The organism is Rhodoferax sp., assembly GCF_013297935.1.
GTDB lineage: Bacteria > Pseudomonadota > Gammaproteobacteria > Burkholderiales > Burkholderiaceae_C > Allorhodoferax.
Genome location: NZ_JAAFIX010000011.1, coordinates 1 through 57,671 on the forward strand (window position 1 = coordinate 1; position 57,671 = coordinate 57,671).

At 61.8% G+C, this 57,671-nt stretch carries 49 protein-coding genes (1 of these 49 running past the window's edge); 32 read left to right on the plus strand and 17 right to left on the minus strand.

All coding sequences use genetic code 11. From position 1 onward, the window contains the following. Both QZW03_RS14110 and dapC read right to left on the minus strand, forming a co-directional pair. Positions 1–594: 2,3,4,5-tetrahydropyridine-2,6-dicarboxylate N-succinyltransferase (locus QZW03_RS14110; RefSeq protein ID WP_296510651.1), on the minus strand; the 594-nt coding region annotated here is incomplete at its 3' end. A gap of 39 nt (positions 595–633) precedes the next feature. Next, positions 634–1,845, minus strand: a complete 1,212-nt coding sequence (gene dapC / locus QZW03_RS14115) for a succinyldiaminopimelate transaminase (RefSeq protein WP_296510652.1) — start codon at positions 1,843–1,845, stop codon at positions 634–636. Positions 1,846–1,928: 83 nt separating this feature from the next. On the opposite strand from dapC, the gene QZW03_RS14120 reads away from it, so the two are divergent. From QZW03_RS14120 to def, 5 genes are all read left to right on the plus strand, one after another. Next, positions 1,929–2,300, plus strand: coding sequence for an Hpt domain-containing protein (locus tag QZW03_RS14120; RefSeq protein WP_296510653.1), 372 nt, complete (start codon positions 1,929–1,931; stop codon positions 2,298–2,300). Positions 2,301–2,421: 121 nt separating this feature from the next. Next, on the plus strand, positions 2,422–5,937 hold the full coding sequence (gene smc, locus QZW03_RS14125) for a chromosome segregation protein SMC (protein ID WP_296510654.1): 3,516 nt from the start codon (positions 2,422–2,424) through the stop codon (positions 5,935–5,937). 19 nt (positions 5,938–5,956) lie between these two features. Next, a complete protein-coding gene (locus QZW03_RS14130; RefSeq protein ID WP_296510655.1) occupies positions 5,957–6,994 on the plus strand; it encodes a cell division protein ZipA C-terminal FtsZ-binding domain-containing protein in 1,038 nt (345 codons plus the stop codon). A gap of 14 nt (positions 6,995–7,008) precedes the next feature. After that, positions 7,009–9,084, plus strand: coding sequence for an NAD-dependent DNA ligase LigA (gene ligA, locus QZW03_RS14135; protein WP_296510656.1), 2,076 nt, complete (start codon positions 7,009–7,011; stop codon positions 9,082–9,084). Continuing rightward, positions 9,081–9,620 carry a peptide deformylase gene (gene def / locus QZW03_RS14140; RefSeq protein ID WP_296510657.1) on the plus strand — a complete coding sequence of 180 codons (540 nt, stop codon included), beginning with the start codon at positions 9,081–9,083 and terminating at the stop codon, positions 9,618–9,620. Before ligA ends, def begins: the two co-directional genes overlap by 4 nt. 29 nt (positions 9,621–9,649) lie before the next feature. Here the strand turns inward: def and QZW03_RS14145 are convergent, their stop codons facing one another. From QZW03_RS14145 to map, 3 genes are read right to left on the minus strand one after another with little or no spacing between them, the layout of a single operon-like run. Then, positions 9,650–9,895, minus strand: coding sequence for a hypothetical protein (locus QZW03_RS14145; RefSeq protein ID WP_296510658.1), 246 nt, complete (start codon positions 9,893–9,895; stop codon positions 9,650–9,652). 5 nt (positions 9,896–9,900) lie between these two features. Further along, positions 9,901–12,498, minus strand: a complete 2,598-nt coding sequence (locus tag QZW03_RS14150) for a [protein-PII] uridylyltransferase (RefSeq protein ID WP_296510659.1) — start codon at positions 12,496–12,498, stop codon at positions 9,901–9,903. 10 nt (positions 12,499–12,508) lie between these two features. Then, a complete protein-coding gene (gene map, locus QZW03_RS14155) occupies positions 12,509–13,318 on the minus strand; it encodes a type I methionyl aminopeptidase (RefSeq protein ID WP_296510660.1) in 810 nt (269 codons plus the stop codon). Positions 13,319–13,477: 159 nt separating this feature from the next. Here map and purL point away from each other — a divergent pair, with 159 nt between their 5' ends. From purL to QZW03_RS14170, 3 genes are all read left to right on the plus strand, one after another. Beyond that, on the plus strand, positions 13,478–17,515 hold the full coding sequence (gene purL, locus QZW03_RS14160; protein ID WP_296510756.1) for a phosphoribosylformylglycinamidine synthase: 4,038 nt from the start codon (positions 13,478–13,480) through the stop codon (positions 17,513–17,515). A 130-nt stretch (positions 17,516–17,645) separates the two neighbouring features. Beyond that, entirely contained in the window at positions 17,646–18,284 is a 639-nt protein-coding gene (locus tag QZW03_RS14165) for an NAD(P)H-dependent oxidoreductase (protein WP_296510661.1), read from the plus strand. Beyond that, positions 18,281–18,517, plus strand: coding sequence for a hypothetical protein (locus QZW03_RS14170; protein ID WP_296510662.1), 237 nt, complete (start codon positions 18,281–18,283; stop codon positions 18,515–18,517). The genes QZW03_RS14165 and QZW03_RS14170 overlap by 4 nt, the downstream gene beginning before the upstream one ends. Positions 18,518–18,521: 4 nt before the next feature. On the opposite strand, the gene QZW03_RS14175 is transcribed toward QZW03_RS14170, so the two are convergent. Further along, on the minus strand, positions 18,522–20,540 hold the full coding sequence (locus QZW03_RS14175; protein ID WP_296510663.1) for a U32 family peptidase: 2,019 nt from the start codon (positions 20,538–20,540) through the stop codon (positions 18,522–18,524). Between the two features lie 67 nt (positions 20,541–20,607). Here QZW03_RS14175 and QZW03_RS14180 point away from each other — a divergent pair, with 67 nt between their 5' ends. Together QZW03_RS14180 and QZW03_RS14185 are read left to right on the plus strand one after the other, a co-directional pair. Next, positions 20,608–21,798 carry an MFS transporter gene (locus QZW03_RS14180; RefSeq protein WP_296510664.1) on the plus strand — a complete coding sequence of 397 codons (1,191 nt, stop codon included), beginning with the start codon at positions 20,608–20,610 and terminating at the stop codon, positions 21,796–21,798. A 9-nt stretch (positions 21,799–21,807) separates the two neighbouring features. Beyond that, positions 21,808–22,551, plus strand: a complete 744-nt coding sequence (locus QZW03_RS14185) for a heparan-alpha-glucosaminide N-acetyltransferase (RefSeq protein WP_296510665.1) — start codon at positions 21,808–21,810, stop codon at positions 22,549–22,551. A 91-nt stretch (positions 22,552–22,642) separates the two neighbouring features. On the opposite strand, the gene QZW03_RS14190 is transcribed toward QZW03_RS14185, so the two are convergent. From QZW03_RS14190 to QZW03_RS14210, 5 genes are read right to left on the minus strand one after another with little or no spacing between them, the layout of a single operon-like run. Next, the gene (locus QZW03_RS14190; RefSeq protein ID WP_296510666.1) at positions 22,643–23,425 is read right to left on the minus strand and encodes a peptidylprolyl isomerase; all 783 of its coding nucleotides are present in this window, start codon (positions 23,423–23,425) and stop codon (positions 22,643–22,645) included. 20 nt (positions 23,426–23,445) lie between these two features. Next, on the minus strand, positions 23,446–23,742 hold the full coding sequence (locus QZW03_RS14195) for a BolA family protein (RefSeq protein ID WP_296510667.1): 297 nt from the start codon (positions 23,740–23,742) through the stop codon (positions 23,446–23,448). Next, complete coding sequence (locus tag QZW03_RS14200; RefSeq protein ID WP_296510668.1) at positions 23,739–24,320, minus strand: septation protein A; 582 nt, start codon at positions 24,318–24,320, stop codon at positions 23,739–23,741. Before QZW03_RS14200 ends, QZW03_RS14195 begins: the two co-directional genes overlap by 4 nt. After that, entirely contained in the window at positions 24,317–24,724 is a 408-nt protein-coding gene (gene msrB / locus QZW03_RS14205) for a peptide-methionine (R)-S-oxide reductase MsrB (protein WP_296510669.1), read from the minus strand. Before msrB ends, QZW03_RS14200 begins: the two co-directional genes overlap by 4 nt. Positions 24,725–24,784: 60 nt before the next feature. Beyond that, positions 24,785–26,269, minus strand: coding sequence for a protein adenylyltransferase SelO (locus QZW03_RS14210; protein WP_296510670.1), 1,485 nt, complete (start codon positions 26,267–26,269; stop codon positions 24,785–24,787). Between the two features lie 138 nt (positions 26,270–26,407). On the opposite strand from QZW03_RS14210, the gene QZW03_RS14215 reads away from it, so the two are divergent. The 13 genes from QZW03_RS14215 to QZW03_RS14275 all read left to right on the plus strand — a co-directional run bounded on the left by QZW03_RS14215 (position 26,408) and on the right by QZW03_RS14275 (position 42,296). Further along, on the plus strand, positions 26,408–28,036 hold the full coding sequence (locus QZW03_RS14215; RefSeq protein ID WP_296510671.1) for a 3-(methylthio)propionyl-CoA ligase: 1,629 nt from the start codon (positions 26,408–26,410) through the stop codon (positions 28,034–28,036). Between the two features lie 165 nt (positions 28,037–28,201). Then, positions 28,202–30,301, plus strand: coding sequence for a 3-hydroxyacyl-CoA dehydrogenase NAD-binding domain-containing protein (locus QZW03_RS14220; protein WP_296510672.1), 2,100 nt, complete (start codon positions 28,202–28,204; stop codon positions 30,299–30,301). A 35-nt stretch (positions 30,302–30,336) separates the two neighbouring features. After that, entirely contained in the window at positions 30,337–31,512 is a 1,176-nt protein-coding gene (locus QZW03_RS14225; protein ID WP_296510673.1) for an acetyl-CoA C-acyltransferase, read from the plus strand. Between the two features lie 86 nt (positions 31,513–31,598). After that, positions 31,599–33,446 (plus strand): acyl-CoA dehydrogenase, encoded by a 1,848-nt coding sequence (locus QZW03_RS14230; protein WP_296510674.1) that lies wholly within the window; start codon positions 31,599–31,601, stop codon positions 33,444–33,446. Further along, a complete protein-coding gene (locus tag QZW03_RS14235) occupies positions 33,446–33,670 on the plus strand; it encodes a hypothetical protein (protein ID WP_296510675.1) in 225 nt (74 codons plus the stop codon). The genes QZW03_RS14230 and QZW03_RS14235 overlap by 1 nt, the downstream gene beginning before the upstream one ends. A 93-nt stretch (positions 33,671–33,763) precedes the next feature. After that, positions 33,764–34,555 (plus strand): SDR family oxidoreductase, encoded by a 792-nt coding sequence (locus tag QZW03_RS14240; protein ID WP_296510676.1) that lies wholly within the window; start codon positions 33,764–33,766, stop codon positions 34,553–34,555. After that, complete coding sequence (locus QZW03_RS14245) at positions 34,552–35,016, plus strand: PaaI family thioesterase (RefSeq protein ID WP_296510677.1); 465 nt, start codon at positions 34,552–34,554, stop codon at positions 35,014–35,016. The genes QZW03_RS14240 and QZW03_RS14245 overlap by 4 nt, the downstream gene beginning before the upstream one ends. 82 nt (positions 35,017–35,098) lie before the next feature. Further along, positions 35,099–36,781, plus strand: a complete 1,683-nt coding sequence (locus QZW03_RS14250; protein WP_296510678.1) for an isovaleryl-CoA dehydrogenase — start codon at positions 35,099–35,101, stop codon at positions 36,779–36,781. 33 nt (positions 36,782–36,814) lie between these two features. Further along, a complete protein-coding gene (locus QZW03_RS14255; RefSeq protein ID WP_296510679.1) occupies positions 36,815–37,753 on the plus strand; it encodes a glutathione S-transferase family protein in 939 nt (312 codons plus the stop codon). Beyond that, positions 37,750–38,313, plus strand: coding sequence for a GNAT family N-acetyltransferase (locus QZW03_RS14260; protein ID WP_296510680.1), 564 nt, complete (start codon positions 37,750–37,752; stop codon positions 38,311–38,313). The genes QZW03_RS14255 and QZW03_RS14260 overlap by 4 nt, the downstream gene beginning before the upstream one ends. 40 nt (positions 38,314–38,353) lie before the next feature. Continuing rightward, positions 38,354–39,262: an SDR family oxidoreductase gene (locus tag QZW03_RS14265; RefSeq protein ID WP_296510681.1), complete on the plus strand. Its 909-nt coding sequence runs from the start codon at positions 38,354–38,356 to the stop codon at positions 39,260–39,262. Between the two features lie 74 nt (positions 39,263–39,336). Continuing rightward, positions 39,337–39,948, plus strand: coding sequence for a methylamine utilization protein (locus QZW03_RS14270; protein ID WP_296510682.1), 612 nt, complete (start codon positions 39,337–39,339; stop codon positions 39,946–39,948). Then, a complete protein-coding gene (locus QZW03_RS14275) occupies positions 39,945–42,296 on the plus strand; it encodes an EAL domain-containing protein (protein ID WP_296510683.1) in 2,352 nt (783 codons plus the stop codon). Before QZW03_RS14270 ends, QZW03_RS14275 begins: the two co-directional genes overlap by 4 nt. 1 nt (position 42,297) lies before the next feature. On the opposite strand, the gene QZW03_RS14280 is transcribed toward QZW03_RS14275, so the two are convergent. Next, the gene (locus tag QZW03_RS14280) at positions 42,298–43,251 is read right to left on the minus strand and encodes a histone deacetylase (RefSeq protein WP_296510684.1); all 954 of its coding nucleotides are present in this window, start codon (positions 43,249–43,251) and stop codon (positions 42,298–42,300) included. A 125-nt stretch (positions 43,252–43,376) separates the two neighbouring features. Here QZW03_RS14280 and QZW03_RS14285 point away from each other — a divergent pair, with 125 nt between their 5' ends. Next, positions 43,377–43,538, plus strand: a complete 162-nt coding sequence (locus QZW03_RS14285; RefSeq protein ID WP_296510685.1) for a hypothetical protein — start codon at positions 43,377–43,379, stop codon at positions 43,536–43,538. Between the two features lie 106 nt (positions 43,539–43,644). Here QZW03_RS14285 and QZW03_RS14290 read toward each other — a convergent pair whose 3' ends face one another. Further along, entirely contained in the window at positions 43,645–44,925 is a 1,281-nt protein-coding gene (locus QZW03_RS14290; protein WP_296510686.1) for a class I SAM-dependent methyltransferase, read from the minus strand. An 80-nt stretch (positions 44,926–45,005) separates the two neighbouring features. Next, positions 45,006–45,746, minus strand: a complete 741-nt coding sequence (locus tag QZW03_RS14295; protein WP_296510687.1) for a transporter substrate-binding domain-containing protein — start codon at positions 45,744–45,746, stop codon at positions 45,006–45,008. An 80-nt stretch (positions 45,747–45,826) separates the two neighbouring features. Here QZW03_RS14295 and QZW03_RS14300 point away from each other — a divergent pair, with 80 nt between their 5' ends. The 4 genes from QZW03_RS14300 (at position 45,827) to QZW03_RS14315 (ending at position 51,310) form a co-directional block, all read left to right on the plus strand. Then, positions 45,827–48,277 (plus strand): Tex family protein, encoded by a 2,451-nt coding sequence (locus tag QZW03_RS14300; RefSeq protein WP_296510688.1) that lies wholly within the window; start codon positions 45,827–45,829, stop codon positions 48,275–48,277. A gap of 75 nt (positions 48,278–48,352) precedes the next feature. After that, positions 48,353–49,159, plus strand: coding sequence for an HDOD domain-containing protein (locus tag QZW03_RS14305; protein ID WP_296510689.1), 807 nt, complete (start codon positions 48,353–48,355; stop codon positions 49,157–49,159). 7 nt (positions 49,160–49,166) lie between these two features. Continuing rightward, the gene (locus tag QZW03_RS14310; RefSeq protein ID WP_296510690.1) at positions 49,167–50,327 is read left to right on the plus strand and encodes a phospholipase; all 1,161 of its coding nucleotides are present in this window, start codon (positions 49,167–49,169) and stop codon (positions 50,325–50,327) included. Next, a complete protein-coding gene (locus QZW03_RS14315; protein ID WP_296510691.1) occupies positions 50,324–51,310 on the plus strand; it encodes an alpha/beta hydrolase in 987 nt (328 codons plus the stop codon). Before QZW03_RS14310 ends, QZW03_RS14315 begins: the two co-directional genes overlap by 4 nt. On the opposite strand, the gene QZW03_RS14320 is transcribed toward QZW03_RS14315, so the two are convergent. Continuing rightward, positions 51,307–52,443, minus strand: coding sequence for an iron-containing alcohol dehydrogenase (locus QZW03_RS14320; RefSeq protein ID WP_296510692.1), 1,137 nt, complete (start codon positions 52,441–52,443; stop codon positions 51,307–51,309). The genes QZW03_RS14315 and QZW03_RS14320 overlap by 4 nt on opposite strands. A gap of 55 nt (positions 52,444–52,498) precedes the next feature. On the opposite strand from QZW03_RS14320, the gene QZW03_RS14325 reads away from it, so the two are divergent. Further along, the gene (locus tag QZW03_RS14325; protein WP_296510693.1) at positions 52,499–53,491 is read left to right on the plus strand and encodes an alpha/beta hydrolase; all 993 of its coding nucleotides are present in this window, start codon (positions 52,499–52,501) and stop codon (positions 53,489–53,491) included. A gap of 11 nt (positions 53,492–53,502) precedes the next feature. Then, positions 53,503–54,387 (plus strand): YbgC/FadM family acyl-CoA thioesterase, encoded by an 885-nt coding sequence (locus QZW03_RS14330; RefSeq protein ID WP_296510694.1) that lies wholly within the window; start codon positions 53,503–53,505, stop codon positions 54,385–54,387. On the opposite strand, the gene QZW03_RS14335 is transcribed toward QZW03_RS14330, so the two are convergent. After that, on the minus strand, positions 54,384–55,019 hold the full coding sequence (locus tag QZW03_RS14335) for a protein phosphatase CheZ (RefSeq protein ID WP_296510695.1): 636 nt from the start codon (positions 55,017–55,019) through the stop codon (positions 54,384–54,386). The genes QZW03_RS14330 and QZW03_RS14335 overlap by 4 nt on opposite strands. A gap of 103 nt (positions 55,020–55,122) precedes the next feature. Further along, positions 55,123–56,052, minus strand: a complete 930-nt coding sequence (locus tag QZW03_RS14340; protein WP_296510696.1) for a folate-binding protein — start codon at positions 56,050–56,052, stop codon at positions 55,123–55,125. Between the two features lie 10 nt (positions 56,053–56,062). On the opposite strand from QZW03_RS14340, the gene mltG reads away from it, so the two are divergent. Together mltG and tmk are read left to right on the plus strand one after the other, a co-directional pair. Further along, the gene (gene mltG, locus QZW03_RS14345; protein WP_296510697.1) at positions 56,063–57,079 is read left to right on the plus strand and encodes an endolytic transglycosylase MltG; all 1,017 of its coding nucleotides are present in this window, start codon (positions 56,063–56,065) and stop codon (positions 57,077–57,079) included. A gap of 10 nt (positions 57,080–57,089) precedes the next feature. Then, positions 57,090–57,671: the 5' portion of a dTMP kinase gene (gene tmk / locus QZW03_RS14350; protein WP_296510698.1), read on the plus strand. Its footprint extends 75 nt past the window's final position; only the first 582 of its 657 coding nucleotides appear in the window; it begins with the start codon at positions 57,090–57,092; the stop codon falls past the right edge of the window.

The window sequence follows — 57,671 nt, forward strand, 5'->3', positions numbered from 1 at the left end:
AACGATCACGCCTTCCACCACCTCAGAGCGTGCGCCCACGAAACAGTTGTCTTCAATGATGGTGGGGCCGGCTTGCATAGGCTCCAGAACACCACCGATACCCACGCCGCCCGACAGGTGCACATTCTTGCCGATCTGCGCGCACGAGCCGACGGTGGCCCAGGTGTCGACCATGGTGCCTTCATCCACGAAGGAGCCGATGTTGCAGTAAGAAGGCATCAGGATCACGCCCTTGCCCTGAAAGCTGCCACGGCGGGCCACGGCGGGAGGCACGACACGCACGCCGGTGGCCTTGAGAGCTTCTGCGCTCATGCCAGCGAACTTGGTGGGCACCTTGTCGTAAAAGGCTAGGTCGCCGGATTGAATGACTTCGTTGTCCTTGAGGCGAAAGCTCAACAACACCGCCTTTTTGATCCACTGGTGCGTGGTCCACTGGCCCACGCCTTCGCGGGTAGCTACCCGCAGGCGGCCTGCGTCCAATTCATTCAGGACGTGCTCGACGGCCTCGCGGACTTCCACGGGGGCGGAGGCCACGGAAATATTCGCGCGGTCTTCCCACGCAGCTTCGATCACGGTTTGCAGTTGTTGTGTCATGGTGTTTTCAGGAGTTAAAGGGGACTGCCGGCACAGCGCTTAAGCCGCCCGGTCTTTGACAAATTGAACAATACGGTGGGCTGCTTCTACGCATTCAGCGGTCTCGGCCACCAGCGCCATGCGGATGCGGCCTGCGCCGGGGTTGTACCCGTGGGCTTCCCGCGCCAGATAGCTACCGGGCAACACCGTCACATTGTAAAGAGCGAGCAGATCACGGGCGAAGTCGGTGTCGCTCCCATGCACATCGGCCCACAGGTAAAACCCCGCGTCGGGGAGGGCGACATCCATCACGCTGGACAAAAGGGGGGTGACTTGCGCGAATTTGTCCCGGTATTTCGCCCGGTTGTCGATCACGTGCTCTTCGTCATCCCAAGCCGCAATGCTGGCCGCTTGGACCACCGGACTCATGGCGCTACCGTGGTAGGTGCGATAGAGCAAAAACTTTTGAATCCAACGGGCGTCGCCGGCACAAAAGCCGCTGCGCATGCCGGGGGCGTTGCTGCGCTTGGACAAGCTGGTGAAAGACACCAGATTCTTAAAGTCTGAGCGCCCCATGCGCGCTGCGGCCTCCAGACCGCCCAGAGGCGCTTCTTCACGGAAGTAAATCTCGCTGTAGCACTCGTCAGAGGCAATCACAAAGCCGTACTGGTCGCTCAGCGCAAACAGTTTTTCCCACTCGGAAAGAGGCATTACTGCGCCGGCAGGGTTGCCGGGCGAACAGACGTACATCAGCTGGGTGTTTTCCCAGATCTCGGTGGGAACGCTGTCCCAATCCTGTGCAAAGTTGCGGTCCGCGACCGAGGGCACAAAATAAGGCTGAGCCCCGCTCAACAGGGCCGCGCCCTCATAGATTTGATAGAACGGGTTGGGGCACACCACTTGCACGGTGCCTTGGCATGCTGCTGGATTGATCACCGTCTGCGCAAAGGCGAACAAGGCTTCTCTCGAACCATTGACCGGCAGCACTTGGGTGGCGGGATTGAGCGCCAAGCCATACCGGCGCTGGACCCAATTCACCATCGATTGACGGAGCTGCGGGTCACCGGCAGTCGCAGGGTAGGCGGCCAAGCCGCTCTCACCTGACTGGATAGCATGGCAATAGGCGTCCTTGATCAGTTGGGGAGTCGGGTGGCGCGGCTCGCCGATACCAAGGCTGATGGGGCTGTATGCGGGATTGGGTACCACTCCGGCAAACAATTGGCGCAGACGCTCAAACGGGTACGCCTGCAGGCGCGACAAATTCGGATTCATGGGGAGGCATTATCCCTGAGTCATCGTTAAACTCGGGGATGCTGTCCAGCAGGGCAGTGCTGTCTGAAATTGAGGAGTGAGCCATGTCTGCAGTTCCATCCCACGGCGATGCACCGCGTTACCTGAATATTGCCGGGGCCCTAGAGCAAATCGGCGATGAAGGTGCTTTGCGGGAAATGCTGCCCATGGTGTTGGAGTCCTTGCGCAACGATGTGCCGGCCATTGCCGGACTGCTGGCCAAAGGCGACGTTCAGGGCGCCAACCATTTGCTTCACCCTCTGAAGGGCTTCATTCCGATTTTTTGCACCAACGAGCTGTATGAGCGTGTTTCCGAGGTGGAGCATATGAGCAAAAAGGGCGAGGCTGGCGCGGTAGCTGCGGCCTATGCCCAGCTGGCCCCCGAGCTGCGCCTGCTGGAGGCAGAGGTAGCCGCGTACCTGGGTCAGGCAAGCTGAGGGCGTCCCCGGTGCCCATGGGGCCGCGCCCCTGCGCGGTATGATCCGGCCCCCGGACCGGCCGATACAGCATCGGCAAAGCTCAATAAAATCAATCACTTAGCGCTAACTCCTTCTCACTGTGCGACTCAATTCCATCAAGCTCTCGGGCTTCAAGTCTTTTGCTGAACCCACGAACTTCCTGTTGCCAGGTCAATTGGTAGGCGTGGTCGGGCCGAACGGCTGCGGGAAATCCAACATCATGGACGCGGTGCGCTGGGTGTTGGGTGAGAGCAAGGCCAGTGAGTTGCGTGGTGAGTCCATGCAGGACGTGATTTTTAACGGGACAACGACCCGCAAGCCCGCCAGCCGCTCCAGCGTGGAGCTGGTGTTTGACAATGCAGACCACCGTGCCGGCGGGCAGTGGGGCCAGTTCGGCGAAATCGCGGTCAAGCGCGTGCTCACACGCGACGGCACCAGCAGCTATTTCATCAATAACCAGCCGGTGCGTCGCCGGGACGTGCAAGACGTTTTCCTGGGCACCGGCCTCGGGCCGCGGGCTTACGCGATCATCGGGCAGGGCACGATCAGCCGCATCATTGAGTCCAAGCCGGAAGAGCTCCGCCTGTTTCTCGAAGAGGCTGCGGGGGTGTCCAAATACAAAGAGCGCCGGCGCGAAACAGAAAACCGGCTGTCCGACACCCGTGAAAACCTGACGCGGGTCGAAGACATTCTGCGCGAGCTGGGGAGCAACCTCGACCGCCTGGAAAAGCAGGCCGAAGTCGCCCAAAAATACAACGCCCTCCAGTCCGAGGTCACGCTCAAACAGCATCAGCAGTGGTTTTTGAAGCGTGCCGAAGCCTTGGCGGACCAAGCCAAAGTGCAGACCGAGGGCTTGGCCGCGGTCAATGCCTTGGAAGCGCGCATGGCGGATCTGCGCCATATCGAGGCCGACCTGGAAGCCGTGCGACAAGCACACTATGCAGCGGGCGACAAGGTCAACCAGGCACAAGGTTTGTTGTACGAAGCCAGCACCGACGTGGGCCGGCTGGAGGCGGAAATCCGCTTCGTGGTCGAGGGGCGCCAACGCGTTGAGCAGCGTCTGATTACGCTGAAAGAGCAGATTTCTCAGTGGGCCACGCGCAAAGACGACGCCCAGGACGAAATGGAACGCCTCGCCGAGCTGTCCGCCATGGGCGAAGAGCAAACCGAACTCTTGGCCGCACAGGTGGAAGAACAGGCGCAGCAATTGCCGGATGTAGAAGACGCACTGGCCAAGGCCCAGGGCGCTGCCAACGACCAGCGGGGCGCAGTCGCCCAAGTGCAGCAGCAGATTCAGGTGCTTGCCGCCGAGCAGCGCGGCATTGAAGAGCAGAGCCGCCAGCTTGGCAGTCGCCGAGATCGCTTGCTCACCGACCGCAACGCCTTATCAGCACCCGACGAAAGCCGCTTGCACGCCTTGCAAGAACAGCTGGAGGTGGCGCGAGAGGCGCACCAGATCGCGGACGCACGTTTGCAGGAACTGCAAGAAGCGGTGCCGCAACTGGACGACGCCCGCAAAGAGCAGCAAAGCCGCGTCAACACCGAGTCATCGCGCCAGGCGGACCTGTCGGCCCGTCTCGAAGCGCTCAAAGCGCTGCAGGAAAAAGTTAAAACAGACGGTAAATTGCAGCCTTGGTTGGCCAAACACGGTTTGGACCATTTGCAAGGCCTGTGGAGTCGCATCCACATCGAGCAAGGTTGGGAAAATGCGCTCGAAGGCGCCCTGCGGGAACGCCTGGGTGGCCTGGAAGTGTCCCGCCTGGAGATGCTCAAGGCCTTTGCGCAAGAGGCGCCTCCGGCCAAACTGGCTTTTTACAGTCCCCCAGCGGCACCCGCTGCCTCCAGCCCGGCGCGGCTGCCCCGCTTGGCAGATTTGCTGCGAGTCCAGGACATGGGCCCAAAGGCCGTGCTCACCGACTGGTTGCACGGCTGCTACACCGCGGCGAGTTTTGAAGAGGCACTGGCGCAGCGCGACCAACTGGCTGCTGGCGAATGCATCTATGTCAAAACCGGCCATGTGGTCACGGCACATAGCGTGAGCTTTTATGCCCAGGACTCTGAGCAGGCGGGCTTGCTGGCCCGCGCCCAAGAAATTGAGAACCTCGAAAAACAGGTCCGCGCGCAGGTGTTGATTGCCGATGAGTCGCGCGTGGCCTTAAGCCGCGCGGAAGGTGCTTATGCCGAGAGCGCACAGCGCCTGGTGAGCGCGCGGCGCGAAGCTGCCGAGACGCAGAGCCGCTCCCACGAGCTGCAGGTGGAGACTTTGCGTTTATCGCAGGTGCTGGAGCAGACCCGCGCCCGCAGTGCGCAAATCGCCTCCGACATGGCGGAGGTGGAAGCCCAACTGGACGATCTGCAAGAGCGCAGGGTGGAGGCAGAAGCCCGCTTCGAGTCGCTGGACATGCAGCTGGCCGATAGCCAGGAGCGCCACGCCCAACTGGACGAGCGGGTCATAGAGCTCCAAGGCAAGCTCAATCAGTGCCGTGAACAGCAACGCAGCCTGGAGCGCCAATCCCAAGAAGCGGTGTTTGCCCAGCGCAGCTTGCAGGCGCGCAATGCCGAACTGTCGCGGGCCATTGAAACTGCCATTCAGCAAAATGTGAGCATTCAGGCGGAAGAGCAGCGTGCGCAAGAGGAGCTGAATCGCCTCACCGACGCCGCCGCCCAGGCAGGCTTGCAAAACGCACTGGCCTTGAAACTGGAGCGTGAAAAAGCCTTGGGAGCCCAGCGCAGCGAATACGACGACCTGACCGCCAAACTCCGCGCCAGTGATGAGCGCCGCATGCAACTGGAGCGCGAGCTCGACCCCTTGCGCCAGCGGATCACCGAGTTTCAGCTCAAAGAGCAGGCAGCGCGCCTGGGCTTTGAACAATACGAAAACCAGCTTGCCGATGCCCAGGCCGACCTGGCCGCGGTGGAGCAAAGTATCAAAGACGGCAATGTGCGTCTATTCGGTATGCAAGGCGACATTGACCGCCTCAACCGTGAGATCGCGGCCCTTGGAGCAGTGAACCTCGCAGCGCTTGAAGAGTTGGCCGCAGCGCGGGAGCGCAAACAGTTCCTGGACATGCAAAACGTGGACCTGACCCAGGCCATGAACACGCTCGAAGATGCGATCCGCAAAATCGACGCCGAAACCCGCGAGTTGCTGTCCGGCACCTTCGACCAGGTCAACGCGCATTTCGGGCGGATGTTCCCCGAGCTCTTCGGCGGCGGCAATGCGCGCCTGGTCATCACCGGTGACGAAATTCTGGATTCCGGCGTGCAGGTCATTGCCCAACCGCCGGGCAAGAAGAACCAGACCATTCACTTGCTCTCCGGTGGCGAAAAAGCCCTCACCGCGATTGCCCTGGTCTTTGCGATTTTTCAGCTCAACCCAGCGCCGTTTTGCTTGCTCGATGAGGTGGATGCGCCACTGGACGATGCCAACACAGAGCGTTACGCCAAATTGGTCGCGGCCATGAGCAAGGGAACCCAGTTCCTGTTTATCAGTCACAACAAAATCGCCATGGAAATGGCAGAGCAGCTCATCGGTGTCACGATGCAGGAGCAGGGCGTCTCCCGCATTGTTGCTGTGGACATGGAGTCCGCCGTCCACCTCGCTGAGCTTGCTTGAAGACGAAACACACAACACTATGAGCAGTTTACAAATCGGTCTGGCCATCGCAGGGGGCATCGTGCTGGCCGGCGTAGTGGCCCACAGTGCCTGGTCCTCGCGTCGCAACGCTCCGCGCCAGGCTGCGCCCCAGCAGGAACCTACCGAAGGTTCCACAGACTTGGAGCCGACTCTCACCGAGGTCGACGCTGAAACACCGGCCTTTCACTTGCCTCGCCCCCCGGCACGGCCGGCCATGGATTCGTTGATCGATGTGATCGCCACGATCGCCCTCGACCCGGCAACCCCCGCTGTCTCGGGAGACGCTGCGTTGGCAGCCATGCCCGCCACGCGGCGGGCGGGCACCAAGCCTTTCTCGGTCGAAGGCTACAACCTGAGCTCGCTGGTGTGGGAAAGCCCTGCCGCAGGTCAGCGCTACGGGGGCTTTCAAGCAGGGGTGCAGCTCGCGAACCGGTCGGGCGCGCTCAATGACATTGAATACTCTGAGTTTGTGGTCAAAACACAGGCTTTTGCCGACGCCATCAACGCGACCCCGGAGTTCCCTGAAATGCGGGACGAAGTCGCCCGTGCCCGCGAGCTGGACCACTTTGCCAGCGCGCACGATGCCCAGCTGGGCTTCACCATCCGCGCCCGCAATGCGTCCTGGAGCCCTGGCTACATTCACCAGAACGCAGCGCGGCTCGGGTTTGTGGCCGGTGCGATTCCCGGGCGCATGGTGCTCCCTGCGTCGGTAGAAGGTTTGCCTCCGGTGCTGGTGCTGGGTTTTGACTCGCAGGCCGCGCTTGCCGATGACCCGGCGCAAAGCGCCATCCGGGAGCTGTCGCTGCACCTCGATGTTGCGCAGGTAGACCGCGGGGAGCAGCCTTTTGCGCGCATGCGCGGGTCTGCCGACGCCTTGGCCCACGCCATGGAAGGTGTCGTGACCGATGACCACGGTCAGGCATTGGCGCCTCAGACCATGGACATGATTGCCGCCGACCTCCAAGTGCTCTACGACACGCTGGAGCAGCGGGATATTGCCGCTGGCTCCCCCATCGCGCGCAGACTCTTCAGTTAATTTTTTCAGGTTGTATGGCTACGCTGGACTTGTTTTCACTAGAACCGGCACAGCCGGCAAACCCCGCCAAGCTGCGACTCTTGGCCCTGCGGGATCAGTTGCACCACCTCGGTCACGCCTACTACGTGCTCGACGCGCCGCTGGTGCCGGATGCCGAATACGACCGGCTTTTCCAGGAGCTCCAGGCACTGGAGGCGGCGCACCCGGAGTGGGTCACTGCCGACTCCCCCACACAGCGGGTGGGCGGGCAGGCGCTGGACGTGTTTGTCAGCGTGCGCCATGCGGTGCCCATGCTCAGCATCCGCACCGAGACGGACACCGAGTCCACCGGCGCTGAAGCTTTTGACGCCCGGGTGCGCAAAGAGCTGGAGCTGACTCCGGCTGACCCGCCGGTGGAATATGTGGCCGAGCTCAAATTCGACGGTCTGGCCATGAGCCTGCGCTACGAAAACGGCGTGTTGGTGCAGGCCGCCACACGTGGCGATGGGGAGTACGGCGAGGACGTCACCCAGAACATCCGCACCATCGGCCAGATTCCCCTGAAGCTCCCCGCCGGCGTGCCCCCGGTGCTGGAGGTGCGTGGCGAGGTGTACATGCGCCGCGACGACTTCGAGGCGCTGAACGAGAAACAGCGCGACAAAGGCGGCAAAACCTTTGTCAACCCGCGCAATGCGGCAGCGGGGGCCGTGCGCCAGCTGGACCCCGGCATTGCTGCGCAGCGCCCCTTGAGCTTTTTTGCCTACGGCCTGGGCGAGGTCGTCATGGCCGAGCAGGGTGGCCCGGCGTTTAGTACCCACTACGGCATGCTGCAAACCCTAAAATCATGGGGTTTTCCGGTCTCAGCCCTCGTGGATACTGCGCAAGGCGCTCCTGAATTAATAGCATATCACCAGCGCATCGGAGCCTCCCGCGACCAGCTGCCTTTTGACATTGACGGCGTGGTCTACAAGGTCAACAGCTTGGCGCTTCAGCAGCGCTTGGGTTTTGTGACTCGCGAGCCCCGCTGGGCGGTCGCCCACAAATACCCCGCGCAAGAGCAAGTCACGCGGGTACTGGGCATTGACGTGCAAGTGGGGCGCACCGGCAAGCTCACGCCCGTGGCGCGACTCGACCCCGTGTTTGTAGGCGGCACCACGGTGTCGAATGCCACGCTGCACAACCTCTTTGAGCTGCGCCGCAAGCGGGTCCGGGTGGGCGACAGTGCCATCGTGCGCCGCGCTGGCGACGTGATTCCCGAGGTGGTAGGCATTGTGAGCAGTGGCCCCCGGACCAGCTATGTGCCCAACTTCCGCATGCCGCGCGCCTGCCCGATCTGCGGAAGCACCGTGGTGCGCGAAAAAACCGAGATGAACCACCGCTGTAGCGGGGGGCTGTTTTGCAGCGCCCAGCGCAAGCAGGCGATTCTGCATTTCGCCCAGCGCCGCGCCGTGGAGGTGGAGGGGCTAGGCGACAAGCTGGTAGAGCAGTTGGTCGACACGAATGTGATCCGCACGCTACCCGACCTCTACCGCCTGGGGCTGACTGCCTTGGCAAGCCTGGACCGGATGGCCGACAAATCAGCTCAAAACATTGTGGATGCTTTGGAAAAGTCCAAGCAAACCACCTTGCCCCGGTTTTTGTTTGGCCTTGGCATTCGCCATGTCGGCGAGGCCACCGCCAAAGAGCTGGCCCGCCACTTCGGAACGCTGGACGCCATCATGGACGCCAGCGAAGAAGCCTTGTTGGGCGTCTCCGATGTGGGGCCTATCGTTGCCAAGGCCATTCGCACCTTCTTCGACCAGCCACACAACCGGGAAGTGGTGGAGCAGTTGCGCGCCTGCGGTGTCACCTGGCCCGAGGGCGCTGCCGCCGACGCCGGGCCCAAGCCCCTTGCCGGCAAGACTCTGGTGCTCACCGGCACCTTGCCCACGCTGGGGCGGGATGCGGCCAAAGACCTGATTGAAGCGGCTGGCGGCAAAGTTAGCGGCTCCGTGAGCAAAAAAACCCACTATGTCGTGGCCGGTACTGAGGCCGGCAGCAAGCTCGACAAGGCCCGCGAACTGGGTGTGGCAGTGTTGGATGAAGCCGGTCTTCTGGAGTTGCTGAAATGACAGTACGCGAGATTCTCAAAATGGGCGACCCGCGCTTGCTGCGCGCTGCGCAGCCGGTCACGGATTTCGACAGCGATGCCCTGCACCTTTTGATCACCGACCTGTTGGACACCATGAGAGCCGCCAATGGTGCCGGCCTCGCGGCACCGCAGATCGGGGTGGACCTGCAAGTCGTGATTTTTGGCAGCCATGAGCGAAACCCGCGTTACCCGGATCGTCCGGTCGTGCCCCCCACCGTGCTGTGCAATCCCGTCATCACGCCCATCGGCGACGCCGAAGAAAGTGATTGGGAGGGTTGCCTCTCCGTGCCCGGCATGCGGGGCAAGGTGCCACGTTGGTCCCACATTCGCTACACCGGGTCAGACCAGTACGGCGATGCCATCGACCGCACCGTCGAAGGTTTCCATGCGCGCGTAGTCCAGCACGAGTGCGACCACCTGTGGGGCAAGCTTTACCCGATGCGCATGCGCGACTTGTCCCAGTTCGGGTTCACCGAAGTCTTGTTCCCGGGAATTGCGGCGGCTGAAGACGACTAAGCAGGTCGCCAGTGCGGCCTTGGGGCCACTCAGGTGATTTTGAACACCGTCAGTACGCGCTTGCCGCCGACTTTGCGCTCGTAAGCGGCCCATTGTTTGATGCCTTTAACCAGCACCTGGCTGCTCACGTCTTTGACCGGTTTTCTTGCGCTCAGCTGGGCGGTAACCCAGTCTTGAATATGCGGCAGAGTTTCGGCCTGTTGACCGGTAGGAATGAGCAACTCTTTACCGGCCACAGAGCCGGCTGCAGTCACCGTGATTTCAGTAGCGGGCATAGGTGTCAGGACGCGAGGGCGTCCAGTATTTCGGTTTCAATATCGATCTGAGCGCGGTTGTGTTGCAACTGCGAACCGTGGATCAAAAAGGTGTCTTCGACGCGCTCGCCCAGTGTCGCTACTTTGGCGAGCTGCACCACAATGTGGTGCTTGGCCAGCACTCGGGCGATGCAATACAGCAGGCCCAGGCGGTCGCTGGCCGAGATGTTGAGCAGCCAGCGCTGGGCTTTCTCATCCGGCTTGAGTGAAACGCGCGGAGCAATCGGAAAGCTCTTGACCCGGCGGGACACGCGGCCCCGGCTCGGGGCGGGCAGGGGGCCGGCCTCCGCAATCGCCTGGGCTAAGCCGTTTTCCAGCATGCTGGTCATTTCACGGTAGTGCTCGTCCATGTCGGCCGTGGTGACCACCTGGAAGGTGTCCAGCGCATAGCCTTTTTTGGTGGTGTGGATGCGTGCATCCAGAATGCTGAAGCCGCCTTGATCGAAATAGCCGCAAATGCGGGCAAACAAATCTGGCTGATCTTGCGTGTAGACCACCACCTGCAGGCCTTCGCCCACCGGCGAGCGGCGCGCCCGCACCACCGGCTGGTCGGTCGCCACCAGCCGGGACAGCTGCTTGGTGTGCCAGGCAATGTCCGCAGCATCATGGCGCATGAAGTAGCCCACATCCAGGGTGTCCCACAAAGGCTTGTGAGCCTCGAAGGGCAGGGCGTACAGGGCCACCATCACCAGCGCTTCGCGCTTGCGTTGCTCGACCTCAGCATCCGCATCAGGTGCGCGGCCACCGAGGGCGCGCGCGGTGTAGCGGTACAGGTCTTCGAGCAGCTTGCCTTTCCAGGCGTTCCAGACCTTCGGGCTGGTGCCACGGATATCGGCCACAGTAAGGAGGTAGAGCGCTGTCAGGTAGCGCTCGTTGCCCACGCGTTTGGCGAACTCCTGAATAACGTCGGGGTCCGACAAATCCGACTTTTGGGCGATGCGGCTCATGGTCAGGTGCTCACCCACCAAAAACTCGATCAGCTTGGCGTCTTCAGCCGGCACGCCGTGGTCTTTGCAGAAGCGGCGCGCTTCCACAATGCCCAGCTCCGAGTGGTCGCCACCCCGGCCTTTGGCGATGTCGTGGAACAGGGACGCGATGTACAAAATCCAGGGCTTGTCCCAGCCGGAGGCCAGCTGCGAGCAAAACGGGTACTCGTGCGCATGCTCCACCATGAAGAAACGCCGCGCATTGCGCAGCACCATCAGGATGTGCTGGTCCACGGTGTAGACGTGGAACAGATCGTGCTGCATCTGCCCCACGATCTTGCGGAACACCCACAGGTAGCGCCCCAGCACCGAGGTCTGGTTCATCAGCCGCATGGCATGGGTAATGCCGTCCGGCGCCTGCATGATTTGCAAAAAGGTGGCCCGGTTCACCGGGTCGCGCCGGTAGGCGGCGTCCATCAGGTCGCGGGCGTTGTAGAGCGCGCGCAGGGTGCGGGCGGACAAACCTTTGACACCCACCGTGGTCTGGTAGACCAGAAAGGTCTCCAGAATGGCGTGCGGGTTGCGGCGGTACAGGTCGTCGCTCGCCACGTCGATCATGCCGGCTTTGTCGTTGAAGTGATCATTGATGCGGCGTGGCGCATGGGTGGAGGGGTTGAGCCGCTCCTCAATGTTCATCAGCAGAATCTGGTTGAGCTGGGTCACCGCCTTGGCGGCCCAGTAGTAGCGCTTCATCAGCGCTTCGCTGGCGCGCACCATTTGCTTGCGGTCTTTGTCGGCTTGCACCGGAACAAAACCAAACGACTCGGCTACCGCATTCTGCAAGTCAAAAATCAAGCGGTCTTCGCGGCGCTTGGCAATGAAGTGCAGCTTGGCACGAATGAGCAGCAACAAGGTCTCGTTGCGCTCAATCTGCTTAACCTCGAAGGCGGTAGCGAGGCCGCCGCGGGCCAGATCGGCCCAGTGTTCTCCATAGCCTGCCGCTTTGGCAACCCACAAAATAACCTGCAGGTCGCGCAAGCCACCGGGCGACTCTTTGCAGTTGGGCTCCAGCGAGTAGGGCGTGTCTTCAAACTTGGTGTGGCGCTGGCGCAGCTCTAGCGTTTTGGCCACAAAAAAGGCTTTTGGGTCCATAGCCTGCCGGTAGGCGGCCTGAAACTGGGCCACCAGCGCTGCATTGCCGGTGATCAGCCGGCACTCCAACAATGCGGTCTGCACGGTCACGTCTTTTTCGGCCTCCGACAAGCAGTCAGAGAGCGTGCGAACGCTGGAGCCGATTTCGAGCCCCACGTCCCAGCAGGTCCCGATGAACGCTTCTATGCGTTTCTTAAGCTCCCCATCGAACTCGGCGCTTTGGCCGTCGGGCAGCAGTACCAGCACATCCACATCGGAATGCGGAAACAACTCGGCGCGGCCATAGCCGCCCACCGCCAACAACGCAAACGGCTCGCCCATGCCCGCGCCGGTCCACAGACAGCGCAGTACCTCATCGGTCAGGTCCGCCATATGTTGCAGTACCTTGCGCACCTGACGCCCGGTGGCCTGGGGGGAGGCTACTTGATCCAGCAATTGGGCTTTGCGGGCCCGGTAGTCAGTCCGCAGGGCTTGCAGTTCGGTCATCGTGGCGTGGTCAGGCAGTCACAAAGTCGGGCGTCGCAGGGCTACCGGCAGACAGGGTCAGCACCTCATAGCCGGTGGGGGTCACCAGCACCGTATGCTCCCACTGGGCGGACAGGGAGCGGTCTTTGGTGACGATGCTCCAGCCGTCTTTTTCAGGGCCGTCTTTGATGTCTTTGCCGCCGGCATTGATCATGGGCTCAATGGTGAAGGTCATGCCTTCCTTGAGCTTTTCCAGGGTGCCGGGCTTGCCGTAGTGCAGCACTTGGGGCTCTTCGTGAAAAACCTGGCCGATGCCGTGGCCGCAAAACTCGCGCACCACGCTGAAGCCTTTGCCTTCAGCAAAGCGCTGAATCGCGTGGCCGATGTCACCGAGGTGAATGCCGGGCTTGACCATCTGGATGCCCACCCACATGGCCTCATAGGTGATGGAGCACAGGCGCTTGGCCGCAATCGAGCAGTCGCCCACGAGAAACATGCGACTGGTGTCGCCGTGCCAGCTGTCTTTGATGACGGTGACATCGATGTTGACGATGTCGCCTTTTTTGAGCTGCTTGTCGTTAGGAATGCCGTGGCACACCTGCTGGTTGACCGAGGTGCAGATGGACTTGGGGTAGGGCGTGTTGCCGCCCCCGGTGTAGTTCAAGGGGGCCGGAATGGCGCCCTGCACCTGGGTGATGTAGTCGTGGGCCAGCTTGTCGAGCTCATTGGTCGTCACGCCGGGCTGCACGAAGGGCGTGAGGTAATCCAGAACTTCAGAGGCCAGTTTGCCCGCGATGCGCATGCCGGCAATGCCTTGGGCGTCTTTGTAAGTGATAGTCATGGGGCAGGATTATCCCATCCGCCAAACACCGCGAGACCTGTGTGGAAAAGCGGGGTGCGGCGGCGGGTAAAATGAGCGGCTTCCATGCGCGTCCCCAGTCAGCGGCCGTGTGTGGAGCACCCACTCCCCAACGCACCAGCCCATTACAAGGCCACCACAGTGACCCTGCACATCACCTCTTTCGAGGGCGGCAACGCCCTGAGCAACTTCCGCGTCCAACAACTTCTGCCCGCCTTGCAAGGTGTGAGCGACAAGATTTCCGGCATTGCGGCCCGTTTTGTGCACCTGGCTGCCACCGATTCCGCGCCCGACCAGGCCTTGGCCGACAAGTTGGCCGCCTTGCTGACCTATGGTGACCCCTATACCGGCCCCACGCAGCAAAACGCTGACGGCCCCGCCATCGTGGTGAGCCCGCGTTTCGGTACCGTGAGCCCTTGGGCCTCTAAGGCCACGGACATTTCCCACAACTGTGGCTTGGCCGTCAAGCGGGTGGAGCGCCTGGTGGAGTACCGCCTGACACTCAAGCACGGCTTGTTGAGCAAAACCGTGCTGACGCCGGAGCAGCTGCAGGCCGTTGCCGCCTTGCTGCACGACCGCATGACCGAGAGCGCCATGCTGGACCGCGCCCAGGCACAAGAGCTGTTCAACGCCTTGCAACCCGCGCCCATGGACCATGTGGATGTGCTGGGCGGTAGCAAAGATGCACTTGTGAAGGCCAACACCCAGTTCGGCTTGGCACTGGCCGCTGATGAGATTGACTATCTGGTGAACGCCTTCACCACTCTGGGCCGCAACCCCACCGACGTGGAGCTGATGATGTTCGCGCAGGCCAACAGCGAGCATTGCCGCCACAAAATCTTCAACGCCCAGTTCACCATCGACGGTGTGGCGCAAGACAAGAGCATGTTCGGCATGATCCGCAACACGCACCAGCTCAACCCGCAATACATGCTCGTGGCGTACTCGGACAACGCCTCGGTCATGGAGGGTGTGGAAGTAGAGCGATTTGTAGCCAAATCGGCCTCTGGCGCCCAAGAGGTGAGCGCACCTAGCTATGAAAAGCATAGCAAAACCAACCATATTCTGATGAAGGTGGAGACCCATAACCACCCGACCGCCATCAGCCCGTTCCCCGGCGCCTCTACCGGTGCGGGCGGCGAGATTCGTGACGAAGGTGCCACCGGCCGCGGCTCCAAGCCTAAGGCGGGCCTGACAGGCTTTACCGTCTCCAAGCTCTGGGGCAGCACGCTGGGCAAGCCCGAGCACATTGCCAGCCCGCTGCAAATCATGGTCGAAGGCCCCTTGGGTGGCGCGGCGTTTAACAACGAGTTCGGCCGGCCCAACCTGCTGGGCTACTTCCGCGAGTACGAGCAGACAGTCGCTAGCGATGTGGACACCGTGGCACGCGGCTACCACAAGCCCATCATGATCGCGGGCGGTCTGGGCATCATCGATGCCGACCAGACCCACAAGATCGAATTCCCCGCTGGCAGCCTGCTGATCCAGCTGGGTGGCCCCGGCATGCGCATCGGCATGGGCGGCAGCGCGGCCAGTTCCATGGCCACCGGCGCCAACGCGGCCGAGCTGGACTTTGACTCGGTGCAGCGCGGCAACCCTGAAATCGAACGCCGCGCCCAAGAGGTGATCAACCAGTGCTGGATGCAGGGCGAGCAGAACCCGATCCTCGCCATCCACGACGTGGGTGCCGGTGGTTTGAGTAACGCCTTCCCCGAGCTGACCAATGACGCGGGCCGTGGTGCGCGCTTTGATTTGCGCGCAGTGAAGCTCGAAGAATCCGGCATGGCGCCCAAGGAAATCTGGTGCAACGAAAGCCAGGAACGTTATGTGATGGCGATTGCGCCCGAGTCGCTGGAGCAGTTCACCGCTTTGTGCGAGCGCGAGCGCTGCCCGTTTGCGGTGATTGGTGTGGCCACTGAAGAACGCCAGTTGCAACTGGTGGACGAAGGCCAGGAGTCGCCCGTCGACATGCCCATGAACGTGCTGCTGGGCAAGCCGCCCAAGATGCACCGCGATGTCAAAACCGTGGCCCGCGCGTTCAAACCCCTCGACCTGACCGGCGTGGACCTGCAAAAGGCCGTGATCGACGTGCTGGCCCACCCCACGGTGGCGTCCAAGCGCTTCTTGATCACCATTGGCGACCGCACGGTGGGTGGCCTGACCCACCGCGACCAGATGGTCGGCCCCTGGCAGGTGCCGGTGGCAGATTGCGCCGTGACACTGGCCGACTTCAAAGGTTTTGCGGGTGAAGCCATGTCCATGGGCGAGCGCACGCCGCTGGCGGCACTGGACGCACCAGCCTCCGGCCGCATGGCAGTGGCCGAAGCCATCACCAATCTGCTGGCCGCGCCCATCGACTTGCCACGCGTGAAGCTCTCTGCCAACTGGATGGCCGCTTGCGGCGAGCCCGGTGAAGACGCTGCGCTGTACGCGACCGTCAAGGCCGTGGGCATGGAACTGTGCCCGGCTTTGGGCATCAGCATTCCCGTCGGCAAGGATTCCTTGTCCATGCGCACACAATGGAAAGACGGCGGCACCGACAAAAAGGTGACATCCCCTGTGTCCCTGATCGTGAGCGGTTTCGCCACCTTGCAAGACGTGCGCGGCACGTTGACGCCACAACTGAATGCGTCTGAGGACACCACCTTGGTCCTGGTCGACCTGGGCAAGGGCCAGCACCGCATGGCGGCGAGCATCCTGGCGCAAACCCTCGACCAAGTGGGCGACAAAGTGCCTGATCTGGACGACGCCAAGGACCTGGTAAACCTCGTCAACGCGGTGAACGCACTGCGCGCCAAGGGCCAAGTGCTGGCCTACCACGACCGTGGTGATGGTGGCCTGCTGGCTACGGTGGCCGAAATGGCCTTTGCCGGCCGCGTGGGTGTGGCGCTGAATGTGGACATGCTGGTTACCGAGGGCGACGGCATTTCTGACAGCCGCATGGATGTGGGCGACAGCAAAAACTGGGCAGGGCAGGTGGGTGCCCGCCGTGAAGAGGCCACGCTCAAGGCCCTGTTCAGCGAAGAGCTGGGCGTGGTGCTGCAGGTGCGCACGGCGGAGCGCTCGGAGGTGATGGCCACCCTGCGCGAGCATGGCTTGTCCAAGTTCAGCCACTTCATCGGCAAAACGAGGCCGGCCACTGACAGCATTGCCGCAGGCAAGGGCGAGCTGCAAATCTGGCGCGATGCCAAGAGCATCTTCAGCGCCAAGTTGGCCGATCTGCACCAAGTCTGGGATGCGGTGAGCTGGAAGATTGCCCAGCAGCGCGACAACCCGGCCTGCGCCGATGCGGAGCACGCGGCTGCTGGCGCCGAGCAAGACCCCGGCATGAATGTTTATATGCCAAATCAGGCTCTAACCCTCATAGAATCTGCGCAAGCCGCTACCAAAACAGGAGCGCCTGCGATTATGGGTAGCCGCCCCAAAGTGGCCGTGCTGCGCGAGCAGGGCGTCAACTCCCATGTGGAAATGGCATACGCCTTTTCTGAGGCCGGCTTTGAAGCCTATGACGTGCACATGACCGACCTGCAGACCGGCCGTGCCAAGCTCTCTGACTTCAAGGGCGTAGTGGCTTGCGGCGGTTTCAGCTACGGTGACACGCTGGGTGCCGGCATCGGCTGGGCGCGCAGCATTACGTTCAATGACGTGCTGGCCGACCAATTCAAGGCCTTCTTTGCCCGCCAGGATACCTTTGGCTTGGGCGTGTGCAACGGCTGCCAGATGTTTGCCGAGCTGGCCGACATCATTCCCGGCGCGCAAGACTGGCCGCGCTTCACCACCAACCAGAGCGAACGCTTTGAAGCCCGCCTCTCCATGGTGGAGGTGTTGGAGTCGCCTTCTCTGTTCTTCAAGGATCTGGCCGGCATGCGCTTGCCGATTGCGGTGGCGCACGGCGAGGGCTTTGCCAACTTCAAGTACCGGGGCAACGCCGAGAAGGCCATTGCCGCCATGCGTTATGTGGACAACACCGGTGCGGCCACTGAGGCCTATCCGTTCAACCCCAATGGCAGCCCGGGCGGCCTGACTGCGGTCACCACGGCCGATGGCCGCTTTACCGCCATGATGCCGCACCCCGAGCGCGTGTTCCGCAACGTGCAAATGAGCTGGACCAGTCTGGACAAGAGCGCGTTGAGCCCGTGGATGCAGCTGTGGCGCAATGCGCGCAAGTGGGTGGCTTAATTCGCCGTCGGGGATGCCGGTTTGACACAAGGGGCCTTCAGGCCCCTTGTTTTTGCCACTACAGTCCCCAGTTGTCGACTTCCGGCGGTAGCCAGTCTGGTTGCCGCCTCCCAACTTTAGAAAGCATTTGATGTCCGACCTCATCAGCACACTCCAGTGGCGCTACGCCGCCAAGAAATTCAACCCCGCCAAAGCAGTCCCCCAGGACAAGCTGGACCGCATCCTGGAAGCCGTGCGCCTGACTGCCACTTCCAGCGGCTTGCAGCCCTATGAGCTGATCGTGGTGAGCAACAAAGAGTTGCGTGAAAAGATCGTGCCCGTGGCCTGGAACCAAGCGCAGATCACCGACGGCTCGCACCTCTTGGTGTTCGCCGCTTGGGACAACTACACCGCCGAGCGCATCAACACGTCTTTCGACTTGGTGAACACCGAGCGCGGTTTCGTGAACGAGGGCTGGGAAAGCTACCGCAAGATGATTCTGGGGACCTATGTGCCCCGCGACGCCGAAGTGAACTACCAGCACGCTGCCCGCCAAGCCTATATTGGCGTGGGAACTGCTTTGATTGCGGCTGCTGAAGAGAAAGTCGATGCCACGCCCATGGAAGGCTTTGACCCTAAGGCTGTGGACTCCATCCTGGGCCTGGACCAGCGCGGTCTGCGCAGCGTGGTGATCATGCCTTTGGGCTACCGCGCTGATGAAGGTGATTGGTTGGTTAACCTGAAAAAGGTACGCCGCAGCCGTGAAAACTTTGTCACTGAGCTGAAGTGAAGTACCTGCGCCGCCTGCTGCAACCCCGCAAGCCAGCCTTCTGGCTCATGTTGGTGTTGAATGCACTGTCGACGGCGCTGGTTTGGATCGTGCAGCACCACACACTGCGGCCCGTCGCGGCCACCGCGGTGGTGGTGTTTGCAGTGGGCAATATGGTGTTGGGCCTGTATTTCATGCGCCAGCTGTTGCAGACCCAGACGCCTGAAGAGCGCACCCCCCAGAGCCCCCACTAAGCGGTCAGTGCCCGAACTCCTGTTTCGGGCGGGTCTTGTGGAAGGTCAGGGGCACGCCTTGTACCGCCTCCAGCAACTCTTTGCGGCTCTGGTTGGCGACACCGGTTTTCATCTTGCCCACCACGTGCATTTCGCAGGGTTTGCAATCAAACCGCAGGGTGAGTTTTTCTTTGCCGTTGATGAGCTGCAGCGGCTCTGCCTTCACCTGACCCTGCACACCGGTCACGCCCTTGGCCTGCTTGGGGCACAGGCTGAGCGAAAAGCGCACACAGTGCTTGGTGATCATCAGGCTTACTTCGCCCAGTTCTTCTACCGCCTCATAAGCCGGGGCAATCACTTTCACACCGTGCTTGGCGTAGAAGCCGTGGGCAGCCTGGTTGAACACATTGGCCAGATAACTCAGGGTGTCTTCGGGGTAGGCCACCGGCGGCTCAACCGCCACACCGGGGGCCAGACGGACAAAACCGGCAGCGCGGGCCTGTTCCAGGGCCTCGACCGCCTCACGCCGCAATGGGTTGAGCACCGAGGCCGGCACAAACCAGGGCTGGCTGAACTGCACTTGCACATCCAGCGCCGCAAACATAGTGGCGCCCATCTTGCTGACGTTGTCCTTAAGGGTGTCCATGGCGATGCCCGCATCCTTAGCTATTTCGCGGGGCAGGGTGGTTCGGGCGGTGGCGGTGAAGCCGTCTTCATCGGTCAGGGTGAGGGCGATGCCGTCCGGTGTTTCAACCAGCGCAGCCCACACGCCGATACGGCGGTCGCTGCTTTTTTTGTCGAGGGTGCGCGTCCAGTTCACATCGCGGTTGCGGTTCACCTCCACGCCTTTGCGCAGGTCTTTGAAACCGGGCATGGGGTCTTTAGGGAACACACGCCACAGACCTTTGGGCGCATTGATAGCTTCGGCGCGGTTGATGGCCAGGCCCACCAGCTCTTTTTGCAGGTCGTAGTAGCACAGGCCGTCGCCATTGCTAAGTGCCTTGCTCCGGTCCATGAGCTCCAGCTCTACGCTGTCGGCATTCACCTTGGTGACGTATGCGATCGCTTGCCCCGGGTTTTTGGGGGTGTCGAAGGCGCCGATGTCGATCTGGCGCCCCTGCACAAAGTAGTCGGTGAACTCGCGGTTGAAGTTCTGGTTAGGGTCCGGCTCGAAGGTGAAGGTGGTGCTGCCGCTGCTGCTGCGGGCCAGGGGGCGGTCAGAGTACTGTCGGTCTTCGATCAGCCGGTCCAGCAGCTTGCGGTAGTGGGCGGTAATGTTCTTCACATAGCCCATGTCCTTGTAGCGGCCTTCGATCTTGAAGCTGCGGATGCCGGCGTCCACCAGCGCGGCCAGGTTTTCACTCTGGTTGTTGTCTTTCATGGACAGCACATGCTTGTCGTGCGCCACAAAGCGGCCCTTATCGTCTACCACCTGGTAGGGCAGGCGGCAGGCCTGGCTGCATTCGCCGCGGTTGGCACTGCGCCCCGTGTGGGCCGCGCTGATGTAGCACTGCCCGCTGTAGGCCACGCACAGCGCGCCGTGGATAAAGAATTCCAGGGTGCATTTTTCCGGATCGGTGGCGGCGCGTATGGCTGCAATCTGCCGGGCTGTGAGCTCGCGGGCCAGCACGATTTGCGACAGCCCCACATCCTGCAAAAAGCGGGCCTTTTCGGGAGTGCGGATATCGGTCTGGGTGCTGGCGTGCAGTTGCAGGGGCGGCATGTCGATAGCCAGCAAGCCCATGTCTTGCACGATGAGTGCGTCCACACCGGCTTCATAGAGCTGCCAGGCTTGCTGGCGCGCACCCTCCAGCTCGTCATCTCGCAGAATAGTGTTCATGGTGACAAAAATGCGGCTGTTGAAGCGGTGCGCATGCTGCACCAGCTTCGCGATATCTGCCACGCTGTTGTCCGCACTGGAGCGGGCACCAAAGCCCGGCCCGCCGATGTAGACCGCATCGGCGCCATGGTTCACCGCTTCGATGCCGATCTCGGCGGTACGGGCGGGGGCCAGCAATTCGAGTTGAAAATCTTGCAAAGACATGGGGCGGCATTATCCCGCAGCAGCTTGCACTTGGCATGCGCCCGGACCGCTACACTCACCGGCTCCCATGCCCAACACTCCCTCGACCCATTGGCCCCGCGTCCTGCTTTTGTGGGGCTGCGGCATTCTGGCCGCGATGCAATTTGCCAAAATTTCGCTCGCTTTTCCCTTGCTGCAGCAGCATTTCGGCGTGAGCACCATGGAAATGGGCTGGGCCCTGTCGCTGGTGGGCGTGGTGGGGCTGAGCCTGGGCGTCAGCATGGGCCTGTTGGCTCCTCGCATAGGCTACCGGCGCTTGTTATGCGGGGGCTTGGCGCTGGGTGGAGTGCTCGCGGGTTTGCAGGCACTTCCATTGTCTTTCCCGTGGTTTGTAGCGACCCGGGTCCTGGAGGGCGCTTCTCACTTGGCGGTAGTCGTCGCCGCGCCCACCTTAATCTCAGGCACCACGGCTTTGCACCACCGGTCCATCGCCATGGGTCTGTGGAGCACCTTTGTGGGAACTGCCTTTGCCCTCACGGCCGCCGGTGGCGCACAGTTTTTAGCCTTCGCCGGCCTGGAATCCCTGTTTGCCCTGCACGCAGTGCTGCTGCTGGTGGCCGCGGCCTCAGCCTGGTGGGCGTTGCCGCAGGACACCGTGCTGGCCGCCCGTGCCCCGCATGGAGCGGGCTTGCTGGCACGCCACGTTCGCACCTACACCGATTGGCGTACCGCTTTACCGGGCCTCTGCTTCTTTTGCTACACCGGCATGGCGGTGGCCCTGCTGACGTTTTTGCCCCGGGGCCTCGCGGAGGCTGAGCGATGGGCGGCCCCGATACTGCCGCTCATGGGCATTGCCGGCACGTTCGGCGCAGGTTGGTTAACCCGGCGCAGTAGCCCGATGCGCCTACTGCAGCTGCTCTATCCCTGCCTGGGGCTGGCCGGCGTGTTATGTGCCTGGAGCGCACTCAGCGGCTGGGGCTATGCCGAGGCGGCTATCGCGCTCATGCTGATTTCGGGTCTGGCTGGTGGCTGCGCTTTTGCCCTGATTCCTCACCTCAACCACGATAGCGCCCAGCAGGCCCGCGCCAACGGTGCTGTGGCGCAAATGGGCAACCTCGGCGCGACCTTGGGCCCACCGTTGTTTGCATGGTCTACCGCGCTGCACAGTGCCTGGGGCCTGGCGGTACCCGTGGTCATGTTGGCGGCCTTGGGGATTTTGCTCACGGCTTGGGGGCGCGCCATGCAGGGCTCAGCACCCCGCAATCGCCAGAGCCACTGATAGAGCGCTATGTCCAGGCCCCGCATCGACGATCTAGACGCCCTGCGGGGCTTTGCCATGGTCTGGATGACGGTTTTTCACCTGTGTTTTGACCTGAACAACGCGCGCGTAATTCAGCAGAATTTTCTGCAAGACCCGCTGTGGACCTGGCAGCGCACCCTCATATTGAGCCTGTTCCTCTGTTGCGCCGGGGCAGGGCAGGCCGTGGCGTTTGAGCGGGGGCAGAGTTGGCGGCATTTTGGCTGGCGCTGGCTCCAGATAGCCGCTGCGGCAGGGCTGGTGTCAGCCGGCTCGTGGGTGATGTTCCCGGACAGTTTTATCTATTTCGGTGTGTTGCACGGCATGGCGGTCATGCTGCTCATCACGCGACTCATGGCACCGCTAGGGCTCGGATGTGCGGGCGTCGGACTGCTGATTATTGCTATTCATTTGATAGCTGGCGGCGCACTATCTGCTTGGGCTAGCACCCAATGGGGTCTTGATATGAACGGGCGCAGTCTGAACTGGCTCGGGTGGATCACCCGCTTGCCCCGCACGGAAGACTATGTGCCACTGTTTCCCTGGCTGGGCGTGATGTTGCTGGGCTTTGGAGCCATGCAATGGCGCCTGCGCCGACCGCGCTCGGGTGGCTTTGCGCTTACGGGCGCACTCACGCAGTATCTGGCGGTACTGGGGCGCTGGAGCCTGAGCTACTACCTCTTGCACCAGCCGGTGCTGCTGGGCTTGCTGTGGCTCGCCGGTATAGGCCGTTAGCCTCCGCGCTATCTTCATCCGCTAACTAACGACAGGCAACAAAAAAGCGGCCGGAGCCGCTTTTTCTGGGGTGCACAGTGCCGCGAGGCGCTTATTCCACCTTAGCTTTTGCGCGCAGATCGTCCTGGAACTTGGCAATCTTTTGCTGCTGCAGTTGCTGGGCGATTTGTGGCTTCACGTCTTCGTACTTAGGCAACTGGGCTTCGCGCTGGTCTTCCAGGCGAATGATGTGGTAGCCGAACTGGGTCTTGACAGGGGTGTCGGTCATCTTGCCCTTGGACAAGGCCACCAGCGCGTCAGAGAACTCTTTCACGTAGCTGCTGGCGTTGGCCCAATCGAGGTCGCCACCATTGGCACCGGAGCCCGGGTCTTTGGAGTTTTTCTTGGCCAGGTCTTCAAACTTAGCGCCCTTTTTCAGTTGGGCGATCAGTGCCTTGGCCTGCTCTTCTTTTTCTACCAGGATGTGGCGCGCACGGTACTCTTTGCCGGCGTTGGCAGAGGCAAACTTGTCGTACTCGGCCTTGGTCTCTTCGTCTGTGACGGGGTTCTTTTTCTGGAAGTCGGCAAACAACTCGCGAATCAGAATGGACTGGCGGGTCAGATCGAGCTGGTTTTTGTAGTCTTCTGTCGCGTCCAGGCCGCGGGCCTGGGCTTCTTGGGTGAAGATTTCGCGGGCAATGATTTCCTCGCGCATCTGGCCTTGCATTTCAGGGGTCACAGGGCGACCGGAGCGGGCGACCTGCTGGGCCAATGAGTCCATGCGCGCGGTGGGAACTGCTTTGCCGTTCACGATGGCAATGTTCTGCGCCACAGCGCCTTGGGCGACTGCCATCAGGCTGGCTGCAGCCAAGGCGGACAAAATGTGCTTCTTCATACCGTTTCCTTCAGGAATGCTTAAATCTTAGTGTTGCCAGAGGGCGAGGCATCGGCCTCAATGGCCAAGGCGTGAAGGCCCTGGTCAATGAAATCTTGCAGCGAATCATACACAAGGCGATGCCGTGCTACGCGGCTCAAACCGGTAAATAAAGGTGAAGCAATCTTCACCCGGAAATGGGTACCGACACCGCTGTCATTGGCACCCACATGACCGGCATGTTGGTAGCTTTCATCGATAACTTCCAGCCGCTGCGGTTGCAGGGTGGACTGCAAACGCAGCTCGATGTTGCCGGCGGTGGGTTCTGTCGCGCTCATGGTTTGGGGGGCTCCTCAGGAGCGCTATCTGCCTTCAAGTAAGGCGAGATATACAGGCCCTGGCCGATCAGGAACGCCAGGGGGAACACATAGCCCCAGAGCTTGAAGTTGGCCCAGGCGTCTTCACTGAAATAGGCAGCCACATAACCGTTGCTGATCGCCATGAACAGGGTGTACGCGATCCAGGCGATGTTGAGCTTGTGCCACACCGCATCCGGCAGCTCCAGTTGGCTGCCCAACATGGACTTCAGGAAATTGATTTTCATACCCCACACCGCCACGGCCAGCGCAATCGCCATGCCCGCGTACAGCACGGTGGGCTTCCACATGATGAAGCGTTTGTCGTGCAGCGCCAGCGTGATGCCGCCGAACACCAGAATCATGCCCAAGGTGATCTTGTGCATGGTGGTGAGCTTTTTGTCGATCCAGTAAATGATGGCCATTTGCGCCACGGTGGCCGCCATGAGCACCGGCGTGGCGAAGTAGATCGCCTCGTCTTTGCTGATGCCGAAGGTGTCGTGCAGCTTGTAGGCCGCAAAGAACAAAAGAATGGGGATGAAGTCGAGGAGTGTTTTCATTTGGGCGTGAAGTGTAGCGAGGCCGAGTTCATGCAATAGCGCAAACCGGTGTTGGTGGGGCCATCAGGGAACACATGGCCCAAGTGCGCACCACATTGGCTGCACACGGTCTCGACCCGCACCATGCCATGGCTGCGGTCAGTAATTTCGGTAATGGCGCCGGGAATGGCCAGCGAAAAGCTGGGCCAGCCGCAATGGGCATCGAACTTGGTGCCGGAGTCAAACAGCTGGGCGTTGCAACACATGCAGTGGTAGCTGCCGTCAGCCCAATGGGTCTCGTATCGGCCTGTGAAAGGCCGCTCGGTCGCGGCCTGGCGGGTCACCTGGTAGGCCACCGGCTCAGCGCCTTTTTCGGCGAGCAGGGCTTTCCATTCAGCATCGGTCTTTTGGATCGGGTAGGTCATAGGGCTCTTTCAATGCGGGAATTAGGAGTAGAGAAGGGAGGGGAGGGGGCTGCAAGCGACTCACGAACTGCAGCTGATGGAGATTTGCGCAGCCCAGTCCGGGGGAAACCCGGCCCAAGCGTCATGCGCCGGGTGTTCGTCGTACGGGCGCTCCAGAACTTTCAGCAAATCGGCTACAACAGAGAAATCTTTTGCTTTCGCCGCCTGAATGGCTTGCTCACCCAGGTGGTTGCGCAGCACATATTTAGGGTTGGTTTTTAGCATCAAATCGGCCGCTAGCCCAGGTGGAGTATGCGCAAGTAGCTCCGAATACGATAGCAACCAGGTATCGATGGCCGGGCGGTTTAAAAACAGGTCGCGCACCGAGTCGCCAGCCGCTGCCGGGTCTGCCACCCAGTGGCTCAGCCGTCGCCAGAAAATGGTGAAGTCGACTTTGTCCGCCGCCAGCAGTTTCAAGATGTCCTCGATCAGTGGCTTGTGGGCCTCCCGGGCCTGGTCAAAGCCCAGCTTGGCGGCCATGCGCCGCGCAAACGCCCGGGGGTAGATGTCCTTGAAGGTCTCCAGCGCCGCAATCGCATGCTCCTGCTCTTCGATCAGCGGCATCATGGCTTGCCCCAGACAAAACAGGTTCCAGTACGCCACATTCGGCTGCTTGTAAAAGGCGTAGCGGCCGCTAGTGTCCGAGTGGTTGCAGATATGACCGGGGTCGTAGGCATCCATGAACTGGAAGGGCCCGTAGTCGATGGTCAAGCCCAGAATGCTCATGTTGTCGGTGTTCATTACCCCATGGCAAAAGCCCACCGCCTGCCAGTGCGCCACCATCTCCGCGGTGCGCGCGGTTACCGCGGCGAGTAGCGCGACATAGGGGTTGGCATTCCAACGCGGGTCTTGCCGGCACTCGGGGTAGTGGTGGTCGATCACAAAGTTGGCCAGCGTTTTCAGCTCGCCCGGCATGCCGTGGTGGCAAAAGTGCTCAAAGTGCCCGAAGCGGATGAAGCTAGGCGCCAAGCGGGTCACCACCGCGGCAGTCTCCAGGGTTTCGCGCCGCACCGGAGCGTCTGAACCGGTGACACACAGCGCGCGCGAAGTGGGAACCCCCAAGCCGTGCATGGCCTCGCTCGCCAAAAATTCCCGGATGCTGCTGCGCAGCACCGCCCGCCCGTCGCCCATGCGCGAAAAAGGCGTCAGGCCCGCGCCTTTGAGTTGCACCTCCAAGCCATTCACTTCGCCGAGCAGAATGGCGCGGCCATCGCCCAACTGTCCGGCCCACTGGCCGAACTGGTGGCCGCTGTACACGCTGGCGAGGGGTTGGCTGCCCAGCAACAAGCAGTTTCCACTCAGGGCGTGTAGCACGTCAGGATGCTGGAGCCAGGCCTCGTCCCATCCGGCGTCGCGGGCGGCTGAGGCACTGGTCCCCACCCAATAGGGCGCAGGCAGCGGGGTCGGAGACAGGCTTTCAAAAAACGCTTCGCCCAGTATGGCAAAGCGGTTGTTCCAGCGGAGATTCAGGTCCAGCGCATCAGGCGCAGGTGGCAAATAAGACATGGGTGAATTGTCCCGCATATGACTAATTCAGCGTCTCCGAGGGGACTTGGGCGCAGTACTATCTGAGCTGCCAAAGTTGCAACACGATGTTTCCAGCGCTGGTGTGTTCCCCAAAAAAACTTAGACAGAGGTGACTTGATGTTAGGTCTGATGCAAAGCCAGCAGTTGCTGATCTCCACCTTGATTGATTTTGCCGAGCGCCACCACGGCGAAGGCGAAGTGGTATCGCGCAGGGTCGAGGGCGACATCCATCGCACCAACTACCGGGAAGTGGCAGCGCGCTCCCGCAAGGTTGCCAACGCACTGGACGGTTTGAATCTCGCTTTCAGCGACCGCGTAGCCACCTTGGCCTGGAACGGGTACCGCCATTTGGAGTTGTATTTCGGGGTGAGCGGGTCCGGCCGCGTCTTGCACACCCTGAACCCGCGCTTGCACCCCGACCAGATTGTGTGGATCGCCAACCACGCTGAAGACCAGGTGCTGTGCTTCGACATGAGCTTTTTGCCTATCGTGCAAGCAGTGCACAGCCGTTGCACCACCATCAAGCATTTCATCGCACTGTGCGATGCCGACAAGCTACCGGCCGACACCGGTATTCCGGGTCTGCAGAGCTACGAGGCGTGGATCGCGCCCCAGCCCGCCACTTACACCTGGCCCGAGTTTGACGAAAACTCCGCCTCCAGCATGTGCTACACCAGCGGCACCACCGGCAACCCGAAGGCCGCGTTGTACAGCCACCGCTCCACCTTGCTGCATGCCATGTCCGGAGCCTTGCCGGATGCGCTCAATATGAGTGCCCGCGATGCGGTGTTGCCTGTGGTGCCCATGTTCCACGTTAATGCGTGGGGCTTGCCGTATTCAGCGGCCATGACTGGGGCCAAGCTGGTCTTCCCCGGGCCCGCGATGGATGGCAAATCCATTTTTGAACTCATTGAATCCGAGAAGGTCAGCTTTGCCGCCGGTGTGCCCACCGTGTGGCAAATGATGCTGGGCCACATGCAGGCGTGCAACCTGCGCTTCAGCACGCTAAAGCGCACGGTCATCGGGGGCTCTGCGTGTCCGCCAGCCATGATTACGGCGTTCAACGATGTGTATGGCGTCGAGGTGTTGCACGCATGGGGTATGACCGAAATGTCGCCCTTGGGCACGGTCTGTACCCTCAAAAACAAACACCTCAGCATGGAGCCCGGCGACAAAATGAAGGTGCGCCTGAAGCAGGGGCGGGGCATTTATGGTGTCGACATGAAAATTGTGGACGGCGAGGGCGCCGAGCTGCCCTGGGATGGCAAGGCCTATGGCGACTTACTGGTCAAAGGGCCCTGGGTCATCAGCGAATATTTCAAAGGTGAGGGCGGCTCACCGCTGGTGGACGGCTGGTTCCCCACCGGGGACGTGGCCACGATTGATGCCGATGGCTTCATGCAGATCACCGATCGCAGCAAAGACGTTATCAAGTCTGGCGGTGAGTGGATCAGTTCCATCGATGTAGAAAACATCGCCATGGCCCACCCGTCGGTGGCCATGGCCGCGTGCATCGGCATGAAACACCCCAAGTGGGACGAGCGCCCGGTCATTGCGGTGGTCAAAAAGCCCGGATGCGAGGTCACGCGCGATGAGCTGATTCATTTCTACGAAGGCAAAACCGCCAAGTGGCAGGTGCCGGACGACGTGATTTTTGTGGAGTCCATCCCGCTAGGGGGCACCGGCAAGATGCAAAAAACCAAGCTGCGCGACTTGCTGAAAGACTACAAACTACCCAACACGTGAGGCTTTGACGGGCTTGGCGTGGTAGGCGGCAGACCAGCCGAAATCTAGGGAAAACCCTTTGTCTCAGCCGGGACAAAGGGGGTGGTTGGGGCAGGGTATTGCCCCTACAATTCGAAAAAAGAACGACCGTTCTATTTTGAGTTCAACCTCACCCACGGAGCCCGCATGACCGCCCAGTACCAAGTCCATGGCGATATCGCCGTCATCACCCTGAACAACCCGCCCGTCAACGGTTTAGGGCTCTCCACCCGCCAAGGCATTGCCGACGGCATGGCCCAGGCCAATGCCGATGCTGCAGTGAAAGCAATCGTGATCACCGGCGCCGGCAAGGCGTTTTCGGGTGGCGCGGACATCACCGAATTCGGCAGCCCCAAAGCGCTGCAAGAACCCAACCTGATCAGCGTGATCAAGGTACTCGAAAACTCTGCCAAACCTGTGGTTGCAGCCATCCACACCGTGGCCATGGGTGGCGGTTTGGAGCTGGCCTTGGGTTGCCACTACCGCATTGCGGCCCCCGGCACCAGCATTGCACTCCCCGAAGTCAAGCTCGGTTTGGTGCCCGGCGCTGGCGGCACCCAACGCCTGCCCCGTGTGTTGGGTGTGGAGCCCGCGCTCAACATGATTGTGAGCGGCGAGCCTATCAAGAGCGAAATGCTGGCCATGCTGCCTGGCCAAAAGCTGTTCGACAAGCTGTCTGCATCCCCTGAAAGCCTTGCTGAAGAAGCCTTTGCTTTTGCCCGCTCGGTGGCCGATGTGCGCCCGCTGCCACTCGTGCGCGACCTGAAGTGCAAGCATCCGCAAGGCGATGCGTATTTCCAGTTCGCCCGCAACATGGTCAAAGGTATGAGCAAAAACTTCCCGGCCCCCGCCAAGTGCGTGGACGTGGTGGAGGCTGCTACCAAGAAGAAGTTTGACGAAGGCATGCAGGTCGAGCGTGAGGCGTTCATCAACCTCATGTTCACGGCAGAGAGCAAGTCCCTGCGGCACTTGTTCCTGGCGGAGCGTGCAGCATCAAAAATAGCTGATGTGCCCTCCAGCACTGCGCAGCGCGCTATTAATTCAGTAGCGGTTATCGGTGCCGGCACCATGGGTGGCGGCATTGCCATGAACTTCCTGAACGCCGGCATTCCCGTCAAGATGTTGGAGATGAAGCAAGAAGCCCTGGACCGCGGCATTGCCACCATCCGCAAAAACTACGAAGCCCAGGTCACCAAGAAAAAGCTCAAGCAAGACAAGTACGAGCAGCGCATGAGCTTGCTCACCACCACCCTGAGCTACGACGACCTCGGTGAAGCCGACATGGCGATCGAGGCCGTGTTTGAAGAGCTGGGCGTGAAAGAGGCCGTGTTTGAAGAGCTGGACCGTGTGATGAAGCCCGGTGCCATTCTGGCCTCCAACACCTCTACCCTGGACGTCAACAAAATCGCCAACTTCACCCGGCGCCCCCAAGACGTGGTGGGCCTGCACTTCTTCAGCCCAGCGAACGTGATGAAGCTGCTGGAAGTGGTGCGCGGTGAGAAGACGGCCATTGACGTCATGGCCACGGTCATGTCAGTCGCTAAAAAAATCCGCAAGACCGCTGTGGTGTCGGGGGTGTGCGATGGCTTTATCGGCAACCGCATGATCGAGCAATATGGTCGCCAAGGCGGCTTCTTGTTGGACGAAGGCTGCACACCCGAGCAAGTGGACAAGGCCATGGAAAAGTTCGGCATGGCCATGGGTCCCTTCCGCATGGGCGACTTGGCCGGTAACGACATCGGCTGGGCCATCCGCAAACGCCGCTACACCGAGAAACCGCACATGAAGTACAGCAAAACAGCTGACTTGCTGTGCGAAAAAGGTCGCTTCGGCCAGAAAACCGGTGCCGGCTGGTACGACTATGTGCCCGGCAAGCGCGACGCCATCCCCAATGCCGAAGTGGTTGCCATGATCGAAGAGCACCGCAAGGCGCTGGGCATTACCCCCCGCAAAATTTCGGATGAAGAAATCGTGCAGCGCCTAGTGTTCAGCCTGGTGAACGAAGCGGCTCATATTCTGGAAGAAGGCATTGCCGCCAAGGCCAGCGATGTCGACATCGTCTACATCTTCGGATACGGCTTCCCCGCCCACCGTGGCGGCCCCATGAACTACGCCGACGAAGTCGGCCTGTTCAATGTGGTGCAAGCCATGAACCGCTTTGCCAAGAACCCGCTGGACGATGCCAAATTCTGGCAACCCGCGCCGCTGCTGGCCAAGCTGGCCGCTGAAGGCAAAACCTTCAACTGAGCGTTCGCGCCGTTCACACCATTCAAGGAATCACTATGACATCCGCAGTTATTGTTTCTACCGCCCGCACCCCCCTGGCCAAAAGCTGGAAGGGCTCCTTCAACATGACCCATGGCGCCACGCTGGGTGGTCACGCCGTGGAGCACGCGATTGCGCGTGCCGGCATCGACGCAGCTGAGGTGGACGACGTCATCATGGGCTGCGCCACGCCCGAGGGTGCCACCGGTGCCAACATTGCCCGCCAGATTGCGCTGCGTGCCGGTTGCCCGGTCACCGTGTCCGGCATGACGATCAACCGTTTTTGCTCCTCAGGCCTGCAGACCATTGCCACGGCAGCCCAACGCATCATCTCCAACGAAGGCGATGTGTATGTAGCCGGTGGTGTGGAAGCCATTTCTTGCGTGCAGCAGGAGATGAACATCCACATGCTCAACGACCCGTGGCTCAGCAAAAACAAGCCCGAAATTTACTGGAACATGCTGCAAACCGCCGAGAACGTTGCCAAGCGCTACAACATCAGCCGCGATGCTATGGACGAATACGGCGCGGCCAGCCAGCAGCGCGCCACTGCCGCACTGGAGGCCGGCTTGTTCAAGGCCGAGATTGCGCCTATTACCGTCACCATGGGCGTGGCCGACAAGGTCATGGGTCTGATGACCAAGCAAGTGACCGTGAGCGACGACGAAGGCATTCGCGCCGGCACCACCAAAGACGGCATCAGCGGACTGCGCTCCGCCGTGCCTGGTGGACTCATCACCGCAGGCAACGCCAGCCAGTTTTCCGATGGCGGTGGCGCTGTGGTCCTGATGCACGAGAAGCTGGCTGAGCAAAAGGGTCTGCAGCCCTTGGGCCGTTTCCTCGGCTTTGCCGTGGCCGGTTGCGAGCCGGACGAAATGGGCATTGGCCCCGTGTTCGCCATCCCCAAGGTCTTGAAGCGTCTGGGCTTGAGCATCAACGACATCGACCTGTGGGAACTGAATGAAGCCTTCGCCGTGCAAGTGCTTTATTGCCGCGACAAGCTGGGAATTCCTGCCGACCGCCTCAACGTGAACGGCGGAGCTATCGCTGTGGGCCACCCCTACGGTGTATCGGGCCAGCGCCTGACCGGCCATGCGCTGATCGAAGGCAAGCGCCGTGGTGCCAAACGGGTCTGCGTGACCATGTGTATCGGTGGCGGCATGGGCGCAGCGGGCGTTTTTGAAGTGCTGTAACCCCCACGACAGCATTGGCCATCTGAAACGAGCCGGTCTGCGCACAATCCGCAGTCCGGCTTTTTTATTTTCTTGAGACCTTGTCCATGACCTTGCGCACCACCCTTGACTTCCTGCTCCACGACTGGCTGGACACCACCGCGCTCACCAGCCGCGAGCGCTTTGCAGACCACAACCGCGAGACCTTTGACGCGGTGCTGGACACCTGTGAGCGCATTGCGCGCGAGAAATACGCGCCGTTCAACCGGCTGGCCGATGTGGAAGAGCCGCGCACGGTGACCGAGCCCGATGGCAGCCTGCGCGTGGTGTTGCCCCAGGCCACGCACGATGCGCAGAAGGCCTATGCCGAGTCCGGCATGCTCAGCGCCGCGCAGGACTACGAGATGGGCGGCATGCAACTACCCTACAGCGTGGAGGCAGCTGCCAACGCCTTCTTCGCATGTGCGTCCGTCAGCATGGGCACCGGCCTGCTCACCACGGGCAATGCCAACCTGCTGATGGTGCATGGCACCGCGCTGCAAAAAGAGGTGTTTGCCAAGAACGAGTTTTCGGGCCGATGGTCGGGCACCATGTGCTTGAGCGAGCCGCAGGCAGGTTCTTCGCTGAGCGATGTGGCCACGCGCGCAGTTCCTGATGGCGCCGACTTCGAGGCTGATGCGCTGGGCCCGCGCTACCGCCTCAAGGGCAACAAGATGTGGATCTCGTCGGGCGAGCATGAGATCAACGAGAACATCATTCACCTGGTGCTGGCCAAGATCCCCGATGCAGATGGCAAGCTGGTGCCCGGCACACGCGGCATCTCGTTGTTTGTGGTGCCCAAAAAGATGGTGAACGCCCAGGGCGAGCTGACCGGTGTGCGCAACGACGTGGCGCTGGCCGGCCTGAACCACAAGCTGGGCTGGCGCGGCACCACCAACACGCTGCTGAACTTTGGCGAGGGCCAGTTCCCCGTGGATGGCCAGGCCGGAGCCGTGGGCTACTTGGTCGGGCAGCCCGGCAAGGGCCTAGCCTGCATGTTCCACATGATGAACGAGGCCCGCATTGGCGTGGGCATTGCGGCCACCATGCTGGGCATGGCGGGCTACTACGCGTCTCTGGACTATGCCAAGAACCGTCCTCAAGGCCGCCCCATCACCGGTGCCGGCAAAGACGCCGCCGCCCCCCAAACCCGCATCATTGAGCACGCCGATGTGAAGCGCATGCTGCTGGCGCAGAAAACCTATTGCGAAGGCGCTCTGGCGCTGGAGCTGTACTGTGCCCGCCTGGTTGACGAGCAGCACACCGGCACCGGCCCGGAGGTAGACGATGCCCGCCTGCTGCTGGAGGTACTCACGCCCATCGCCAAGAGCTGGCCCAGCGAGTGGTGCCTGGAGGCCAACTCGCTGGCGATTCAGGTGCACGGCGGCTATGGTTACACCCGCGACTTTCCGGTAGAGCAATACTGGCGCGACAACCGCCTCAACATGATTCACGAGGGCACGCACGGCATTCAGGGCCTGGACCTGCTGGGCCGCAAGGTGCTGATGGAAGACGGCAAGGGCCTCACGCTACTGAGCCACCGGGTCATGGCCACTGTGAACCGCTGCAACGGAATTCCCGCGTTGGCGCCACACGCCAAGGCTTTGGCGAAGGCCTTGCAAGAGGTGGGCACCGCGACCCGCGAGGCCTGGGCCACCGGTGTGCCTGCCGAAGCACTGGCCAACGCGGTCCCGTATATGCAGGCGTTCGGCCACACCGTGCTTGCCTGGGTGTGGCTCGATGTGGCCGCCTGCGCACTCGACAACGACCCCAAGCAGGAGCAACTCAGCACCCAGGGGCGGGTGGGGTGCACCGCTTTCTTCTTCCGCTATGAGTTACCAAAGATCAATGCCTGGCTGGGTGTGGTGCAATCAAGGGATCTGACTTGTGCAACATTTCCCGAAGGAGCTTTCTGATGGCATTTTTCAAAAAATACAACGGCACCACCAACGCCAAACTCGTGCGTATGGAGCGCCTGATCTGGGCGCTGATCTATGGCGGCCTGCTGGCCATGGTGCTGGGCTATTTCATTGACCAGCAAGGGGCGCAAGACGCTGCACTCTTCTACAACCTCGGCGGCTTGGCTGTTGGGGGTGGTGTAGTGATGATTTTTCTTCGCTCACGCTTACGCGGCGAATAGCCCGCTTATCTCTCTATCGCTGAGGGGACAGCGTTTGGTGCAGGCCTCTGCGCACAATGCCATCCACCTTTTTGACAACTCCGGGCTGACACCATGACACGCACTATCCAACAACTTTTCGACCTCACCGGCAAAACTGCACTCATCACCGGCGGCTCACGCGGGCTGGGCTTGCAGCTGGCCCACGCGCTCGGCGAAGCCGGTGCCAAAGTGCTGATCAGCTCGCGCAAAGCGGCTGACCTGGAAGAGGCATGCGCCGAGCTGCAAGCCGCCGGAATTGACGCCCGCTGGGTGGCTGCCGACTGCGCCAAGGAATCTGAAATTCACCGCCTGGCCGACGAGACCCTGCAGCGCTTGGGCGACGTGGATATTCTGGTCAACAACGCGGGCGCCTCTTGGGGCGCGCCTGCTGAAGACCACCCGCTGGACGCCTGGGACAAGGTGATGAACCTCAATGTGCGCGGCTACTTTTTGCTCAGCCAAATCATTGCCAAGAAGAGCATGATTCCGCGCAAAACTGGTCGCATCATCAACTTGGCCTCCATTGCCGGGCTCAACGGCAACCCGCCGGCCATGCAGACCATTGCCTATAACACCTCCAAGGGTGCGGTCATCAACTTCACCCGCGCTCTGGCCGCCGAATGGGGCAAGTACAACATCACCGTCAACGCGGTGTGCCCGGGCTTTTTCCCCAGCAAAATGACCGCCGGCTTGCTGCAGGCCATGGGCGAAGAAAACCTGGCCGCTGCCGCACCGCTCAAGCGCCTGGGTGACGACGAAGACCTCAAGGGCCTTTGCGTTCTGTATGCGTCCGACGCTGGCAAACACATCACCGGCCAGTGGCTGGCGGTGGATGGCGGCGTGAGCGTGGTGACCGGTGCATGAGTAAGCTCTGGGAAAAGGCGGTGGGCTTCGGCGTCGACATTCCCTTTGTGACCCACTTGGGTTTCGAGCTCACGGTGTTTGAGGGCGGGCGCTCCGAGATTTGCTACACGCCCAAGCATGAGCACCTGAACTCATTCAACGTGACCCACGGCGGCGCACAAATGACCCTGCTGGACGTGACCATGGCCAGCGCGGCGCGCAGCGAGTCGCCTGAGCTCGGCGTGGTCACCATTGAAATGAAGACGAGCTTCATGCAACCCGCTGTTGGCGCCCTGACCGCCAAGGGTGAGCTGATGCACCGCACCGCCACCCTGGCGTTCACCCAAGCCACGGTGTTTGATGCCAACGGCAAAGCCTGCGCCCACGCCACCGGCACCTTCAAGTACATGAAGCGCCTGGCCACGGGGTCACGCAGCGTGAACGCGCTGAACACACCGGGCAGCGGCATTGCCACCGACTAGGAGATTAAGGTTCAAATCGGCCTCTAGCCCCCGTTAAATATGCGCAAGCAGCTATCAAAATAATAGCGTTTGAGGAGACAGCATGCACAGCGAGACGCGTTTTCCGGCCACCCATGCGGTGTTCAACCAGGCTGCGCCCTTGGCGGATACCAATCTGCTGGAGGGCAACCGTGCGCTGCAATCGGCACTAGCGTTTCACGCGCCGGGCCTGGACTGTGCGCCGCTCCATGCGCTGGGTGCCACACTGGGCAGCGCCGAGCTGCAAACCCACGCCCGCCTTGCCAACATCCACCCGCCGGTGCTGCACACCCACGACCGCACCGGTCACCGCACAGACCGGGTGGAGTTTCACCCCAGCTACCACGCGCTCATGGGCCACGCCGCAGGCGCTGGCCTGCACGGCAGCCCCTGGGCCGCCCATGCCGGGCCGCATGCGCACACCCGCCGCGCGGCGGCTTTCATGCTGTTCACTGAGACGGAGCCGTCCATCCTGTGCCCCATCTCCATGACCTACGCGGTGCTGCCCGCGCTGCGTGGCAACCCGGCGATTTTTGAGGCCTGGGCCCCCGGGCTGATGGCGCAGGCCTACGACCCGGCGTTCACCTTGTTCAGCCGCAAACGCGGCCTGACCATGGGCATGGGCATGACTGAAAAGCAGGGCGGCTCCGACGTGCGGGCCAACACCACCCAAGCCACACCCGACGGTGAAGACGCTTGGGGCCGGCGCTTTACCCTGCGGGGGCACAAATGGTTTTTTTCTGCCCCCATGTGCGACGCCTTTCTGGTGCTGGCGCAGAGTCCGGCCGGCTTGTCGTGCTTTTTTGTGCCGCGCATTCTGCCGGACTTTGCCGATCCACAAGCAGCCGGCACGGTGAATGCCATCCGCATCCAGCGCCTGAAAGACAAACTGGGCAACCACGCCAATGCTAGCTCCGAGGTGGAGTTTCAGGACGCTACGGCCTGGCTGGTGGGGGTCGAGGGGCGCGGTGTTCCGCAAATTTTGGAAATGGGCACCATGACCCGGCTGGACTGCGCGCTGGGCACCACCGGCTTGATGCGTCAGGCCCTCAGCATCGCGCTGCACCACACCGCCCAGCGCCAGGCTTTTGGCAAACCCTTGATCGAGCAAGCGCTGATGCGCAATGTGCTGGCCGACCTTGCTATCGAAGCCGAAGCGGCTTGCGCACTGTCTATGAGGCTTGCGCACGCTTTTGACCATGGAAACGACCCGCATGAACTGCTCATGGGCCGCTTGCTCACCCCGGTCGCCAAATACTGGATCTGCAAGCGCGGCGCAGCGTTTGCCCAAGAGGCCATGGAGTGCCTGGGCGGCAACGGCTATGTGGAGGAGGGGGGCGAGGGCACCATGGCCCGCATCTACCGCGAGATGCCGCTCAACTCCATCTGGGAAGGTGCCGGCAACATCATGGCGCTGGACCTGCTGCGCGCCTTGCGCAAGGGCGACGCGGCCGCCGCTCTGGCCCGCGAACTGGCGCCCGCCCGTGCCGCCCACCCTGCACTGAAGCGATTGGCCGCCAGCCTGCCGGCCCGGGTGGAACTCATGGCCACCGAAATAGAAGCCCGCCGCCTCGCGCAAGATGTGGCACTCGCGGTGCAAGCTGCGCTGTTGTGGCAAACCGCGCCCCGCGCCGTGGCCGAGGCGTTTTGCGATTCGCGCCTGGCGGGCAACTGGGGCTACAGCTTCGGCACCCTGGGCGCTGCCACCGATTTCGACACCATTCTTCAGCGTGCCACGCCCTACTGAGCGCTGTTTCACACCTTATTCACTGGAGCCCCCATGACAGACCTGATTCTTCACCACTACCCGACGTCGCCCTTCTCTGAAAAAGTGCGCCTCGTGCTGGGCTACAAGCAGCTGGCCTGGAAGTCCGTGGTCATCCCGGCCATCATGCCCAAGCCCGATGTGGTGGCCCTGACCGGTGGCTACCGCAAGACGCCGTTTTTGCAGATCGGGGCCGACATTTATTGCGACAGCGCCTTGATCTGCGATGTGCTGGAGCACCTGCAGCCCGCGCCCACGCTCTACCCCGAGGCCGACAAGGGCTTGAGCCGCATCGTGGCGCAGTGGGCCGACACCACCCTGTTCTGGGCGGCCATGGCCTACAACCTGCAGCCCAAGGGAGCCGCGTCGATGTTTGAAGGCGCGCCGCCCGAGGCCGCCAAAGCCTTCGGCGCAGACCGGGCCGCCATGTCCAGCGGCATGAACCGCCTGCGCCCGGCCGACGCCACCGCCGCCTACAAAAGCTACCTGCGCCGCATCGCCAGCATGCTGGACAGCCAGGACTTCTTGCTGGGCAATGCCCCGTGCGTGGCGGACTTTGCCGCATACCACCCCTTGTGGTTCAGCGCCAAACGGGTGCCGATCATGGCTGACATCCTGACCGCCACCCCGCAGGTTCTGGCCTGGATGGGCCGCATGGCCGCCATCGGCCATGGCCGCATGGAGAAACTGAGCGCTACAGAATCAATAGCTATCTGCGCAAAATCCGCGGGGGCTACAGCACCTTTAGACCACTATTTTCAAGATGAACACGGCATTGCGCTGGGCAGCGAGGTCACCATTGCAGCCGAGACCTTCGGCCAGGAAGCCACCGCAGGCACCCTGGTCGCCGCCACCCGCACCCGCTTCACACTGAAGCGTGTGGATGAGCGCGCCGGTACGGTGCACGTGCACTTTCCGCGTATTGGCTATGTGCTCAAGGCAGCGCAAGTATGAGCTTGGATATCCAATGGCAGTGGCTCGCGTTTGATGCGCTGAGCCGCGAACAGCTCTATGAACTGCTGCGCCTGCGTAGCGAGGTCTTTGTGGTGGAGCAGAACTGCGTATTTCTGGACATGGATAACCTCGACCAACAAGCCATACACCTTCTGGGAGTGAGGGTGGCTGCGGGTTCTGCGCAGGTCAAGGAGGAGCCCGCGCAGCGGGCGGGGGACACGGAGCACAGCCCGCAGCTGCCCTCACTCCCCGGCGAGGGTGTTGGACAGGCAAAGACCGAACTCATTGCCTACGTGCGTTGCTTTCCCGCCGGAGTGACGTTCGACGAAGCCAGCATAGGCCGCGTAGTGACCAAGCCCGACGCTCGCGGTGGCGGTCTCGGCCACCTGCTGATGGCGGAAGCCGTCAAAGCGCTGGAAGGCGAGTGGGGCGCAAAAGCAATTCGCATCGGCGCGCAAGCCCACCTCAAATCCTTTTACGAGCGTCACGGTTTTGTCGATGTGGGCAAGCCTTATATCGAAGACGGCATTCCGCACCTGGAAATGCTACGCGGCGCCTGAATAGCAGCGCCGACCCATTCCTATAACGAGGAGAACATACGTGATTGAAGACTTCCAAGGCAAAACCGCCGTATTGACCGGCGCTGGCTCCGGCTTCGGCCTGGAGTGCGCGCGCATTGGCGCTCGGCTGGGCATGAACCTGGTGCTAGCCGACGTGCAGCAAGACGCGCTCGACCAAGCCGTGGCCGAAATGCAAGCCGCTGGCGCCCAAGTGCTGGGCATGCGTGTGGACGTGTCGCAGGCCGCGCAGGTGGAGGCACTGGGTGCGGCCACGCTGCAGCGCTTCGGCGCGCCGCACCTCGTATTCAACAACGCGGGTGTGGGGGCAGGGGGCCTGATTTGGGAGAATACCGCCCGTGACTGGGAGTGGGTGCTGGGCGTCAACCTCATGGGCGTGGCCCATGGCGTGCGGGTGTTCACCCCCATGATGCTAGAGGCCGCCCGGCAAGACTCCGCCTGGCGGGGCCACATCGTCAACACCGCCAGCATGGCAGGCCTGCTCAACGCACCCAATATGGGGGTCTACAACGTGAGCAAACACGCCGTGGTGTCGCTCAGTGAAACCCTGTACCAGGACCTGGCGCTGGTCACCGACCAAGTGTCCGCCAGCGTGCTGTGCCCCTTCTTTGTACCCACCGGCATCAGCCAGAGCGAGCGTAATCGCCCCTCCGACGCGCCCCCCTCACAACCCACCCGCAGCCAACTCATCGGCCAAGCCATGACTGACAAGGCGGTAACGAGTGGAAGGGTCACGGCCTCCGAGGTGGCACAGTTGGTGTTTGATGCCGTGGCCGAGGGTCGCTTCTACATCTACAGCCATCCCAAAGCCATAGGCTCGGTGCAGACCCGCATGGAAGATGTGATGCAGGCCCGCAACCCCACGGACCCGTTTGCCCACAAGCCCGAGCTGGGCACAGAACTTCGAAAAGCCCTGCGAACTCCGGCTTGAACGCGGTCACCTTGAGGTAGAGTAAACGCTGGTCACGGCCCTGGGGCCTGTACCGGTTTACTTTGGAGCATGTGATGCGCTGGAATTTCCCTACCTGCCGGATCTCACTGTTTGCAATTTTGTGCCTCGGATTACAGGCTACATTCGCGGCTGGACTCAAGGTTCAGGTACAAGACAAGAATGGCAAACCCCTGGCTAACGCAGTGGTTTTTCTGGAGTCGGGTGAGGCGCGTGCTGCTGCCAAACCTCTCAAGGGCATCGAAGTGTCTCAGGCGGCCAAGCAGTTTTCGCCGGCGATTACGGTGGTGACCACGGGAACCCCGGTGCTGTTTCCCAACAACGATACGGTGCGCCACCATGTGTATTCCTTTTCTCCGGCCAAAACCTTTGATTTAAAGCTCTACGCCGGTGTTCCTGCGAACCCGGTGGTGTTTGACAAGGGCGGTGTGGCGGTGATCGGCTGCAACATCCATGACAACATGGTGGCCTGGGTCATCGTGGTAGATACCCCCTATTTCGGAAAAACCGATGCCCAAGGGCAGCTCACCCTCGAGGCTCCGGCCGGTACTTACAAACTACGCACTTGGCATGCCACCCTGCCAGTTGGCGCGCCGGCGGCGGAGCAAAGCCAGTCAGTGGGCGGCAGCGCGCCGGTGGTGATCAAACTGGCAGGGAGCACCGCTTGAAAATCACCACTGCGGTTGCCCGCTGGGGCGTAGGCACCAAGTTTGTCGCGTTTTCGCTGGTGTTGCTGCTGCTGATCCAAGCGGCTGTGTACGGCGTGGTGCAAGTCAACATCGAGCGCAACGTGCGCGGGCAGGTCAAGCAGGAGTTGGTCACCGGCGAGCGTTTTTGGTGGCAGCTGTTGGACCAGAACGCACAGCGTCTGAGATTTGGAGCGGAAGTGGTGGCCAAAGATTTTGGCTTCCGTTCGGCCCTTGGAAGTGGCGATATTGAAACCTTGCGGTCCACCCTCGAGAACCACGGCGGGCGCGTCAACGCTACGGTGACCGCCTACCTGGATCCACAATTTGAACTCAAAGCCACGGGTTTTGAAATCGCCGCACAAGACAAGTTGAGCCCCGTGTTGCACCGTGTGGCCAATGAGTTGGGGAGCAACGATCTCACCTACAAAATCGAGCAGATCGACGCCAAACTGTTTCAGTTTGTGATGGTCCCAGTCAAGGCTCCATTGACCATCGGGTGGGTACTCATGGGCTTCTCGCTGGAGCAAAGCCAAGCAGATGCCATGTTCGAGCTCTCCCATGTGCACATCGCATTGTTGAGCAAGAGCCGCTCAGTGCTGCTGAGCAGCCTGCCCCAAGAACTGAACAGCCCCTTACAAGAGTTGGGCAGCTCTGGCGACCTGCAGCTGTCCGATGACACGCTGGTGATTCAAGAGAGTGCAGCCCGCCCGCAGGTCAAAGGCATCGATACCTATGTGTTGCGCTCATTGGATGAGGTGGTGGCACCCTACCGCAAGGTACAGCTCGCGCTGTTACTCATCACCGCGATTGGCTTGGGCTTGTTTGCGCTGGGCAGCACACTGTTGGCGCAACGGGTGACCGTGCCCTTGCGTTCGCTGGCTGGAGCCGCAGAACAACTCAGCCGGGGAGATTATTCACAGGCTTTGCCTGCGATGCGGCACCGGGACGAGGTCGGCGATTTGTCACGCGCATTCAACAAAATGCGAGGCAGTATCCAGGCACAGCAACATGAAATCATGCAGTTGGCGTATTGGGATCGCCTCACCGGTCTGCCCAACCGTACCCAGTTCCGGGACCTGATCAAGCAATCCATCCAGGCCAGTGTTGCGGGGGGTGGGGAGGCGCAGCCTGTCACGGTCATCATGCTGAATCTGGACCGTTTTAAACACGTCAATGACGTATTGGGCTACGCCTTCGGAGATCGCTTGCTCAAAGCTGTTGCTGAGCGCTTGGCCGCTCAGATCACCCCGGAGCAGGGCACGGTAGCCCGCTTGGGGGGCGATGAATTCGGGGTGATGGTGGAAGACCTCGACGCGCATGCCGCAACCCACATCGCAGCCCAGATTTCCAAAGCCTTTGAAGCCCCCTTGAGACTGGAAGACCAGACGGTGGACTTGAGCGCAGGCATCGGCGTGGCATCTTGGCCCATGCACGCTCAGGATGTTGACATGCTCCTGAGCCGCGCTGAAATTGCCATGTATGTCGCCAAGCGCAAGACGACCGGTACGCAGGTGTATGACCCGGCGTTGGACTCCTCCAGCACGCAGACGCTCTCTTTACTCACCGAACTCCGGCATGCCGTGGAAGACGGGCAGTTGCGCCTGTACCTTCAGCCCAAGCTCAACCTGGCAGACAACACGGTCGTCTCGGCCGAGGCGCTGGTGCGGTGGCAACATCCGGTGCGCGGGTTGGTGCCGCCGATGCAGTTCATCCCCTTCGCCGAACAAACGGGTTTTGTGCGCCAGCTGACGCTGTGGATGTTTGAAGAGGTCGCAAAAGAGCTGCCACGTCTGCGCGCTGACGGTCGCCCGTTGCGGATCGCCATCAACCTGTCGACCCGGGATTTGCTGGACCAAGAGTTTCCCGCCAAGCTCGATGCCATGATGCTCAAGCACAACGCACCCACCAGCGCCTACTGCCTCGAAATCACGGAAAGCGCCATCATGGACGACCCGGAACGCGCGGAAGCAACGCTAAACCGTCTCTCCGAGCGGGGCTTCAAATTGTCGATTGACGATTTCGGCACCGGTTACTCATCACTGGCCTACCTCAAGCGACTGCCCGTGAATGAACTCAAAATCGACAAATCCTTTGTCATGGGCATGGAACGCGACGAGAGTGACGCCAAAATTGTGCGCTCGACCATCGACCTCGCGCACAACCTCGGTTTGAGCGTGGTGGCCGAAGGTGTGGAAAACCAGGCGATTCTGGACAAGTTGTCGGAGCTCCATTGCGACGAAGCGCAGGGCTATCACATGAGCCGCCCGATTCCTCTGCCGGAGTTCATTGCCTGGCGGGCCGCTCACCTCGCCCGGACCGGCGCCTGATTCAGGCTGCGGCCCTTCGCTGGGCCCAGCGCAGCTGGTAGGCGTAGGCCACACGGTAGGTGGTCAGTTGAACGCCCACCGTGTCTTCCAGGTTCACTCCGTAGCCGCCGCCCATTGTGATGACGGTGGGAATACGTCGCTGCCAGCACCAGTCCAGCACCCGGCGGTCGCGGGCCTCAAGCCCGTCCGCACTCAACTTCAGACGCCCGAGGCGATCGCCCTCATGCGGATCGGCACCGGCCAAGTACAGCACTAGACCGGGGTTGAACTGCCCCTCCAGCGTTTGCAGGGCGTGCTCCAACGTGCTCAGGTACTCCGCGTCCGCGCAACCATCGGGCAAACCGATATCGAGATCGCTGGCTTCTTTGCGGAAAGGGAAGTTTTTTTCCCCATGCAGCGACAGCGTGAACACCGAGTCGTCGCCTTGGAACACACTGGCGGTGCCATTGCCTTGGTGAACATCGAGGTCAATGACCGCCACCTGCAGAGGGCTTCGGCGACTGCCGTCAGGGTGCTTCTGGCGCCCCCATTCGGCCTGTAACACCCGCGCCGCAACGGCCAGGTCGTTGAAAACACAAAATCCACCGCCCTTGTGGGCATAGGCATGGTGAGTGCCTCCGGCCAAGTTGGCCGCCACGCCCTCGCGCAGGGCCATGCGGGCTGCCGCCACCGTGGCGCCTACTGAGCGCAAGGCCCGCTCCGCCATGGCCGGGCTCCAGGGGAAGCCGATCTCGCGCAACACGGCAGGGTCGGCTGTGCCCTGCAGTATGGCGTCGATATAGGCTGGCGTGTGCACCAGCGCCAACTCGCCCTCGGTGGCGGCGGGCGCCTCTACGAGAGCAATGTCCGGCAACTCTTCGGAAATGCGATCCCGCAGCATGCGGTACTTGGCCATCGGGAACCGGTGCCCCTCGGGCAAGGGGAGAACAAACTGGTCGGAATAGAAAGCGCGCATGCCGGGATTGTGTCAAAACACCGCATTTCGATGCTCTGTGGGGACTTGAATTGACGGTGGGGCGGTAGAGGCCTAAAAAAATGAGAAAATACGCGTTTTCTCACCAACCTCAACAGGATCGCCACATGGGCAACAAAATCTTTACCGAAGCAGATCGCAAAGCTACTCCCGCTCCCAAGCCATTGCCCGGCTACACCTTGCCCACCGGCGGCCGTGGCCAACGCGTAAGCTTGGAGCGTGGTGTTGCTACCCGTAGCAAGAAGAACCCCGGCAAGCGTCACAGCTAAGCCGCAGAGGCTGCCGGCCTGACGCCGCAGCTTCTCGCTTCCCAAAACAAAAGGCCCTGAATCAGGGCCTTTTGTTTTGGGAAACGGTCTTGCTTTCGGTCACGCCTTAATGTGTCTCGGCTGCCGGGGCAATCCCTAAACGCCACAGGCTGGTCACCTCGCGGCTGCGCGCCGGGTGCAAGGTGTCGGCCGCGGCCTGACTTTTGCCATGCTGGGGCTTGGCGTCGCTGCGACCCAGCACCACCAGACCGGCGGCTTCAATGGCATCGGCCAGCATGGTGGGGCTGCGCAAGCCCAAACGCTCGGCCAGGTCCGACACAATCAGCCAGCCCTCGCCACCGGGTAGCAGGTGCGCTGGCAGGCCCGCCAGAAATGCCAGCAGCATGCTGCTGTTTTCATCGTAGACCGCGTATTCCACCGGAGCGCTGGGCCGGGCGGGAAGCCAGGGTGGATTGCAGACCACCAGATTCGCCCGCCCCGTGGGAAACATATCAACCCGCTGTAGATCAATAGCCGCCACCACGCCTAAGCGGGCAAAGTTTTCGCCGGCACAGGCCATCGCGCGAGGGTCCTGATCGGTCGCCACCACCTGTGCGACCTTCCGGCGGGCTAAAACTGCAGACAACACGCCGGTGCCGGTGCCGATGTCAAAGGCCCGGTAGGGCACGCCCTGTTGCACTCCGTCTGCATCCTGGGCGGGCAGGGGTTCGGCAGCGACCAGGTCGACATATTCCCCTCGCACTGGAGAAAACACGCCGTAGTGAGGGTGAATGCGGTTTCCGGGCGCCGGTCCCAGCGCTGCTATTTCTACGCCGTTTTTACGCCATTCGCTGGCACTGCGCATGCCCAGCATGTCGCGCAACGACACCACACTGGCTTGCGCTGGCTCCGCCGCTGGTCCCCACGCTTCAGTGCAGGCTTGTCGCGAGTCGGGCGCGCGGCGCAGGGGCATGGCGTAGTCGGCATCGACCGGCACCAACACCATGGCCAATAGACGGGCACGCTGCGCCTGTGCCTGGCGGTGCAGGTGAAAAACCTGGGGGTCCATGGGACCGGCGTCAGGGCGCTGGTCCAGGGGCGCCGCAGGGCGGTCGCTATGGCGGCTTTTGCGTTTTGGCGGGGTGTCGATACGGCGCTGCAGCGCCTGCAGGAGCTGCCGCGCATTGTGAAAGTCGCCCCGCCACAGCATGGCGGTACCGCTGCAGGCCCAGCGGTAGGCGGCATCGGCGGTCAGGGTGTCATCGGCCAGCATGACCTTGGTGGGTGGCGCTGCACCGCGCTCCGAGCGCCAGATGGCAGAACACGCTTGCCCGCCTTCGGTCCAGTGAATCAGGGGGGGAGGTGCGCGGTCGGGCAAGGTGCCGACGCTTGGAGTATTCGGCTGCATCGGTTTGCTCGCTGAGAAGTGGGGTGGGTAGGGGAAGCGGGCCTAGGTTGTAACCTAGAAAGCGGGCTTGGGGGCTGCGCTTATTGCACAAGTGCGTATTTTTTCAGAATGGCGTCGTACACGCCGTTGCCTTGAATGATTTTGAGCCCTGCGTTGAACTGGTCCCGCAGGGCGGCATCTTTGAAAACCGCTTTGCGCGGGCTAGGCGGAAAAATCGGATGGACGGTGAGGGGCTTGCTGTTGTCAAACTGCGGCTCCACCTCCCGCAACAAATAGTGCAGGATGCGGCGGTCACCAATGATGATGTCCACCCGCCCGGCGAACAGCAAGTTGTTTTGAGTGACTTGCAGGGGGTACTCGGTATAGCGGGGGTGCTGACGGGCGACCGCTTTGAAGCGCTCTCCGAGCAACAGGCTTGCATTCTGGAAAGCGGCGACCGAGAAGGCCGACAAATCCTCAATGCGCCTCACCGTGACGTTGCGTGCCGCCAGGGAGATGGCCACGTTTTGGTTGGAGATGTACACCTCCGAAAAGAACCCGAGGTCGCCGATACCTTCGTCCACCGTGAGCAGCATGTCTAGCTGACCTGCCCGAAACAACATCAACCCGCGGGAAGGCGGGAGTTGCTGCGCCTGCATGCCCAGGCCCACGGCTTGCAGCGCCTGGCGCGCAATGTCGGCCTCCAAGCCCGCCTGGCCGCCATCCATGACATAAGGTGGCTTGTTCAAGCCCAGCGCAACGCTCACGACCTGCGCACGGACCCCGCCCGCCAGACAGGCAGCCAGACAAACACCGAGCCATAAAAATCGTGCGTAACGCATTGACAAAGTGTAGGGGCTCTCTGTGGCACACTCGCGCCCTTGATTGGTTTCCATCACCGGTTCAGGCCGGTTTTTTCGCAATGCAGAAAATCATCGCGCAAATTGCGCAAGAAATCCGGGTCCGCCCTCAGCAGGTCGAAGCCGCTGTCGCTTTGTTGGATGGCGGGGCCACGGTTCCGTTTATTGCCCGCTACCGCAAGGAAGTGACCGACGGGCTGGACGATATCCAGCTGCGCGAGCTGGAAGCCCGCCTGAGCTACCTGCGCGAACTGCGCGACCGCAAAGAGGCGGTGGTCAAAGCGATTGACGAGCAAGGCAAGCTCACCCCGGCGCTGCTGGTGGCCATTGATGCCGCCGCCACCAAGCAAGAGGTAGAAGACATTTACCTGCCCTTTAAGCTCAAGCGCCGTACCAAAGGCCAGATGGCGAAAGAAGCCGGTCTGGAGCCGCTGGCCGACGCCTTGTTTGCCGACCCCACCTTGGCACCGCTTGACGCCGCGCTGCCCTATGTCAAGCCGCCGCTCACGCCGGAGCAGATCGCCGACAAGCAGCCTGATTTCTCCAACACCCTGGCGGTGCTGGACGGAGTGCGCGATATTCTGAGCGAGCGCTGGGCCGAAGACCCGGTGCTGGTGCAGGACCTGCGCGAGTGGCTGTGGCAGGAAGGCCTGTTCCGCTCCAAGCTGATGGACGGCAAGGATGAAAACAACGCCGATGTGGCCAAGTTCCGCGATTACTTTGACTACGACGAGCCCATCGGCCGCGTGCCCAGCCACCGTGCGCTGGCGGTGTTCCGTGGCCGCTCGCTGGATATTCTGGATGCCAAGCTGGTGCTTCCAGAGCCAAATGTGCCTCCAGCCCCCGCTGTTGCTGCGCAAGCAGCTCCTAATTCTGTAGCAAAACCTGTGCGCCCTGCAGCGGTGGTGTCCTTGGCAGAAGGGCGCCTGGCGCTCAAGCTGGGCTGGAGCCACCAAGGCCGCGCGGCCGACGACTTGCTGCGCAAGTGCGTGGCCTGGACCTGGAAGGTCAAACTCAGCCTGTCCACCGAGCGCGACCTGTTTGCCCGCCTGCGCGAAGACGCAGAGAAAGTCGCCATCAAGGTGTTTGCCGATAACCTGCGCGACCTGCTGCTGGCGGCCCCTGCCGGCCCGCGCGTGGTGCTGGGTCTGGACCCCGGCATCCGCACTGGCGTGAAAGTGGCCGTGGTGGACTCCACCGGCAAGCTGGTAGACACCGCCACCGTGTTTCCCCACGAACCCCGCAAAGACTGGGAAGGCTCGCTGCACACCTTGGGCAAGCTCTGCGCCAAGCACAGCGTGAACCTGATTGCCATCGGCAACGGCACCGCCAGCCGCGAGACCGACAAGCTGGCCGCCGACCTCATCAAGCTCCTGGCCAAGATGGCCGACCAAGCCGGCGCCCCGGAGCTGAAAATTGACAAGGTGGTGGTGAGCGAGGCGGGCGCCTCGGTGTACTCCGCCAGCGAATTTGCCTCGCAAGAAATGCCCGATGTCGACGTGAGCCTGCGCGGCGCGGCCTCTATTGCCCGCCGCCTGCAAGACCCGCTGGCGGAGCTGGTGAAAATCGACCCCAAGAGCATTGGCGTGGGCCAGTACCAGCACGATGTGAACCAGAGCGAGCTTGCCAAAACGCTGGACGCGGTGGTGGAAGACTGCGTGAACTCCGTGGGCGTGGACCTGAACACGGCCTCGGTGCCGCTGCTATCCCGCGTGTCGGGCCTGTCGGGCACCGTGGCCAAAGCCGTGGTGCGCTGGCGCGAGAGCAACGGCGCCTTCGGTAGCCGCCAGGACTTGATGAAGGTGACCGGCCTGGGTGCCAAGACCTTTGAGCAGGCGGCAGGCTTTTTGCGCATACGCGGCGGGAGCAACCCGTTGGACATGACTGGCGTGCACCCCGAAACCTACCCCGTGGTGGAGCAGATCATGGTGAAAACCGGCAAGCCGGTGGCCGAGATCATGGGCCGGGCCGACATGCTCAAAACGCTCAAGCCTGAGTTGTTTGCTTCCCCGCAGTTTGGTGTGATCACCGTCAAAGACATCTTCACCGAGCTGGAAAAGCCCGGCCGCGACCCGCGCCCAGACTTCAAGGTCGCCCGCTTCAACGATGGTGTGGAAGACATTGCCGACCTCAAGGAAGGCATGATTCTGGAAGGCACCGTGAGTAACGTGGCGCAGTTCGGCGCCTTCATCGACCTGGGCGTGCACCAGGACGGTCTGGTGCATGTGAGCCAACTGGCGCACAAGTTTGTGAACGATGCCCGCGAGGTCGTCAAAACCGGCGACATCGTCAAAGTGCAGGTGGTGGAGGTCGATGTGGCCCGCAAGCGCATCGGCCTGACTATGAAAATAGGAGCAGCTCCCGCAGGCGCTAAGGGGGCTGGTGGCCAAAAAGCCGGTGATAACCGCTACCAGGGTCCGGCCCGTGGCGAGCGCCAAGCGGGCAGCTACCGCGATAACGCCCCCTCGGGCAACTCGGCCATGGCCTCGGCATTTGCCAAGCTCAAGCGATAAGGTGTCTGTCCTGTGCGCGGGCTGCGCACAGGACATAATTGACCCACGTTGTTTCTTGCATTGGAGGCTTGCGCCATGAATCTCAGTGCTTTGTTGGAGCAGCAGTTCCATCTGCCCAGCATTCCCAAAGTGGTGGCACTGTTGCTGAGCGAGTTGGAGCGCCCAGAGGTTGACCTGCACAAGGTCAACCGCCTGATTAGTACCGACCCGGCGCTCACCACCCGTTTGCTGCAACTGGCCAACTCCAGCTTTTTTCAACAATCGGGCAAGATCAGCACAGTATCCGAAGCGCTGGCCTTGCTGGACCTCAGCCACGTGCAAAGCATGGCCCAGTTGGCGGCCGCCGCGGCCTCGCCCAAGGCGGTGCCCGGCATTCAGTTGCCCCAGTTTTGGGAGTACAGCCTGAATGTGGCAAAACTCTCCCGCTCACTGGCAACGCTGGTGCGCTTGAATCCGCAGGCGGCGTTCACGACCGGCTTGATTCATGGGGTCGGGGAGTTGGCCATGCACCTGGCCATGCCCGATGTGTGCGCCATGCTCGACCAGGAGATTCCCGCCCTCGGCCTCAAGCGAGCGTTTGTGGAGCGCAGCGTGCTGGGCTACTGCTATTCCAGCGTAGGCGCCGGTTATGCGCGCATGTGGCAATTCCCGAAGCCGATGGTGGACGCTATCGAACACCAGTACGCGCCGTTTGAGAACAATGTGTACGAACCGCTGGCGGGGGTGATTCACCTGGCCGCCTGGCGCGCACGCGCCAAGGAGGCGCGCCTCACCGAAAAAGGCCTGGCCGTGACCTACCCCGATGCAGTGGGTGTGGCCCTGGGCCTGAACATTGACATGGTGCTGCAGCAAGACCCGTTTGACTGGGCAGCCCACACCTGACCGCACCATGAGAGCTCTTCGAATTTATGCGGGCCCGACCGCCCGTGCATCTTTGGCTGCCCAAGGTTTGCAGCCGGAGCACGTGGGCACGATCCCCGGTGCAGCCGGCGGCCCCAAGGGGCTGATCCTCGGCCCGATGGACCGGTTTTTGTTCGGCGATTGGCTACTCCGCTCCAGCCAACCGGTAGACCTGGTGGGCGCCTCGATAGGCGCCTGGCGCATGGCTACCGCTTGTTTACATGAGCCGGTGGCCGCCTTTGAGCGGCTGGAGCACGATTACATTCACCAGCACTATGAGCTCGCCCCGGGCCAGAAAAGGGTGAGCGCAGACCAGGTGAGCGAAACCTTCGGGCGCAACCTGCTGGCCTTTTATGGCGGGCGGGTGCCCGAAGTGCTGAACCACCCGCGCTACCGGCTGCACATCGTGACCTCCCGGGGCCGGCACCTGCTGGGTACCGAACACAAGCTGCGTACCCCGCTGGGCTATCTGGGGGCTTTTTTGACCAATACCGTCCAACGCAAGGCCATGGGGGCCTGGCTGGAGCGGGTGGTGTTTTCCACCGGTGGAGCAGGGCAGGCGATGGCCCCCTTGCCGTTTGACACGCGGGACTACCGGACACGGCGGGTGCTGCTGGACGATGCGAACTTCAACCCCGCGCTGCAAGCGAGCTGCTCTATTCCGTTTGTGCTGCGGGCTATTCAAGACATTCCCGGTGCCCCGCCGGGCGCCTATTGGGATGGCGGCATTACCGACTACCACCTGCACCTGAACTACGCCGCTCCCGGCCTGGCGCAAAGTGCTATCAATTCAGGAGCTACTAGCGCATATTCCACGAGGGCTAGCGGCATAAATGATGCTAAAAAGCTCGTGCTGTATCCGCATTTTCAGAAAAGCGTGGTGCCGGGCTGGCTCGACAAAGGCCTGAAGTGGCGGCACCGGAGCAGCCCGTTTTTAGACACCATGGTGCTCCTGGCGCCCGATCCGGAGTGGGTGAAAACTTTACCGAACAGCAAACTTCCGGACCGCACAGACTTTACGCACTACGGCAATGATCTGGATGCACGGGTAAAGGCGTGGACACGCGCCACCCGTGCCAGCCAGCAGTTGGTGGACGAGTTCATCGCCTGGCTGGACAAGCCCGACATGAACTTGGTACACCCGCTATGACCTTCCTGCGCTTCCCGCCTGCAGCCCTCACCATGTTGCTCAGTCTGTGCCTGCTCGCGCCCGCCGCGCCGGTATGGGCCGGGCCCATGCTAGACCGGATCAAGCAGCACCTGATGGAGCGCCGCGAAGGTGCCGGAAGAACGGCCGCAGACGAGGGCCTGGAAGACCCGGACGGCAACGCCTCCAGTGACAACCGGCTCAAAGTCCTGCGCGATGTGCCCTATGGCAATGACGCCCGGCAAAAGATGGATGTTTACCTGCCGGAAGGCAGCGCGAGCGGGGCAGCGCCGGTCATCTTCATGGTGCATGGCGGTGCCTGGCGTACCGGCGACAAACGCAACAGCAATGTGGTGGACAACAAGGCCAATCGCTGGCTGGCCAAGGGGTTTGTGTTTGTATCGGTCAACAACCGCCTGCTCCCCGAAGCGGACCCCTTGGACCAGGTCCGCGATGTGGCCCGCGCTCTGGCTGCAGCACAGTCCAAGGCGCCGGGTTGGGGCGCGGATTCCAAACAATTTGTCTTGATGGGGCATTCGGCGGGAGCTCACTTGGTTGCCTTGCTGGCATCTTCACCCGTCTACGGGCCGCAGGCCGGAGCCCAACCCTGGCTGGGTGCGGTGTTGTTGGACAGTGCGGCGCTGGATGTTGCCCCCATCATGAAGCAGCGCCATTTCAAGCTCTATGACCCGGCTTTTGGCACCGACCCGGATTTCTGGAAGGCCGTTTCCCCGCTGCAGCAATTGCACGCAGGCGCCAAACCCATGCTCGCGGTGTGCTCGACCCGGCGCGAAGACTCCTGTGCCCAAGCCAAAGTATTCAGCGCCCATGCCACCAGCTTGGGCGTCAAAGTGGTGCTGCTCGGACAAGACATGAGCCACGGCGATATCAACAAGGACTTGGGCAGCGCCGGAGCCTACACCCTGGCGGTCGAGCAATTCATAGGCGGGCTCAGCCCCGCCTTAGCCGGCGCGCTGGCTCGCTAAAGGGCCGCCAGCAGCATGTGGCGGTAGTCCTCTACCGTGGCCAGGCGGGGGTTGGTTTTATGACAGTGGTCCGCAAGAGCACCACCAATAATCTGCTCAAACTGCTCCTCGCGCACGCCCAAGGCAGCCAAACCGGTGGGTAGCCCCAAGCGGGCATTCATGTCTTTGACCGCAGCACCGAGATCCCCCGAACTCTGCAGCCCCATCGCATGGGCCATGCGCTGCAGCCGTTTGTCTTTTTGCACCGACTCGGCTTCTGCATTGAAGGCAATCACCGCGGGCAGAAACATGGCGTTCAGGGTGCCATGGTGCAGGCGCGGGTCGACCCCGCCCAAGCTGTGGCTGAGCGAATGCACGCAACCCAACCCTTTCTGAAATGCCATGGCGCCCTGCATGCTGGCACTCATGAGCTGGGTGCGGGCCTCCAGGTCCCGGCCATCGGTGGTGGCGCGCTCGATGTGGGCCCACGCACGCTCTAAGCCATCCAGAGCAATGCCATCGGCAGGCGGGTTGAAGGCGGCCGCCATAAAGGTCTCCATGCAGTGGGCCACGGCATCCATGCCGGTTGCCGCTGTCAGACGCGGGGGCAGCCCCACCGTGAGCTCCGGGTCACAGAGGGCCGCTTTGGGCACCAGGTGCCAGCTGTGAAAGCCGAGCTTGCGGTGGTCGTCGACGATGATGATGGCGCCCCGGGCCACTTCGCTCCCGGTGCCGCTGGTGGTCGGGACCGCAATCAGGGGGGCCACCTGATCGGTAATCCGCACCGAGCCGCCCTCTATGGTCGCGTAGTGGGTGAGGGGGCCTTCGTGGGTAGCGGCAATGGCCACGCCTTTGGCGCAATCGATCGCCGAGCCTCCGCCCACGGCAATCAGGCCATCACACCCTTGAGAACGGTACATGTCGGCGGCGGCCCGGACGGCGGCCTCGGTGGGGTTGGACGGCGTCTGGTCGAACACGGCGTACGGCATTCCCCCCAGCGCATCGAGCGCCTTTTGCAAAATGCCGGCGGCCTTCACGCCCGCATCCGTCACGATCAAAGGCCGTGAAATACCAATGCGCTCACACTCGCTGCGCAGCAGGCGGATGGCGCCGCAATCGAACTGAATCTGGGTCACGTAGTAGATCAAAGACATGGTGCCGCCGTGTAGGATTGAACGAATTCCGACTGTAGCGATTTCACCGCCTCTCATGAGTCACCACTTTGACCCCCACGCAAATCCCCGCAATTTGCTCACACCCGCCACCCTGAAGGTAGTGGACAGCATTGCGCGGGCGGGGCACGTGCCCATGCACGCCATGAACGCCACCCAGGCCAAGGCCGCCTACGCCGCAGCGGCCAATGTGCTGGAGCTGCCGATTCAAAAAGTGCTCCGCGTGGAAGACTTCACCATTCCCGCGCGGGACGGCACGCTGCTGCCAGCGCGGCATTACGCCACCACGCTCGGAACTTTGCCGGTCTTGCTCTACCTGCACGGAGGCGGCTTCACGGTAGGCAGCATTGCCACCCACGACGGCCTGTGTCGCAGGCTGGCACACCTGGCAGGCTGCGCGGTGGTCTCGCTGGACTACCGGCTCGCGCCGGAGTACCAGTTTCCCACGGCCCATGAAGACTGCTGGGATGCCTTGCAGTGGATCGCCCGGCATGGCCCCGAGCGCGGCCTGGACGCCTCGCGCCTCGCAGTCGGCGGCGATAGTGCGGGCGGCACACTGTCAGCGGCCTGCGCCATTGAGGCGCGCGACCACCAGCTGCCGCTGGCCTTGCAGCTCTTGTTTTACCCGGGGTGCGCGGGCCACCAGGACACGGCCTCTCACCGCAAATTCGCCAAAGGTTTTGTGCTGGAGGAGCCGAGCATCAGTTACTTCTTCGGGCACTACGTGCGCACACCTGCCGACCGCGACGACTGGCGCTTTGCCCCGCTGGACGGCAAGCGCCCGGACGGCTTCGAGGTCGACCTGGGTGGCGTGGCACCCTCGTGGGTAGGCCTGGCCGAATGTGACCCGCTGGTGGACGAAGGCGTTTTGTATGCCGACCGGCTGCGCATGGCCGGCGTGGCGGTGGACTTGGAGATTTACCGCGGCGTCGTGCATGAGTTCATCAAAATGGGGCGGGCCCTGCCGGAGGCCCACACCGCCCACCAGGACGCTGCCCGCGCTTTGCGAGCCGCCTTTCAACTCACATAGGAACCCGCACCATGACATGGACACCCCAGGACTTCAAATTCCTCCACCCGCTGCGCGTCCGCTGGTCTGAGGTGGACATGCAGAAGATTGTTTTCAACGCGCACTATCTCACCTACCTCGACACGGCCATGGCCGCGTATTGGCGTGCCTTGGCCTTGCCCTACAGCGACACCATGGAGTCCCTGGGCGGAGATTTGTTCGTGAAAAAGGCGACGCTGGAGTACCACGCTCCGGCGCTGTATGACGAGGGCTTGCAGGTCGCGCTGCGGCTGCAGTCGATCGGCACGAGTTCGTTGCGTTTTGATGGGGCGGTGTTTCGCGAAGGCGTGTTGCTGACGAGCGCCGAGCTGATTTATGTGTTTGCAGACCCGCAGTCGCGGACCTCCCTCCCTGTGCCCTTGGCGCTTAAATCGGCTTTATCGGCATGGGAAAGCGGCGCACCGGCAGTCAACACCACACTGGGCGACTGGCAGACCCACAAAGACTGCATCACCCCCTTGCGCCATGCGGTCTTTGCGAAAGAACAGGGCATTGCAGCCGACCTGGTGTGCGACGCGGCGGACGAGTCTGCGGTTCATGTAATGGTGTGCAATGGTTTGGGGCGCGCCGTGTCGAGCGGACGGCTGCTGGTGCATGCACCCGGTACGGGTCGCATCGGCCGGATGGTGACGGACAAGGCACTGCGCGGCCAAGGCTTGGCGCGAACGGTGTTGCATGCGCTGATGGAAGCGTCGCGCCAGCGGGGAGACTCCGCCATCGTCCTGCACGCGCAAGCCAGTGCGGTCGGTTTCTACCTCAAGGAAGGTTTCAAGCCCGTGGGGCCGGAGTTCGTGGAGGCCGGCATTGCCCATCAGGAGATGGAGCTCCGCTGGGCTCTCACAAACGTGAAGTCTTAGAACCCCAGGGACGCCAGCAGATCGTCGACATCGTCTTGCTTGAGAGCGTTGTCGGCGGTCTGCGGTCCTTCCAGGACATGGTCATCCACGGATACGCCTGTACCTGAATCGGCTACTTTCGGAGTCGCTACTGCCTCGGGGCTGCTGTCGAGCAGCAGCTGCACCAGCTGCATTTCGGTACGGGTGATGATGTCGATCACCTTCTTGATGACCTGACCGGACAAGTCCTGAAAATCCTGCGCCATCATGATGTCGCTGAGCACTTCGGACTGCTTGGAAGAAAACTCTGCCGTCGAATGGGCAAACTTGCCACAAGTCACCAACAGCCCCTTCGCTTTGTCGTCGCTGTAGTCAGGGTTCTGAGCGAGGCGGGTGAGTGCCTCGCCCAACTCGTCGCCCCGTTTGGCCAAGTCGTCACAGGCCGGCTTGGCGGCCTCCACCAGATTCAGCACCTTGTTGGCCGCGTCCTCCGTCATCTTGCCCACGTAGGCCAATCTGTCCCTTGCGTTGGGAATTTCTTCAACGATGTTGTGGAGTTGGTTGCTACCCAACACCGAGAGTGCTTCGTGCATTTCCCGCGTGATGGATCCCAAACGGGCAAACGCTTCTTCTTTGCTGAGAGGTGTGGACATAAGCGAGCGGGTTCCTTCGGCGCGTTGTCGGTCTATTCTTATTATGAAGTGCGAAACCGCCGGCGTGCCACCTTAATCCTGAAAATCGGAGGGTAAACCGGCCTCAAATATCTTCCAAGAGGGCGTAGGGCAGGGGTAACACCGTCAGTTCGGCACCGGCAACCGACAGCTTCCCGGCTTGGCTGGAGGTTTGCAGCACAACAACTGCCTCATAGCCGCCAGCGGGGTGGGCCGCCGACTGCACGACCTGACCCACCACATTCTCCGGATCATCGTCGGCATAAATTTCCTGTGCCGCAGTCAGCGGGCCGGTCGTGTGAACCCGGTAGGCGCGCCGCTTCAAGGTGCCGCGGAACTGGCTGCGAGCCACCACCTCTTGCCCCGGGTAGCAGCCCTTTTTGAAGCTCACGCCGCCGACGGATTCGTAGTTCAACATTTGAGGAACAAAGGCCTCGAACACCGGCTGCGTCACCATCACCACCCCGGAAGCCACCTCGCCCCATTGCCAGGTGTCGAGTGGCAACGCGGGCCCTGCGGGCTGCGGCGCCCCAGCAGGCGCTATGAGGATTTGTCGTGCCGTGCTCCCCGCAGGGTACAGCGCGACCAAAGAATTCTGATCAAATTCGGTCTTAGCCCATATGGAATATGCGCCATTAGCTATGTTTTTTGTAGCATCGCCCGCCAGGCCCCACAGGTCGTAGGCTTCGCTTGCGTCCGACAACTTGGCTTTGGAGCGCATGACAAACATGGAGAGCCGCTTGAGCGTGGGTGCCAGCAAGTCTTTACTGCAGAGGAGCAAAATTTTTCCATCTTCGCGCTTGAGTCCGATAAAGCTGGCTTGCATCCGCCCTTTGGCATTGCAAAACGCGGCCAGCCGTGCTTGGTCGGTTCCTAAGAGCGAGAAATCCTGGGTGAGCTGGCCATGGATGAATTTGGCAGCGTCATCGCCCTCGATGGCGATAACACCCCAGTGGTTCAAACGGACTACGCCAAAAGGCAGGGCAAAAGAGGGAGCGGGGTTCGATGCGGTCATAGGCTGAATTATGATTCGCGGTTTGATCCAGACAGGAAGTAGGGCTGTGCGCTTTTTTATTGCGGTCGTTCTGGCCATTGCCGCCGTGCTCGCCGGTGCTTTTGCCTGGGTTCACACGCCGATGGCGCAGCAGGCGGAGGTGGTCGACCTGCAAGTCGCCGCCGGGGCCAGCTCACGTGAAGTGGCCAAGCGGGTGCAGGACGCCGGTGTCGACGTGTCGGCCGACCTGTTGTATGCGTGGTTCCGCCTGTCCGGCAAGTCGCGCCAGATCAAGGCGGGCAGCTACGAGATTAATCAAGGAACTACCCCCCGCGATCTTCTAGTGAAGCTGGTGCAGGGTGACCAGGTCTTGCGCACGGTCACCATTGTGGAAGGCTGGACCTTCCCTCAGGCGAGACGGGCCTTGGCCAAGGCGGAGTTTCTGAAGGCCCAAACCCAAGGTCTGTCGGACAGCGATGTGATGGCGGCGCTCGGCCGCGCGGGGCAGGCGCCCGAGGGGCGCTTTTTCCCCGACACCTACACCTATGCCAAAGGCAGCAGTGATCTGGATGTGCTCAAAAGTGCTTTGCAGGCCATGGACAAGCAGCTTGAAGCAGCTTGGAGTTTGCGCCAGCCCGGCCAGTACCTGCAAACGCCGGAGCAGGCGCTGGTGCTGGCCAGCATTATCGAAAAAGAGACTGGCCGGACGGCTGACCAGGCGCTGATTTCAGCCGTTTTCCACAACCGGCTGAAGATCGGGATGCGCCTGCAAACGGATCCAACGGTGATTTATGGGCTTGGTGAGCAATTTGACGGCAATCTGCGCAGAGCCGATTTGCAGGCCGACACGCCTTTCAACACCTACACCCGCAGCGGACTCCCGCCGACCCCTATTTCTTTAGCCGGCAAGTCAGCGCTATTGGCCGCCGTTCAGCCGGAGGCTTCCAAAGCACTTTATTTCGTAGCCCGGGGCGACGGTAGCAGCCAGTTCAGCGTGACGTTGGACGAGCACAATCAAGCCGTCAACAAGTACCAGAGAGGGCGTTGAGCCCAAGAGCATGCAGGGACTATTCATCAGTTTTGAGGGTATTGATGGCGCGGGCAAGTCGACGCACATCGATGCCGTTCGCGTAGCCTTTGAGGCCAGCGGTGCACCAGTGACGCTCACCCGTGAACCTGGAGGAACTCCGCTGGCCGAACGTTTGCGCACCATGGTCCTGAATGATTCCATGGATGCCATGACTGAGGCGCTGCTCGTTTTTGCCGCCCGGCGTGACCATTTACAGCAGGTCATCCTGCCGGCACTGGCACAAGGCCATGTGGTGCTTTGCGATCGTTTTTCCGATGCCAGCTTTGCGTATCAGGGCGGCGGCCGTGGGTTCGACTGGGGCATTCTGGAGACCTTAGAGAAGTGGGTTCAGTCCACAGAAGCTCAGGCTGCGCCAGGCGTGCGAGCCTCGTTGGTCAAACCGGACCTCACCATCTGGTTTGACTTGCCGCCGGCAGTGGCCGCACAACGGCTCTCGCATGCGCGGGTGCCAGACAAATTCGAGTCTCAGCCGCAGGTGTTCTTTGAGAATGTCGCGCAAGGCTATGCGCGCCGGGCAGCAGCCGATGCGACGAGGTTTGCGCGGGTCCAT

Coding starts and splice junctions, on each gene's coding strand:
- dapC (WP_296510652.1), bottom strand. CDS start 1,845: ATGAATCCGAATTTGTCGCGCCTGCAGGCGTACCCGTTTGAGCGTCTG.
- QZW03_RS14120 (WP_296510653.1), top strand. CDS start 1,929: ATGTCTGCAGTTCCATCCCACGGCGATGCACCGCGTTACCTGAATATT.
- QZW03_RS14130 (WP_296510655.1), top strand. CDS start 5,957: ATGAGCAGTTTACAAATCGGTCTGGCCATCGCAGGGGGCATCGTGCTG.
- ligA (WP_296510656.1), top strand. CDS start 7,009: ATGGCTACGCTGGACTTGTTTTCACTAGAACCGGCACAGCCGGCAAAC.
- def (WP_296510657.1), top strand. CDS start 9,081: ATGACAGTACGCGAGATTCTCAAAATGGGCGACCCGCGCTTGCTGCGC.
- QZW03_RS14145 (WP_296510658.1), bottom strand. CDS start 9,895: ATGCCCGCTACTGAAATCACGGTGACTGCAGCCGGCTCTGTGGCCGGT.
- QZW03_RS14150 (WP_296510659.1), bottom strand. CDS start 12,498: ATGACCGAACTGCAAGCCCTGCGGACTGACTACCGGGCCCGCAAAGCC.
- map (WP_296510660.1), bottom strand. CDS start 13,318: ATGACTATCACTTACAAAGACGCCCAAGGCATTGCCGGCATGCGCATC.
- QZW03_RS14165 (WP_296510661.1), top strand. CDS start 17,646: ATGTCCGACCTCATCAGCACACTCCAGTGGCGCTACGCCGCCAAGAAA.
- QZW03_RS14175 (WP_296510663.1), bottom strand. CDS start 20,540: ATGTCTTTGCAAGATTTTCAACTCGAATTGCTGGCCCCCGCCCGTACC.
- QZW03_RS14180 (WP_296510664.1), top strand. CDS start 20,608: ATGCCCAACACTCCCTCGACCCATTGGCCCCGCGTCCTGCTTTTGTGG.
- QZW03_RS14185 (WP_296510665.1), top strand. CDS start 21,808: ATGTCCAGGCCCCGCATCGACGATCTAGACGCCCTGCGGGGCTTTGCC.
- QZW03_RS14190 (WP_296510666.1), bottom strand. CDS start 23,425: ATGAAGAAGCACATTTTGTCCGCCTTGGCTGCAGCCAGCCTGATGGCA.
- QZW03_RS14195 (WP_296510667.1), bottom strand. CDS start 23,742: ATGAGCGCGACAGAACCCACCGCCGGCAACATCGAGCTGCGTTTGCAG.
- QZW03_RS14200 (WP_296510668.1), bottom strand. CDS start 24,320: ATGAAAACACTCCTCGACTTCATCCCCATTCTTTTGTTCTTTGCGGCC.
- msrB (WP_296510669.1), bottom strand. CDS start 24,724: ATGACCTACCCGATCCAAAAGACCGATGCTGAATGGAAAGCCCTGCTC.
- QZW03_RS14210 (WP_296510670.1), bottom strand. CDS start 26,269: ATGTCTTATTTGCCACCTGCGCCTGATGCGCTGGACCTGAATCTCCGC.
- QZW03_RS14215 (WP_296510671.1), top strand. CDS start 26,408: ATGTTAGGTCTGATGCAAAGCCAGCAGTTGCTGATCTCCACCTTGATT.
- QZW03_RS14220 (WP_296510672.1), top strand. CDS start 28,202: ATGACCGCCCAGTACCAAGTCCATGGCGATATCGCCGTCATCACCCTG.
- QZW03_RS14225 (WP_296510673.1), top strand. CDS start 30,337: ATGACATCCGCAGTTATTGTTTCTACCGCCCGCACCCCCCTGGCCAAA.
- QZW03_RS14230 (WP_296510674.1), top strand. CDS start 31,599: ATGACCTTGCGCACCACCCTTGACTTCCTGCTCCACGACTGGCTGGAC.
- QZW03_RS14235 (WP_296510675.1), top strand. CDS start 33,446: ATGGCATTTTTCAAAAAATACAACGGCACCACCAACGCCAAACTCGTG.
- QZW03_RS14240 (WP_296510676.1), top strand. CDS start 33,764: ATGACACGCACTATCCAACAACTTTTCGACCTCACCGGCAAAACTGCA.
- QZW03_RS14245 (WP_296510677.1), top strand. CDS start 34,552: ATGAGTAAGCTCTGGGAAAAGGCGGTGGGCTTCGGCGTCGACATTCCC.
- QZW03_RS14250 (WP_296510678.1), top strand. CDS start 35,099: ATGCACAGCGAGACGCGTTTTCCGGCCACCCATGCGGTGTTCAACCAG.
- QZW03_RS14255 (WP_296510679.1), top strand. CDS start 36,815: ATGACAGACCTGATTCTTCACCACTACCCGACGTCGCCCTTCTCTGAA.
- QZW03_RS14260 (WP_296510680.1), top strand. CDS start 37,750: ATGAGCTTGGATATCCAATGGCAGTGGCTCGCGTTTGATGCGCTGAGC.
- QZW03_RS14270 (WP_296510682.1), top strand. CDS start 39,337: ATGCGCTGGAATTTCCCTACCTGCCGGATCTCACTGTTTGCAATTTTG.
- QZW03_RS14280 (WP_296510684.1), bottom strand. CDS start 43,251: ATGCGCGCTTTCTATTCCGACCAGTTTGTTCTCCCCTTGCCCGAGGGG.
- QZW03_RS14285 (WP_296510685.1), top strand. CDS start 43,377: ATGGGCAACAAAATCTTTACCGAAGCAGATCGCAAAGCTACTCCCGCT.
- QZW03_RS14290 (WP_296510686.1), bottom strand. CDS start 44,925: ATGCAGCCGAATACTCCAAGCGTCGGCACCTTGCCCGACCGCGCACCT.
- QZW03_RS14295 (WP_296510687.1), bottom strand. CDS start 45,746: ATGCGTTACGCACGATTTTTATGGCTCGGTGTTTGTCTGGCTGCCTGT.
- QZW03_RS14300 (WP_296510688.1), top strand. CDS start 45,827: ATGCAGAAAATCATCGCGCAAATTGCGCAAGAAATCCGGGTCCGCCCT.
- QZW03_RS14305 (WP_296510689.1), top strand. CDS start 48,353: ATGAATCTCAGTGCTTTGTTGGAGCAGCAGTTCCATCTGCCCAGCATT.
- QZW03_RS14310 (WP_296510690.1), top strand. CDS start 49,167: ATGAGAGCTCTTCGAATTTATGCGGGCCCGACCGCCCGTGCATCTTTG.
- QZW03_RS14315 (WP_296510691.1), top strand. CDS start 50,324: ATGACCTTCCTGCGCTTCCCGCCTGCAGCCCTCACCATGTTGCTCAGT.
- QZW03_RS14320 (WP_296510692.1), bottom strand. CDS start 52,443: ATGTCTTTGATCTACTACGTGACCCAGATTCAGTTCGATTGCGGCGCC.
- QZW03_RS14325 (WP_296510693.1), top strand. CDS start 52,499: ATGAGTCACCACTTTGACCCCCACGCAAATCCCCGCAATTTGCTCACA.
- QZW03_RS14330 (WP_296510694.1), top strand. CDS start 53,503: ATGACATGGACACCCCAGGACTTCAAATTCCTCCACCCGCTGCGCGTC.
- QZW03_RS14335 (WP_296510695.1), bottom strand. CDS start 55,019: ATGTCCACACCTCTCAGCAAAGAAGAAGCGTTTGCCCGTTTGGGATCC.
- QZW03_RS14340 (WP_296510696.1), bottom strand. CDS start 56,052: ATGACCGCATCGAACCCCGCTCCCTCTTTTGCCCTGCCTTTTGGCGTA.
- mltG (WP_296510697.1), top strand. CDS start 56,063: ATGATTCGCGGTTTGATCCAGACAGGAAGTAGGGCTGTGCGCTTTTTT.